This window comes from Emticicia agri, from assembly GCF_004168285.1.
Classification (GTDB): Bacteria; Bacteroidota; Bacteroidia; order Cytophagales; family Spirosomataceae; genus Emticicia; species Emticicia agri.
Map to the genome: position 1 here is coordinate 1 of NZ_SEWF01000022.1, position 57,671 is coordinate 57,671.

At 38.8% G+C, this 57,671-nt stretch carries 56 protein-coding genes, 1 tRNA gene and 1 riboswitch (1 of these 58 running past the window's edge); of the genes, 29 read left to right on the top strand and 28 right to left on the bottom strand.

Annotation, left to right across the window (positions count from 1 at the left end; all coding sequences use genetic code 11):
- Window positions 1-81 precede the first annotated feature (81 nt).
- Window positions 82-1,194 carry an IS4 family transposase gene (locus tag EWM59_RS15205; protein ID WP_130019099.1) on the top strand — a complete coding sequence of 371 codons (1,113 nt, stop codon included), beginning with the start codon at window positions 82-84 and terminating at the stop codon, window positions 1,192-1,194.
- Between the two features lie 127 nt (window positions 1,195-1,321).
- On the opposite strand, the gene lysS is transcribed toward EWM59_RS15205, so the two are convergent.
- Complete coding sequence (gene lysS / locus EWM59_RS15210) at window positions 1,322-3,034, bottom strand: lysine--tRNA ligase (RefSeq protein WP_130022045.1); 1,713 nt, start codon at window positions 3,032-3,034, stop codon at window positions 1,322-1,324.
- 175 nt (window positions 3,035-3,209) lie between these two features.
- Here lysS and EWM59_RS15215 point away from each other — a divergent pair, with 175 nt between their 5' ends.
- Both EWM59_RS15215 and EWM59_RS15220 read left to right on the top strand, forming a co-directional pair.
- A complete protein-coding gene (locus EWM59_RS15215; protein ID WP_130022047.1) occupies window positions 3,210-4,061 on the top strand; it encodes an SPFH domain-containing protein in 852 nt (283 codons plus the stop codon).
- Complete coding sequence (locus tag EWM59_RS15220; RefSeq protein ID WP_130022049.1) at window positions 4,061-4,225, top strand: type II toxin-antitoxin system antitoxin; 165 nt, start codon at window positions 4,061-4,063, stop codon at window positions 4,223-4,225. Before EWM59_RS15215 ends, EWM59_RS15220 begins: the two co-directional genes overlap by 1 nt.
- 32 nt (window positions 4,226-4,257) lie before the next feature.
- Here the strand turns inward: EWM59_RS15220 and EWM59_RS15225 are convergent, their stop codons facing one another.
- Complete coding sequence (locus tag EWM59_RS15225) at window positions 4,258-4,797, bottom strand: PDDEXK family nuclease (protein ID WP_229239368.1); 540 nt, start codon at window positions 4,795-4,797, stop codon at window positions 4,258-4,260.
- A gap of 205 nt (window positions 4,798-5,002) precedes the next feature.
- On the opposite strand from EWM59_RS15225, the gene asnS reads away from it, so the two are divergent.
- Together asnS and EWM59_RS15235 are read left to right on the top strand one after the other, a co-directional pair.
- Complete coding sequence (asnS, locus tag EWM59_RS15230; RefSeq protein ID WP_130022053.1) at window positions 5,003-6,436, top strand: asparagine--tRNA ligase; 1,434 nt, start codon at window positions 5,003-5,005, stop codon at window positions 6,434-6,436.
- A gap of 12 nt (window positions 6,437-6,448) precedes the next feature.
- Window positions 6,449-7,534 carry a complex I subunit 1/NuoH family protein gene (locus EWM59_RS15235; protein WP_207219991.1) on the top strand — a complete coding sequence of 362 codons (1,086 nt, stop codon included), beginning with the start codon at window positions 6,449-6,451 and terminating at the stop codon, window positions 7,532-7,534.
- Between the two features lie 80 nt (window positions 7,535-7,614).
- Here the strand turns inward: EWM59_RS15235 and yiaA are convergent, their stop codons facing one another.
- From yiaA to EWM59_RS15255, 4 genes are all read right to left on the bottom strand, one after another.
- Window positions 7,615-8,022, bottom strand: a complete 408-nt coding sequence (gene yiaA / locus EWM59_RS15240) for an inner membrane protein YiaA (RefSeq protein WP_130022055.1) — start codon at window positions 8,020-8,022, stop codon at window positions 7,615-7,617.
- Window positions 8,023-8,030: 8 nt separating this feature from the next.
- The gene (locus tag EWM59_RS15245; RefSeq protein ID WP_207219992.1) at window positions 8,031-8,720 is read right to left on the bottom strand and encodes a TIGR02117 family protein; all 690 of its coding nucleotides are present in this window, start codon (window positions 8,718-8,720) and stop codon (window positions 8,031-8,033) included.
- A gap of 34 nt (window positions 8,721-8,754) precedes the next feature.
- A complete protein-coding gene (locus EWM59_RS15250) occupies window positions 8,755-9,225 on the bottom strand; it encodes a DUF4293 domain-containing protein (protein WP_130022059.1) in 471 nt (156 codons plus the stop codon).
- A gap of 87 nt (window positions 9,226-9,312) precedes the next feature.
- On the bottom strand, window positions 9,313-9,816 hold the full coding sequence (locus EWM59_RS15255; protein ID WP_130022061.1) for a cupin domain-containing protein: 504 nt from the start codon (window positions 9,814-9,816) through the stop codon (window positions 9,313-9,315).
- A gap of 75 nt (window positions 9,817-9,891) precedes the next feature.
- Between EWM59_RS15255 and gldG the strand changes: the two genes are divergently transcribed.
- The 3 genes from gldG (at window position 9,892) to EWM59_RS15275 (ending at window position 14,559) form a co-directional block, all read left to right on the top strand.
- Window positions 9,892-11,553 (top strand): gliding motility-associated ABC transporter substrate-binding protein GldG, encoded by a 1,662-nt coding sequence (gldG, locus tag EWM59_RS15260; RefSeq protein ID WP_130022063.1) that lies wholly within the window; start codon window positions 9,892-9,894, stop codon window positions 11,551-11,553.
- A 603-nt stretch (window positions 11,554-12,156) separates the two neighbouring features.
- Complete coding sequence (locus tag EWM59_RS15270; RefSeq protein WP_130022065.1) at window positions 12,157-13,905, top strand: GMC oxidoreductase; 1,749 nt, start codon at window positions 12,157-12,159, stop codon at window positions 13,903-13,905.
- A gap of 18 nt (window positions 13,906-13,923) precedes the next feature.
- Window positions 13,924-14,559, top strand: coding sequence for a gluconate 2-dehydrogenase subunit 3 family protein (locus EWM59_RS15275; RefSeq protein WP_130022067.1), 636 nt, complete (start codon window positions 13,924-13,926; stop codon window positions 14,557-14,559).
- 127 nt (window positions 14,560-14,686) lie between these two features.
- Here EWM59_RS15275 and serA read toward each other — a convergent pair whose 3' ends face one another.
- The 5 genes from serA to ubiE form a co-directional block, all read right to left on the bottom strand.
- Window positions 14,687-16,579, bottom strand: a complete 1,893-nt coding sequence (gene serA, locus EWM59_RS15280; RefSeq protein WP_130022069.1) for a phosphoglycerate dehydrogenase — start codon at window positions 16,577-16,579, stop codon at window positions 14,687-14,689.
- A 56-nt stretch (window positions 16,580-16,635) separates the two neighbouring features.
- Window positions 16,636-17,166 carry a DinB family protein gene (locus EWM59_RS15285; RefSeq protein WP_130022070.1) on the bottom strand — a complete coding sequence of 177 codons (531 nt, stop codon included), beginning with the start codon at window positions 17,164-17,166 and terminating at the stop codon, window positions 16,636-16,638.
- A 164-nt stretch (window positions 17,167-17,330) separates the two neighbouring features.
- Window positions 17,331-17,540 (bottom strand): membrane protein insertion efficiency factor YidD, encoded by a 210-nt coding sequence (yidD, locus tag EWM59_RS15290; protein ID WP_130022072.1) that lies wholly within the window; start codon window positions 17,538-17,540, stop codon window positions 17,331-17,333.
- A gap of 3 nt (window positions 17,541-17,543) precedes the next feature.
- Window positions 17,544-18,317: a type IX secretion/gliding motility protein PorT/SprT gene (gene porT, locus EWM59_RS15295; protein WP_130022074.1), complete on the bottom strand. Its 774-nt coding sequence runs from the start codon at window positions 18,315-18,317 to the stop codon at window positions 17,544-17,546.
- A gap of 42 nt (window positions 18,318-18,359) precedes the next feature.
- Window positions 18,360-19,088 (bottom strand): bifunctional demethylmenaquinone methyltransferase/2-methoxy-6-polyprenyl-1,4-benzoquinol methylase UbiE, encoded by a 729-nt coding sequence (gene ubiE / locus EWM59_RS15300; RefSeq protein WP_130022076.1) that lies wholly within the window; start codon window positions 19,086-19,088, stop codon window positions 18,360-18,362.
- Between the two features lie 483 nt (window positions 19,089-19,571).
- Here ubiE and EWM59_RS15305 point away from each other — a divergent pair, with 483 nt between their 5' ends.
- The 9 genes from EWM59_RS15305 to EWM59_RS15345 all read left to right on the top strand — a co-directional run bounded on the left by EWM59_RS15305 (window position 19,572) and on the right by EWM59_RS15345 (window position 28,757).
- The gene (locus EWM59_RS15305; RefSeq protein WP_130022078.1) at window positions 19,572-20,279 is read left to right on the top strand and encodes a hypothetical protein; all 708 of its coding nucleotides are present in this window, start codon (window positions 19,572-19,574) and stop codon (window positions 20,277-20,279) included.
- A gap of 89 nt (window positions 20,280-20,368) precedes the next feature.
- Window positions 20,369-20,920: a hypothetical protein gene (locus EWM59_RS15310; RefSeq protein WP_130022080.1), complete on the top strand. Its 552-nt coding sequence runs from the start codon at window positions 20,369-20,371 to the stop codon at window positions 20,918-20,920.
- A 66-nt stretch (window positions 20,921-20,986) separates the two neighbouring features.
- Entirely contained in the window at window positions 20,987-21,538 is a 552-nt protein-coding gene (locus tag EWM59_RS15315; protein WP_130022082.1) for a hypothetical protein, read from the top strand.
- A gap of 454 nt (window positions 21,539-21,992) precedes the next feature.
- The gene (locus tag EWM59_RS15320) at window positions 21,993-24,821 is read left to right on the top strand and encodes a response regulator (protein ID WP_130022084.1); all 2,829 of its coding nucleotides are present in this window, start codon (window positions 21,993-21,995) and stop codon (window positions 24,819-24,821) included.
- Window positions 24,822-24,919: 98 nt separating this feature from the next.
- Entirely contained in the window at window positions 24,920-25,894 is a 975-nt protein-coding gene (locus tag EWM59_RS15325) for a polyprenyl synthetase family protein (protein ID WP_130022086.1), read from the top strand.
- A gap of 7 nt (window positions 25,895-25,901) precedes the next feature.
- Window positions 25,902-26,531 (top strand): rhomboid family intramembrane serine protease, encoded by a 630-nt coding sequence (locus EWM59_RS15330; protein WP_130022087.1) that lies wholly within the window; start codon window positions 25,902-25,904, stop codon window positions 26,529-26,531.
- On the top strand, window positions 26,531-27,382 hold the full coding sequence (locus EWM59_RS15335) for a LytR/AlgR family response regulator transcription factor (RefSeq protein ID WP_130022089.1): 852 nt from the start codon (window positions 26,531-26,533) through the stop codon (window positions 27,380-27,382). Before EWM59_RS15330 ends, EWM59_RS15335 begins: the two co-directional genes overlap by 1 nt.
- Before the next feature lie 172 nt (window positions 27,383-27,554).
- Window positions 27,555-27,989 carry a DUF2141 domain-containing protein gene (locus tag EWM59_RS15340; protein WP_130022091.1) on the top strand — a complete coding sequence of 145 codons (435 nt, stop codon included), beginning with the start codon at window positions 27,555-27,557 and terminating at the stop codon, window positions 27,987-27,989.
- A 48-nt stretch (window positions 27,990-28,037) separates the two neighbouring features.
- Window positions 28,038-28,757: a hypothetical protein gene (locus EWM59_RS15345; protein ID WP_130022093.1), complete on the top strand. Its 720-nt coding sequence runs from the start codon at window positions 28,038-28,040 to the stop codon at window positions 28,755-28,757.
- A 1-nt stretch (window position 28,758) separates the two neighbouring features.
- On the opposite strand, the gene EWM59_RS15350 is transcribed toward EWM59_RS15345, so the two are convergent.
- From EWM59_RS15350 to EWM59_RS15360, 3 genes are read right to left on the bottom strand one after another with little or no spacing between them, the layout of a single operon-like run.
- On the bottom strand, window positions 28,759-29,556 hold the full coding sequence (locus tag EWM59_RS15350; RefSeq protein ID WP_130022095.1) for an amidohydrolase: 798 nt from the start codon (window positions 29,554-29,556) through the stop codon (window positions 28,759-28,761).
- A gap of 20 nt (window positions 29,557-29,576) precedes the next feature.
- The gene (gene def, locus EWM59_RS15355; RefSeq protein ID WP_130022097.1) at window positions 29,577-30,152 is read right to left on the bottom strand and encodes a peptide deformylase; all 576 of its coding nucleotides are present in this window, start codon (window positions 30,150-30,152) and stop codon (window positions 29,577-29,579) included.
- 7 nt (window positions 30,153-30,159) lie between these two features.
- Window positions 30,160-30,627: a GNAT family N-acetyltransferase gene (locus tag EWM59_RS15360; RefSeq protein ID WP_130022098.1), complete on the bottom strand. Its 468-nt coding sequence runs from the start codon at window positions 30,625-30,627 to the stop codon at window positions 30,160-30,162.
- A 20-nt stretch (window positions 30,628-30,647) separates the two neighbouring features.
- Here EWM59_RS15360 and lipB point away from each other — a divergent pair, with 20 nt between their 5' ends.
- The 3 genes from lipB to EWM59_RS15375 all read left to right on the top strand — a co-directional run bounded on the left by lipB (window position 30,648) and on the right by EWM59_RS15375 (window position 33,122).
- A complete protein-coding gene (lipB, locus tag EWM59_RS15365) occupies window positions 30,648-31,400 on the top strand; it encodes a lipoyl(octanoyl) transferase LipB (protein ID WP_130022100.1) in 753 nt (250 codons plus the stop codon).
- 131 nt (window positions 31,401-31,531) lie between these two features.
- Window positions 31,532-32,440, top strand: a complete 909-nt coding sequence (locus EWM59_RS15370) for an ROK family protein (RefSeq protein WP_130022102.1) — start codon at window positions 31,532-31,534, stop codon at window positions 32,438-32,440.
- 85 nt (window positions 32,441-32,525) lie between these two features.
- On the top strand, window positions 32,526-33,122 hold the full coding sequence (locus EWM59_RS15375) for a DUF6962 family protein (protein ID WP_130022104.1): 597 nt from the start codon (window positions 32,526-32,528) through the stop codon (window positions 33,120-33,122).
- On the opposite strand, the gene gatC is transcribed toward EWM59_RS15375, so the two are convergent.
- The 3 genes from gatC to EWM59_RS15390 form a co-directional block, all read right to left on the bottom strand.
- Window positions 33,123-33,413 carry an Asp-tRNA(Asn)/Glu-tRNA(Gln) amidotransferase subunit GatC gene (gene gatC, locus EWM59_RS15380; protein WP_130022106.1) on the bottom strand — a complete coding sequence of 97 codons (291 nt, stop codon included), beginning with the start codon at window positions 33,411-33,413 and terminating at the stop codon, window positions 33,123-33,125. It lies immediately after the preceding gene.
- Window positions 33,414-33,500: 87 nt separating this feature from the next.
- The gene (locus tag EWM59_RS15385; protein WP_130022108.1) at window positions 33,501-34,238 is read right to left on the bottom strand and encodes a lysophospholipid acyltransferase family protein; all 738 of its coding nucleotides are present in this window, start codon (window positions 34,236-34,238) and stop codon (window positions 33,501-33,503) included.
- A 69-nt stretch (window positions 34,239-34,307) separates the two neighbouring features.
- Window positions 34,308-35,066 (bottom strand): TerC family protein, encoded by a 759-nt coding sequence (locus EWM59_RS15390; protein ID WP_130022110.1) that lies wholly within the window; start codon window positions 35,064-35,066, stop codon window positions 34,308-34,310.
- Window positions 35,067-35,290: 224 nt separating this feature from the next.
- Between EWM59_RS15390 and EWM59_RS15395 the strand changes: the two genes are divergently transcribed.
- Window positions 35,291-36,757 (top strand): tagaturonate reductase, encoded by a 1,467-nt coding sequence (locus EWM59_RS15395; protein ID WP_130022112.1) that lies wholly within the window; start codon window positions 35,291-35,293, stop codon window positions 36,755-36,757.
- A gap of 131 nt (window positions 36,758-36,888) precedes the next feature.
- Here EWM59_RS15395 and EWM59_RS15400 read toward each other — a convergent pair whose 3' ends face one another.
- From EWM59_RS15400 to EWM59_RS15415, 4 genes are all read right to left on the bottom strand, one after another.
- On the bottom strand, window positions 36,889-37,476 hold the full coding sequence (locus tag EWM59_RS15400) for a 3'-5' exonuclease (RefSeq protein WP_130022114.1): 588 nt from the start codon (window positions 37,474-37,476) through the stop codon (window positions 36,889-36,891).
- Window positions 37,477-37,537: 61 nt separating this feature from the next.
- Window positions 37,538-38,980 carry an APC family permease gene (locus EWM59_RS15405; protein ID WP_130022116.1) on the bottom strand — a complete coding sequence of 481 codons (1,443 nt, stop codon included), beginning with the start codon at window positions 38,978-38,980 and terminating at the stop codon, window positions 37,538-37,540.
- 31 nt (window positions 38,981-39,011) lie between these two features.
- A complete protein-coding gene (locus tag EWM59_RS15410) occupies window positions 39,012-39,410 on the bottom strand; it encodes an NUDIX hydrolase (protein WP_130022118.1) in 399 nt (132 codons plus the stop codon).
- Window positions 39,411-39,413: 3 nt separating this feature from the next.
- On the bottom strand, window positions 39,414-41,069 hold the full coding sequence (locus EWM59_RS15415; protein ID WP_130022120.1) for an amino acid permease: 1,656 nt from the start codon (window positions 41,067-41,069) through the stop codon (window positions 39,414-39,416).
- A 299-nt stretch (window positions 41,070-41,368) separates the two neighbouring features.
- Here EWM59_RS15415 and EWM59_RS15420 point away from each other — a divergent pair, with 299 nt between their 5' ends.
- Window positions 41,369-42,421, top strand: a complete 1,053-nt coding sequence (locus EWM59_RS15420; RefSeq protein WP_130022122.1) for an alcohol dehydrogenase catalytic domain-containing protein — start codon at window positions 41,369-41,371, stop codon at window positions 42,419-42,421.
- Window positions 42,422-42,429: 8 nt separating this feature from the next.
- Entirely contained in the window at window positions 42,430-43,905 is a 1,476-nt protein-coding gene (locus tag EWM59_RS15425) for an aldehyde dehydrogenase family protein (protein WP_130022124.1), read from the top strand.
- Here EWM59_RS15425 and EWM59_RS15430 read toward each other — a convergent pair whose 3' ends face one another.
- Genes EWM59_RS15430 through EWM59_RS15440 form a run of 3 tightly spaced genes read right to left on the bottom strand, consistent with a single transcriptional unit; the run spans window position 43,906 to window position 45,180 of the window.
- On the bottom strand, window positions 43,906-44,400 hold the full coding sequence (locus tag EWM59_RS15430; RefSeq protein WP_130022126.1) for a GNAT family N-acetyltransferase: 495 nt from the start codon (window positions 44,398-44,400) through the stop codon (window positions 43,906-43,908).
- Window positions 44,397-44,825 carry a barstar family protein gene (locus EWM59_RS15435; protein ID WP_130022128.1) on the bottom strand — a complete coding sequence of 143 codons (429 nt, stop codon included), beginning with the start codon at window positions 44,823-44,825 and terminating at the stop codon, window positions 44,397-44,399. Before EWM59_RS15435 ends, EWM59_RS15430 begins: the two co-directional genes overlap by 4 nt.
- A 58-nt stretch (window positions 44,826-44,883) precedes the next feature.
- Entirely contained in the window at window positions 44,884-45,180 is a 297-nt protein-coding gene (locus EWM59_RS15440; protein WP_130022130.1) for a muconolactone Delta-isomerase family protein, read from the bottom strand.
- 152 nt (window positions 45,181-45,332) lie between these two features.
- A riboswitch (TPP riboswitch) is annotated at window positions 45,333-45,430 on the top strand.
- Window positions 45,431-45,544: 114 nt separating this feature from the next.
- Between EWM59_RS15440 and EWM59_RS15445 the strand changes: the two genes are divergently transcribed.
- The 5 genes from EWM59_RS15445 (at window position 45,545) to EWM59_RS15465 (ending at window position 52,992) form a co-directional block, all read left to right on the top strand.
- Entirely contained in the window at window positions 45,545-47,743 is a 2,199-nt protein-coding gene (locus EWM59_RS15445) for a TonB-dependent receptor (protein WP_130022132.1), read from the top strand.
- A gap of 277 nt (window positions 47,744-48,020) precedes the next feature.
- Window positions 48,021-49,352 carry an APC family permease gene (locus EWM59_RS15450; RefSeq protein ID WP_130022134.1) on the top strand — a complete coding sequence of 444 codons (1,332 nt, stop codon included), beginning with the start codon at window positions 48,021-48,023 and terminating at the stop codon, window positions 49,350-49,352.
- 145 nt (window positions 49,353-49,497) lie between these two features.
- Complete coding sequence (locus EWM59_RS15455; protein WP_130022136.1) at window positions 49,498-50,442, top strand: N-acetylornithine carbamoyltransferase; 945 nt, start codon at window positions 49,498-49,500, stop codon at window positions 50,440-50,442.
- A gap of 150 nt (window positions 50,443-50,592) precedes the next feature.
- Window positions 50,593-51,756 (top strand): acyl-CoA dehydrogenase, encoded by a 1,164-nt coding sequence (locus EWM59_RS15460; RefSeq protein WP_130022137.1) that lies wholly within the window; start codon window positions 50,593-50,595, stop codon window positions 51,754-51,756.
- A 312-nt stretch (window positions 51,757-52,068) separates the two neighbouring features.
- Entirely contained in the window at window positions 52,069-52,992 is a 924-nt protein-coding gene (locus EWM59_RS15465) for a helix-turn-helix domain-containing protein (protein ID WP_130022138.1), read from the top strand.
- 133 nt (window positions 52,993-53,125) lie between these two features.
- On the opposite strand, the gene EWM59_RS15470 is transcribed toward EWM59_RS15465, so the two are convergent.
- The 4 genes from EWM59_RS15470 to EWM59_RS15485 all read right to left on the bottom strand — a co-directional run bounded on the left by EWM59_RS15470 (window position 53,126) and on the right by EWM59_RS15485 (window position 56,304).
- Entirely contained in the window at window positions 53,126-53,494 is a 369-nt protein-coding gene (locus EWM59_RS15470) for a single stranded DNA-binding domain-containing protein (RefSeq protein ID WP_130022139.1), read from the bottom strand.
- Between the two features lie 152 nt (window positions 53,495-53,646).
- Window positions 53,647-53,717, bottom strand: a tRNA-Gln gene (locus EWM59_RS15475).
- A 74-nt stretch (window positions 53,718-53,791) separates the two neighbouring features.
- Window positions 53,792-54,616, bottom strand: coding sequence for an aminotransferase class IV (locus EWM59_RS15480; protein WP_130022140.1), 825 nt, complete (start codon window positions 54,614-54,616; stop codon window positions 53,792-53,794).
- A 35-nt stretch (window positions 54,617-54,651) separates the two neighbouring features.
- Entirely contained in the window at window positions 54,652-56,304 is a 1,653-nt protein-coding gene (locus EWM59_RS15485) for a M20/M25/M40 family metallo-hydrolase (RefSeq protein ID WP_130022141.1), read from the bottom strand.
- A 451-nt stretch (window positions 56,305-56,755) separates the two neighbouring features.
- Here EWM59_RS15485 and EWM59_RS15490 point away from each other — a divergent pair, with 451 nt between their 5' ends.
- Window positions 56,756-57,671, top strand: the 5' end (the start) of a protein-coding gene (locus EWM59_RS15490; RefSeq protein WP_130022142.1) for an HNH endonuclease. It continues 2,564 nt past the right edge of the window; the window shows 916 of its 3,480 coding nt (coding positions 1-916); its start codon is at window positions 56,756-56,758; its stop codon lies beyond the right edge, outside the window.

A 57,671-nucleotide genomic window follows, 5' to 3' on the forward strand; every position in this document is an offset into this window, starting at 1 on the left:
TACTCTACCCGAAGATTTTTAATTTATAAACAAAAAGGCTGAATTTTGTAGCGACCAAGCAAACAAAACCAACCTTTTAGAATGAGAAAACTCATTAGGGACGAAATTATAAAGATTTTTGATAAAATACCTCTTGCTAAGAATCTATCAAGGAAAAAATTCATTGGTGATTTTCTGATAGGGATGCTCGAAAGCCGGAAGGTGCAATTTAAAGAAATAGCCTTGCACATTGAGAGTGAAGCTACATTAGAATCAGTTGAACGTAGAATACAGGCATTTTTTAAGGATTATGATTTCGATTACAGGCAAGTATGTCTCTTACTATTAATGTTTTTACCTAAAGGTAAACTTCAATTATCAATAGATAGAACCGAATGGGACTTCGGCATTTATCAATGCAATATTTTGATGATAGTTGCCAAAAATGGTTCAATAGGGATTCCATTGTATTGGGAGTTATTAGATAATAATTCAGGTAATAGTAATTGTAAAGACAGGTGTGACTTATTACAATCAATTGTAGATGTGATAGGTTTGGATAGAATCGGTTTGATAGTTGGAGATAGGGAATTTATTGGTATTCAATGGCTAAAGTATCTAAAAGACAGGCAGATAAACTTCTGTATGAGATTACCTAAAAACCATTTGATAACACTTAAGAATGGGGCTGTTTGTTCAATAAACGACTTATTGTCCCATCAACAGGAGCGTTACTTTGAAACATGTTTGGTCGATGGAATCTGGTGCAATACTATGCTAAAGAAATTAGATAATAAAGACTTTTTGTTTCTGATAGGTAATCTGCCAGCCAAGCAGTTAGGAAATCTTTACCGACATAGGTGGTGTATCGAAGTTCTGTTTCAAACTTTCAAACAAAGGGGCTTTGATTTAGAAACTACTCATATTAAAGGAAACGAAAAACTTAGTAAATTGTTGGTTTTTGTTAGTATTGCTGTAGCTATAGCACTGAAAACAGGTCAATATCTCCATCAAAAAGTAAAGATGATTAAAGTCAAAAAACATGGATATAAAGCTAATAGCTTCTTTAGAAAGGGTTTAGATTATATCAGAGTAAATCTAAAAAGACAAAAACAAAATTTTATAGCTACTTGTCAGATGCTTGTATATGATTTTTTGAGGTGGATTCATTTACAATTCATCTATCACAAGGAATTAACAAAAATCTTCGGGTAGAGTAGATTGCTTTCTCGTATAACGACAAAAATGGATATACATCATCAAAACGTTCAACTATTTTGATTTCCCTGTCAAGATATTTATTAGCATATTCTTCGAGGCTCATACAAAAGTTGTTTTACATTTACCCAACCCAAGCCTTTACCTCATCAAGCGTTGGCATCTTCTCTTCAATTTTGAGTTTCTTTCTTACACCACCTAAATCATTGAAAATTTTGTTGGGGTTTGCCCCTTTCAGTTGTTCAGTCATCACAAAACCCATTTTCTGTAGTGCCGGAATCCAGACTGTTGGCACACCAATCGCCTCGTAATCAGCATCGGTCGATACTTCCTGTTTTTTCTCCGGGCGCATTTGAGGGAAGAACAATACTTCCTGAATGCTCGCATTATCTGTTAACATCATTGTCAGGCGGTCAATACCTATACCAATCCCTGCGGTTGGAGGCATACCGTACTCTAACGAACGAATAAAGTCTTCGTCCATTGCCATCGCTTCTTCATCACCACGTTCAGCTAATTTCAATTGCTCCTCAAAACGCTCACGCTGGTCGATAGGATCATTTAATTCAGAGTAGGCATTGGCTACCTCTTTACCGTTTACAAACAACTCAAAACGCTCAACTAAATCGGCTTTGCTACGGTGTTTTTTAGTCAATGGCGACATCTCAACCGGATAATCGATAATGAAAGTCGGTTGAATCAGATTATCTTCTACTTTTTCACCAAAAATCTCATCTATCAACTTAGCTTTACCCATCGTATCATCTACTTCCATTCCCCATTGGCGGCAGTGTTGACGGGTTTCTTCTTCGGTTAATGCCCCTACATTAACCCCTGTATATTTTTCGATAGCTTCTAAGATACTTAAGCGCGCAAATGGCCCGGCAAAATCCAGTTCGTGTTCACCCGATTTGAATTTGGTTGTGCCGTGTACAGCCAAAGCTACTTTCTCAAATATTTCTTCTGTGATGTTCATCATCCACTCGTAGTCTTTGTAGGCTACATAGAACTCTAAAGAAGTAAATTCAGGGTTATGGGTTCTGTCCATTCCCTCATTACGGAACATTTTACCAAATTCATACACGCCATCAAAACCACCAACAATCAGTCTTTTCAGATATAATTCATTGGCGATACGCATATATAAAGGCATATCAAGCGTATTATGGTGTGTTTTGAACGGACGAGCCGCTGCACCTCCATGAATAGGCTGTAAGATGGGTGTTTCTACCTCTAACCAACCTCTTTCATCAAACATCTGACGCATGGTGCTGATAATCCTCGCTCTTTTAATAAAAATATCTTTGATATGTGGATTGACAATTAAGTCTACATAACGTTGGCGATAACGTTGCTCAGGGTCTGAGAACGCATCATAGACTTTGCCATCTACTTCTTTTACTACCGGAAGCGGGCGCAATGATTTGTTCAGAATTTTAAATTCTGTTACGTGTATTGATATTTCGTTGGTTTGAGTAGTGAACACATAACCTTTTACACCGATAATATCGCCAATATCTAATAGCTTCTTGAAAACCGTATTATACAAGGTTTTATCATCGCCCGGACATAAATCATCCCGACGAAAATAGAGTTGGATTCTACCTGTTGAATCTTGTAGCTCGGCAAATGAAGCACTTCCCATAATACGGAAGTTCATCAGTCGGCCGGCAATAGATACATTCTTATAGTCTAACTTATTATTCTCGTAATTCTTCTCAATGTCGGCGCATGTTACATTCACCTCAAATAATTCGGCAGGATAGGGGTCAATTCCCATTGCCATTAAATCTTGTCTTTTCTGACGGCGTAAAATTTCTTGTTCGCTAAGAACCATCGTTTTATCTATTTATTTCCAATATAAATTTGAAGCGCAAAGGTAGGAAAAAATGTCGATTATTACTTATTACCACTCATCTACAAAAAACATCTTCCATCATTTTTTCTTTTGGCAATCTCAATAACTATAATATCTTTGTGATATTATTTTAATATCAAATCTCTACCGCCTTATGAAAGAAAAAGAATTATTTTCACAATCAGGCTATCTTACAATTATAGCCGGATTCCTTTTACTAATAGTACCTTTTTTCACTATCTTAACTTATATTCCGGCTCTATCAATTATTCTTAGCTTAGCCGGATTTATCCTTCTGATCGGGTTGACAGTTATTGGCCCAAATGAAGCAGCAGTTGTCACTTTCTTTGGTAATTATGAAGGTACCATGAAACAAAATGGTTTACGTTGGGTGAACCCTTTGTATCGCCGTAAAAAAATCAGTCTTCGTGCCAGAAACCTGAACGGACAAAAACTGAAAGTAAACGACAAATTAGGTAATCCTATAGAAATTGCTGCTGTAGTGGTTTGGCGTGTAAGTGATACAGCCAAAGCGCTTTTTGAGGTTGATGATTATCTTAAGTTTGTGGACATTCAGTCAGAAGCAGCAGTCCGCCACTTAGCAAGCTCGTATGCCTATGATACTATCGAAGATGAAAATGCAAATATTACATTAAGAGACGGTTCAGGCAAAATCAATGAAATGTTAGAAAAAGAATTAAATGAGCGAATCACACAAGCGGGTGTAGAAGTAATGGAAGCGCGTATCAGCCACTTGTCTTATGCACCCGAAATTGCACATGCCATGCTTCAACGCCAACAGGCTACAGCCGTAGTAGCTGCCCGTAAACAAATTGTAGAGGGTGCTGTAGGCATGGTAGAAATGGCATTGGCTCGTTTGTCAGAAAAAGAAATCGTTCATCTGGACGAAGAGCGAAAAGCTGCTATGGTAAGCAATTTATTGGTAGTTTTGTGTGGTGAAAAATCTGTGAGTCCAGTGGTAAATGCCGGAACCTTATATAACTAATGGCCAGTGAAAAAAAACCATTCGTATTAAGAATAAGCCCCGAAGTGTTGAAAGAACTTGAAAAGTGGTCAGCCGAAGAGTTCAGAAGCCTGAACGGGCAAATAGAATATATCTTAAGCGATGCTCTGAAAAAAAGAAAAAAGAGCAAGAAAAGTGAAGAGTAAAACACAGGAGGCACGGAATGTGTCTCCTGTAATTATATTTTTATGCCTTCTTCGTCTAAATACTTCCCGATATTTATTGTAATTCCATCAAAGAGTTCAATATCTTTGTTCCAGTTTTTAATCAACCAGTCTTCTTTAGGTGAAGTGACTATTACCTGTTGAGTGGACGTAATCACCCAGAAAACTTTTTCTACACCAAACTCAAAAAGTTTTTCGGTTTTACGTGTCAGATACTCCATAAAACTACTTTCGCTTAAATCTGCATTGGTATCTATTTCAATCACAAACTTAGGCGGTACATCAGAGTATTTGGTCGAAATTTTGTCAGGAGTAAATACTTGCTTATTATAAATTACAATGTCCCCCGCCAAAGTATCTTTATAACCTAACTGTAGCCCTGATTCATTTGTATGAATGCGATACTTTTTCTTATCGTAAGAAATATGAAGTACTTCAAGAATGAAATTAACTAATTCTGATTGTAAAGAACTACTTCCCATTATTTCTTCAGCATTGACGTGTTTTTTTATTGCTTCTTTATACCCTTTATAATAAATTGGTTTCCCATCCATGACCTCATAGATGAATTGTTCCGGGATTTTCTTTTTTAAAGTCTTTTTTGCGGTCTCAAGCACCATCTTTCCTTACATTTATTTGAAACTAAGTTACAACAATCTTTGCATTTTCTCAAAATTCCCTCGTTTTATTTATGATAAAGGCACTAATCAATAGCGAAAATTAGCTATTTTTGCGGCTCATTATTCGATTTTATTTTTTATGCAAATCAAGGAAATTCTTACACTAACACCTGCAGAACAGGAGGTAACAGTAAAAGGCTGGGTACGTACCAAACGAGGACAAGCAGCCGTAACATTCATTGCAATTAACGATGGCTCGACTATTAATAATATCCAGGCGGTAGTAGATAGTGATAATAATCAAATCAATGAAGAAACTTTACGTTCAATTACTACTGGCGCATGTGTGGCTGTAACAGGTAAATTGATTGCTTCGCAAGGGTCAGGACAAGCAGTTGAGGTGAAAGCGGAAAAAATAGAAGTATATGGCACGGCTGATGAAACTTTTCCGATGCAACCCAAACGTCACTCAATGGAGTTTTTGCGTGAAAAAGCACACTTGCGTTTCCGTACCAATACTTTTGGGGCTATTTTCCGTATCCGTCATAATTTAGCATTTGCTATCAATAAATATTTCAATGATAAAGGTTTCTTTTATCTGCATACACCTATCATTACGGCATCTGATGCTGAAGGCGCAGGTGAAATGTTTCATGTAACTACCTTTGACATTAAAAATCCGCCGAAAACAGAAACCGGAGAGATTGATTATAAAGAAGATTTCTTCGGTCGTGAAACAAGTTTAACAGTATCAGGACAATTAGAGGGTGAATTAGGCGCTTTAGCCTTATCAAAAATCTATACTTTCGGACCAACTTTCCGTGCTGAAAACTCTAATACGACTCGTCATTTAGCGGAGTTCTGGATGATTGAGCCGGAAGTAGCTTTTTATGAGTTAGAAGATAACATGGCTTTGGCAGAAGATTTCGTGCAATATGTCATCAAATATGCCTTAGAAAACTGTGCTGATGATTTGGCTTTCTTGGAAAAGCGTTTGTTAGACGAAGAGAAAAACAAACCACAGAACGAACGCAGCGAAATGGCTTTGCTGGAAAAACTGCGTTTTGTGGTAGATAACCAATTTGAAAGACTGACTTACACTGAGGCAATTGAAATTCTGTTGAAATCTAAACCGCATAAGGAAAAGAAATTCCAGTATCCTGTTGAATGGGGCATCGATTTGCAGTCGGAGCATGAGCGTTATTTAGTAGAGAAACACTTCAAAAAACCTGTGATTCTAACTAACTACCCACGTGAGATTAAGGCTTTCTATATGAAACAAGATGCTGACGGCAAGACTGTAAGAGCAATGGACGTATTATTTCCGGGTATTGGTGAAATCATCGGAGGTTCACAACGGGAAGATGATTACGAAAAATTATTGACCCGTGTAAAAGAAGTAGGCATTGACCCTGAAAACATCTGGTGGTATCTGGAAACCCGTAAATTTGGTTCTGCGCCGCATTCAGGTTTTGGTTTAGGTTTCGAGCGTCTGGTATTGTTCGTAACAGGTATGACTAATATCCGTGACGTTATTCCGTTCCCAAGAACACCGAAGAGTGCTGAATTTTAATTAAAGAAACCCATGATACTTACGCTCGCTATATTTCTTGCTATTGCTTTTGCCAATGTGGTGGTTGGGGTTTACCTAGAGCGTAAGGTCTCGGCTTTTATACAAGACCGCCTCGGGCCTATGGAAGTAGGTCATTGGGGGCTTCTACAATTGATTGCCGACTTACTGAAACTGATTCAAAAGGAAGACATTACTCCTGCCAATGCCGACCGTAACCTGTTTAAGTTTGCGCCTATCATGTTATTCATGGTAATTTTTGCAGGCTTTGCTGTTTTCCCGCTTTCGTCGGGTTTATCAGGTTCGGCTACACAAACGGGTGTTTTTCTTTTATTGGCGATTGTTTCTTTAGATATTTTAGCCATTCTGATGGCCGGATGGGCATCTAATAACAAATATTCCTTACTGGGCGCCATGCGCTCGGTAGCTCAGATTATTTCTTATGAGGTTCCGCTTGGCTTATCAATTCTATGTGTAATCCTGATTACACAAACTTTAGATTTACAGGAAATCAGTTTTCAACAGGGAATTTTCTGGGATGAAAAAAATTACTTTTTTGGTATTAAAGCATTAGGTTGGGATGTAAGCGAGATAGGGGGAATTCTGACATGGAATATTTTCAGAAATCCTTTTCTGCTAATCGTCTTTGTCATTTATTTTATCGCCTCTCTTGCCGAAAGTAACCGTGCACCTTTTGATTTACCTGAGGCTGAATCTGAGCTGATTGCCGGATTCCATACTGAATATTCCGGTTTCAGATGGGCGGTGATTATGCTTTCAGAATATGCCATGATGCTGTTAGTATCTATTTTAGGCGTGATTTTATTCCTGGGAAGTTGGAATACTCCTTTGCCAAATATCTGGATTATAAAATTAGCTGATTGGACAAGTGGAACAGTTGGCGAGTGGTCGGGTAATTTGTGGGGAGCTTTCTGGTTATTATCAAAATCATATTTCTTGATTTTTATTCAGATGTGGCTTCGCTGGACACTCCCACGTTTACGTGTTGACCAATTGATGCACTTATCATGGAAAATCCTTACCCCTTTCTGTCTGATACTCTTATTGATTTCAGGTATCTGGCGGTTGCTGATGGTTTAATAACCACTAAAATGACTCAGGTATTAAAAAATAAGCTCAACTGAACGGTTGAGCTTATTTTTTTACAAAGCTATTTTCTATTAAGAATTTCTTTTCTCATTCCCACTTCCCTGCGCATCTCTGGTATTTTTTTGCACGGCAATAGCGCCAAATAAAGCCAGCAGGAATGCAAAAGCATAAAAGCCTTTTTCGCTGGGTAATAAGGTAGCATTCCAGAGTCCCACAGTTAATAATACGATACACAAGATGGTAGAGAACCAGCTGATACCGTAGTAAATATCTGTTACCGGAATACCCTCAAGACGGTCTCTCACGCTTTTCTGAACTGATACAACCGAGAATAGCCCATACATGAGTATTGTAAAATAATAGCCTTTTTCGTTGAGTAGCATTTCTGAGCGCCATAGGCCAACCAGAAATCCGACCATTCCGGCTCCTAAGGCTACCCACGATGCCGCTATAAACGCTGCTGATGGTTTTTGATACATATTGTTATTTATTTAGATGTGTATTGATAAAAAATTCCGGTGTCGAAAGGTGTCCAGAGGCTGGCTTTTTGTCCGCAGCTTTTCAGTCCGTTATTAGCCCATGTATTGCAGGTATGAAAGATATTATAGCGGCCTTTTGCTTCATAGAAAGCATCTTCTTTACCATAATTTGCATTGGTCTGAATATACATCAGATGTCCCTGTGCATCAGTAATAAAGCTATCCTGAATATATTTTACCAGTCTGGAATACTGTTCTCTCGAAATATTTATCTTCACACAATCACTGCCTTCTCTCAGGCTCTTGTAGAAAGTAGCATGAATGGCCGAGGTACTCAGCGCAAATGCTGCCTTAAAAGCAACACTGGCTTTCAGGTCTGCCCAGGTAGGTGTCTCTAAATAAAAACCTTTATCGCCCCATCCAAATGCCACATACTCAAACAAACTGTCTTTGCTCACTGTATTGGCAAACTTCACTTCTTTACTCCAGTCTATCTGTTCGTTTTTAATGGGTAATACCAAATCAGTATGTACACCATTTGTCAGGATATAGATAGGAATATCATCCTGAGTTTGGCTTTCTCTATCTACGCTTATTCTTGATAGCACATAAGCAGAGAGCAGATAAACACCAATCAGACAAACCAATGCCAGAATAGTAAGACCTGTGATTTTGAGTATTCTAATAGCAATTTTCAAGGTAATAATAGGTTAAATACGTATGTACAGACGTTTATCTCATTCTGTCGGCATCTCTTACCGTTTTTTCATCTTTACGAATCAAGCGATTAGCTATCCAGTTGAATACCAACGCAGCAAATGCAGCCCAGAAACCAATACCAAATTCTCCTTGTTGGTCTGGTGCAAAAAACTTGGTGGCTTCAAATTGAATATGATAAACGGTTGTTCCTAATAGTGCCGCTCCAATCAAAGAATTAAGAGCCACAAAGAGCATCTGACGAACACGGTTTTTATATTGAAAAATAGTAAAAATTGACACACCTGCCGATAATACTGCTAAAACAGCTAAATAATAAACGGGTTTGTTTACTTCAGCTAAAGTGCCTTTCATGTGTGCCAGGTAATAAGGGTTTAAAATAGCTTCTTCTCCTACCCCTACCTTATGCCAGATGGGAGTGGCTAAATACAAAATCATACAAATAGAAGTAAGAAGCAGTAAAAGTGATTGGGGGCGTTGTAACATTTCAACTAAAATTAATGATTACATAATACAAATATCAGTACAAAGGTAAATAATCGTGCAAATCCTTTCAGAAACCTGCACATTTTTTTATTGAGTAGTCAGCAGGTTAATAATTTCTTTGTGTTGCGGGTATTCTTTTATCAGTTTTTCACGGCTGGCCATTTCAAAATCGGCAAAGCTAAAACCTGGAGCAACCGTACAACCAACCAATGAATAGCTGTTGGAGAGCGCAGGTTTGCTGCCAAACCATACACCTGCCGGAACCACCGCCTGAAAAACCTCTCCGTTTTCGGGGTTGTTACCCAATTTAAGGGTTCGTACAAAGCCCTGATGGTCGATGTAATAAACATTGAGTGGTGAGCCATCATAGAAATGCCACATTTCGTCAGACTGAATGCGGTGTAAGGTTGAAAACTGATGGCTTTCGAGCAAAAAATAAATTCCGGTACTAAAATTTCTTTCTCCCTCAAAACGTTTAGGAAGAGCATCATGAGGAATAGTTTCTGCCGAACGATAGGTTTCGGCAAAGTATCCACCCTCGGGGTGTGCCTGCAAGTGGTATTTTTCAACCCAATATCTGGCTGTTTTCATATTTAATGTGGAAATAGATGAATGAATATCTTATTTTTGGCAAAATAAACAGAAAGCGTTCTCCTGAATATCTTAATGAAAAGTAAATTTATAAAAATCCTCGCTATTGTTGGCGGAATCGTCTTGCTAAATGTACTGGCTTCTTTTGTATTCTTCCGTTTAGACCTCACCGAAGAAAAGCGGTATTCTATCTCTGATGCTACCAAAACATTATTAGAAAATCTTGACAAAGAGATACTGATAAAGGTCTATTTGGATGGTGATGAATTGCCCGGCGGCTTTGAAAGACTCAAACGTGCAGTAAATGAAACCTTAGACGAATTTCAGGTATATGGAGGGACTAATATTGAGTTCAGGTCTATTAACCCTAATGCCGAAAATGACACTAAAAAACGGGAAGATTTTTATGCCCAGTTGATGAAAAAGGGTATGCAGCCCTCAAGAGTGATAGATAATAAAAATGGCCGTCAGGTAGAAAATATTATTTTCCCTTATGCCTCAGTGAGTTATGAAGGCAAAGAAGTACCCGTGCAATTGTTGAAAGGAACAGAAGGAAGAACCGCACAAGAGAAACTAAATCAATCGTACGAAAACGTAGAGTATGAATTGGCAAATGCCATTCGGAAACTGACGTTGAAAGAAAAAAAGAAAATCGGACTATTGACTGAGTTTACTGACCTGAAACCTCTCAATTTTGCCGACTTGATTACTTCTTTGCAGGAAAGGTATGACCTGTTTATTATTGATGCCAAACTTTCACCTACTTTTCAAGGGCTTGACGCACTGATTTTACCGAAACCTACGCTTCCGGTTGATGATAGCACCAAATACAAAATTGACCAGTACATAATGAATGGTGGTAGAGCCTTGTTTTTTGTAGATGGTCTGAAAGTAGATTCAGTAAGTTTAGAAGGTACTTTTGCCCAGCCTTTAGAGTTGAACCTGACAGATTTATTCTTTAAATATGGGGTCAGAATCAACAGTAATATTGTGAAAGATGGTGCAAGTTCGGCGGCTATTCCGATGGTAGTAGGAAATATGGGCGATAGACCGAATATCCAACCAATTCCCTATCGATATTTTCCGGTGATTAACAATTTTGGCAAAAGCCTGATTACTAATAACCTTGACTTGATTTTCTGTAAATATGTAGCTTCTATTGATACGGTACAAGCGCCGGGTGTAAATAAAATTCCGTTGTTGATGACAACCCCTTATACCAAGGTATTAAATGCGCCAGCCTTAGTTACATATAACGAAGCTCGTACCGAAACCAACCAGGAAGAGTATAATGATGGCGTAAAAACCATAGCTTATTTGTTAGAAGGTAAATTTGAATCTCTGTATAAAAACCGCCTGTTGCCCTCTGACTCTCAATATAAATCATTCAAGGCTGAAAGTGTGCCTACTAAAATGCTGGTTTGTTCAGACGGTGATTTAATTGTAAATGATTTGAGCCCTAAAACGGGTAACCCGTTACCATTAGGTTTTGATAAAACTACCCAGCATATATTTGGCAACAAAGATTTTGTGATGAATGCCATTGATTATATGATTGATGAAAATGGTGTAATACAGGCACGTGGAAAGGAAGTGAAACTACGCCCGTTAGACAAACTACGCACCCGTGACGAACGAACCAAATGGCAGATTATCAATATTGTTCTGCCTTTGGGAGTAGTTATCTTATTTGGCGTGATTTTATATATGTTACGCAAAAGAAAATTTGCCTATTAAAAGGTCTGCCAATACCTTATCGGCTGTTATTTTCCTTTGGGTTTCTTTACAAGAAAAAAAACAGTCATTAAGAAGGTTAATATATAGACAATGGCTAATGCCGGTTTTTCGAATCTTAGATTTTTAAAATCGAAGTCTTTATAAATGGCCACTCCTATAATGATTGCTATAATTAAGAGGGGAAATGATAGTCCTTTTTTATTGTTCACAAGATTACTATTTTGTTCTGATAATGATGGTTGTGGTTGCAAAAATAAGCATAACTGAAGTTTATGCAAAAAAGCATTCCGATAATTGATAGTTTTTTCTCTTTTCATAAAGTAATTCGGAAGCCTCTATCTTATAAAACAACAGGCCGACAAACAGGAGAAATGAAATAAAAATCATCCTATTTCTCTGCTTTTTTTAACTTTGCACCACTAAACTATAAGGTAATCAGATAAAAACAAGTGCCATAAGTACCCTTATAAAATCGGTACAGGTATTAATTCTTCATCTGGCAAGCCACTAATTTTTAAAATTCCTATTATTTTTTTCTGAAAAAAGTACTACTTTTAAACTCTAAATTCATTTTTCTCATCTTCTATTTACGACCGGTTAAACATGAACCTATTCGAAATTAAAGAGCAACCTAAAGTCTATGATGTGGTAATTGTAGGCTCTGGTGCAGGTGGCGGTATGGCAGCATACCAACTCACTAAAGCTGGTGCAAAGGTTTGCTTATTAGAGGCAGGTGGTTACTTCGACCCTGCGGATCCTAAATATATCACACAATTAAAAAACCCTTGGGAATCTCCTCGTCGTGGAGCCAGTACACGTACCCGTCCGTTTGGTGATTTCGATGCTGCCTGGGGTGGTTGGGACATCGAAGGCGAGCAATATACAGCTATGCCCGGCACACAGTTCCGTTGGTTCCGCTCAAGAATGTTGGGTGGTAGAACCAACCACTGGGGACGGATTTCGATGCGTTTCGGTCCTGATGATTTCCGCAGAGGTTCTATGACAGGTATCGGTGATGACTGGCCTACAAGTTATGAAGATTACGCACCCTATTATGATAAAGTAGATAGACTAATTGGTTTGTTCGGTACAAAAGAAGGTATCCGTAACGAACCGGATGGAATCTTCTTACCTCCGCCAAAACCACGTCTGCATGAGTTGATGCTGAAAAAAGCGGCTGGTAGTATCGGTATTCCGGTAATCCCGTCTCGTATGGCGATGTTGACCAAGCCTATCAACGATTCACGTGGGGCTTGTTTCTATTGTGCGCAATGTGGACGTGCCTGTCAGGCTTATGCCGACTTCTCGTCATCGTCAGTACTATGTATTCCTGCGGCTAAAACGGGTAACCTGACCTTGATTAACAATGCGATGGTAAGAGAGGTATTGACTGACCCGAATACAGGGCTTTCAACAGGGGTTTCTTATGTAAATAAATTGGATTTAAAAGAGTATTCAATCAAAGGTAAGATTGTCATCTTAGCAGCAAGTACCTGTGAAACTGCCCGTATTATGCTTAACTCTAAATCGCCAAGATTTGCGAGAGGTTTGGCGAATGACAGCGGTGTAATCGGTAAATACCTGAACGATTCAACAGGTGCAAGCCGTTCGGCATTTATTCCTGCCTTGATGGATCGTAAACGCTACAACGAAGATGGTGTGGGTGGTATGCACGTATTTACACCTTGGTGGGTAGATAATAGCAAATTGGATTTCCCACGTGGTTACCATATTGAGTATGGCGGTGGTATGGGTATGCCTGGCTTTGGCTTCGGTGGCGGCATTGAGCGTGTAAACGGACTTTTCCCAGATAGAAACGGTAATAAGAAAAAAGCAGGGGGCTACGGTGTAGCACTGAAAGACGATATTCGTCGTACTTACGGTGCTTATATCGGTATGGCAGGTCGTGGAGAGCCTATTCCATTGGAGTCGAACTATTGTGAGATTGATCCGAATAGTGTGGATAAATACGGTATTCCAACGTTACGTTACCACTATAAATGGAGCGAAAACGAAATCAAACAAGCCAAACACATGCAGGATACTTTCGAACAGATTATCCATGCCATGGGTGGTATTCCAATGGGTAGAAAACCTGATGCAAGCAATAACTATGGTTTAGCTCAACCGGGTGAAATCATTCACGAAGTAGGAACTGTACGTATGGGTAACGACCCTAAAAAATCGGCTCTGAACGGCTGGCAACAAGCCCACGATGTGAAAAACCTATTTGTAGTAGATGCGGCTCCGTTTGTATCGCAAGGCGATAAAAACGTAACGTGGACAATCCTTGCCAGTTCGTGGCGTACATCTGATTATATCATGGAACAGGTAAAAGCAAAAAATATTTAATAAAACCATTTTCCGAACATGAAACGTAGAGACACATTAAAAGCACTTTCATTGAGCTCGTTGGGAATGGCTGTTTTACCAACCACCGACCTCGTAGCAGCACCACCGGATCCGAAGCCGTTTAAAACAACACCGGCTCGTATTCCGGAAGAAATAGAAAGAGATAAAAAGATAATGGCTGATAAATTCCTGACTCCGGCGGAATTGGCTACTATCGGCATTTTAGCAGATATTATTATTCCGGCAGAAGGTAAGTCTGGGAGTGCAACCCAGGCAGGCGTACCTGCTTTTATCGATTTTATCGTAAAAGATATGCCACAATATCAGACACCCATCAGAGGTGGTTTAAGATGGCTGGATAACCATAGCACCAAACGCTTCGGTAAATCTTTTGCAGGCATTACGCCTAAACAACGTATCGAAATAGTAGAAGATATTGCTTATCCGGACGATGTAAAACCGGAGTTCAGTCATGGGGCAGCGTTTTTCTCACAAATCCGGAATCTGACCGTAACGGGCTTCTATACAACCCGTATGGGCTTTGATGATTTAGGATATATGGGTAATACGCCTAACGACTGGCAAGGTGTACCGCAAGACGTATTAGATAAATACGGCTTGAAGTATGATCCGATTTATGATAAAAAGGATTGATAAATAGCAGCCTATAAAATGAAAGCCCTGAAAGAATATCTTTCAGGGCTTTTGCATGTATCACGATTTTTCAAATCGTGTCGTGTAGCAACTATAAAATACGATTTGAAAAATCGTGATACAACTATCAATACAACATCCTAAACCGAATCGTTTCTTCAATATCCTTAATCTCCTGCACAAACTCATCGGTATAGCCTTTGTCAATATCCATAATCACATAACCGATTTTTTCGTTGGTTTTCAGGTATTGACCGTTGATATTAATCGCATGTTTGGCAAATATATTATTGATTTTTGCCAGTATACCTGGTACATTAGTATGGATATGTAATAAGCGGTGAGAATCTTTCAATAACGGCAATTGCAGTTCAGGGAAGTTGACACTGCCTGTAGTACTACCATTATTCATAAACTCTAACAAACGCTCCGGTACATAATGCCCGATACTCTCCTGTGCTTCTTCTGTACTGCCACCAATATGTGGAGTCAGAATTACATTAGGCAAACCTCTTAATTCATTGATAAACTCTTCGTTATTGGTTTTAGGCTCATACGGAAACACATCAATTCCGGCACCTGCTACTTTGCCCTCTTTAATAGCCTCTACCAAAGCAGGTACATCAACTACATGCCCACGAGCCAGATTCAGGAATATTACCCCTTTCTTCATCAACTCAAACTCACGCTTGCCAAAAATATTGGTATTATCTTTACGGCCATCAATGTGCATACTCACTACATCGGCTACCCGAAGCACTTCATCTAATGAGCGGCATTTTTTGGCGTTCCCGATAGGCATTTTATCTACAATATCGTAGAAGTACACTTCCATACCCAAAGCCTCTCCAATAACCGATAGTTGCGTACCAATATGTCCATAGCCTATCAAACCTAATTTTTTTCCACGAACCTCAAAACTGTTATTGGCCGATTTATCCCATTTACCTGCGTGCATACCGATGCTTTTCTCGGGGATATTACGGATAAGCATAATCATTTCCCCAACGGCCAGCTCTACTACCGAACGGGTATTGCTGTAAGGGGCATTGAAAACGGCGATTCCTTTCTCAGTACTTGCTTTTAAATCAATCTGGTTGGTACCAATACAGAAAGCCCCGATAATCATCAATTTATCGGCATTCTCTAATACTTTTCTCGTAACATTGGTTTTTGAGCGAATACCTAAAATAGAAACCCCTTTGATTTTCTCTGCCAGTTCGGCTTCGTCCATCGCTCCTTTATGAAACTCTACATCAAAGCCTTCATATTTAAAAGATTCCACCGCTACAGAATGTACATTCTCTAACAAAAGTACTTTGATACGGCTTTTAGGATAAGACTGGCTACGAGGCAGTTTATTGAGGTATAAGAACTCGTCTAATGAAGGTACTACATGGTCAGCTTTGGCCACCACTTTTTCACGCTCCACATTTTCTGTAAAAGCATAGAAACGATTAGCTAACCCCGATGCTCTTAGCTCATAATCGGTATAACCATCGCCAATAGCATATACATCACCATCAAGATTTAATGAGCTTAAGAGTTTTACTTTGCCTTTTTCGTGAGCTAATACGTTGGTATCGTCCACACCTGTAATATTTCCTTCCTCATCAAACTGAAAAGTATTGGCATAAACATTCTCTTCTTTCAGACCTAACTCTTTTACAATCGGTACAATAAATTCTTTAAAACCGCCCGAAACTACTAAAATATTATCGGCAAATTCACGGAGGAACTTCTCATTTCGCTGAAAAGAATCTGTTACTTTGGTATGCAGAAAATCAACTAATTTATCGATATGTGCACGATTGGCTTTCAGTAAGTCAATTCTTCTGCTGAGGGCTTCAGAAAATGAAATCTCGCCATTCATGCCCATTTCGGTCAGTTTTCTTATTTCGCCTACAATTTTTTCCTGATTTGGGTTGCCTGCGAGGGCAATATTGGCTAACTCGTCGAGTCCTTCTACTTTCGTAAAAGTACTATCGAAATCTATAATAAAATAAGGATTATTACTCATGAATCAAAAAACGCTATAATAGGTATGAATGCTAAAAGTATGATTGTTAAAAATATTTATTCCGGATTCTCCAAAGCAATCTTGATATGTTCCAGATGATGCACGCAGTGCCATGCTGCCATGTGTAGGGCTTGCGCTAAAGTCAGATTTATCTGACGACCTACATGGAAGAAAGTTCTATTAAAGTCTTCAGAGGACATCGTTTTCAATAAATGTGTCCATCTTTTATGGGTAGCTTCCAATAACAAAAGGGCATCGGCTAATGGCACAGATGGTACTTCGGGGTTGTTTGCCCAACCATTGATATTAGGCCCGAAACCCTGTGGATTATCTTCACAAAGTGCCTGTTTGAAACGGGCAAAATGCAGAATGTGCATATCAGAAATATGAACTACTAAAGTATGGATACTCCAACCTCCTTCACGATACGACTTTGCTAATTCGTCTGCAGAGAGATGCTTTGTCAATTGCTCATACTTAGCCGGATATTGTTCAATAATGACAATATTCTGCGCTATTACTTCTGCAGAATAGCTGTTCTCCGGTATCCATTTACCGATAGGAAACTTGCGCTCTTCGAGAGTCATTGCTTTAGGGAGGTTTTGTTGCAAACTCAAATTTACAGAACTATCAAACAAGTAAATAGAACTAAGCTATTGATTTTCAACAATTAAACAAATAGTCAAGAATTTTCTTGATATAATACAAAATATCAATAGTTGATGAAGAAGATATGCAAATATAGTAAATTTTATGGAACCGGGTCGTATCCATGACCGCCCCAGGGATGGCAACGACCAATGCGCTTGACAGTAAGTAATAAGCCCTTGAAAAAACCATATTTCTGAAATGCTTCTACTGAGTATTGAGAGCAGGTAGGTGTGTAACGGCAGGAAGCAGGAAACCAGGGAGAAATACCGACCTGATACAGACGCACTAAAAATATGGCAATGTATTTCATGATTTATTCAAACGAGATATATAAAGTAACAGTATGGGTGCTTAGCCTGTCTATGCCTGCAATAGCTGTGCCCTGGGCAGTAGCCGGGTTTACCAGATTTACCAGTCCATGAGAAAAATGCAATTCCGGCGAAAACTTGAAGTACTCTCTGAAAAACTCAATACCTGTACCGTATTCTATACTAAGGTCATTATTTTTGGTAGTGAACTGTTGCCGGTTTCTTCTGTTTACCGCATTGGTTTCAACTGAATAACGCAACCCTCCGAAAATATACATACGCACATTACCTCTGCGTTCAGACTTATACTTTAGCATCACAGGTAATTCAAACCAGGCCGTTTCACGCAATTCTTTTTTCTCACCCAGCCTTTTATCAGGGTCCGATGCGGTATTATCTACAAAACGGTATTCTAATTTTCTGCCATAGATGGCTACTGTAGGCAAAACACGAAAGTCAAAATAATCGTTCAGGCGTATATTGGCCAATCCTCCCATTTTCAGACCTATGGTAGCCGGCGATGTGATAGCATAATACTTGTCTCTATTAATAAAGTAATCGTTGAATTTGATGTTGAAATGCGTATAAGGTAGTCCTAAAAAATAGCCGAATTTCACGGTTTTAGCATCGTAATCCCCTTGAAAAAGGCGTTTGTTTTGTTGTGCAGACAATGAATGCACAGCCATGAAGGATAGAAGCAAACAACCTTTGGAAACAAGGAAGGTCTTTTTTAATGAAAAGGATACACTACGTGAAAGGGATACCTTAAGATTTTTCATTCAAACTAAAGAAAAGGTTTCATCTATTAATCAATAGCAATCTCAGGTCTTTTTCTTACCCAGATAGACCGTACAAATGCCAAAAGTAAGCGGTACACTTTTCGTTTCTGTAAAACCGGCTTTTTCAAACACTTTCAGGAAATCATCTCCTTCCGGAAAGGCTTTAACCGACTCTGGCAGATAACTGTAAGCTGCTTTGTCTTTTGATATGAGTTTCCCGATTAAAGGTACGATAGTAGAATTATAAAACCAATATAACTGCTTGATAATAGGTGTTTTAGGCTTCGAAAATTCGATTATCAGACAAGTACCCCCAGGTTTTGTAACCCGGTTCATATCAGTCAGCCCTTTCTCTAAATTTTCAAAGTTCCTTACTCCAAAAGAAACGATGACAGCATCAAAAGTATTGTTTTCAAACAGTAATTTCTCTGAATCACCACTTCTGAGTTCTATTACATTTTCCATGCCAATTTTCTTCATTTTCTCACGCCCCATAGCCAGCATGCCTTCCGAAATATCAACCCCGATTACTTTCTCGGGTTTTAATTGCTTTACTGCTTCAACAGCAAGGTCGCCTGTACCGGTAGCAATATCTAAAATGAATTTAGGTTTTGCCGAACGCAGCATCGAAATGGCTTTTTTTCTCCACCATACATCAATACCTACACTCAACAAACGATTCAGCAAATCGTATTTTGGCGAAATGTTGTCAAACATCTCTGCTATCTGCTCACGCTTTCCAGCCTCTTTTTCTTTATAAGGTACAACCATTTTCGAATCGACAAAAATCAATAATATGCGAATAATGGGCAAAGTTACAACCACATTTTCATATTAAGTAAGTTTTGGGCAGATAAATGCTTTAGAGCCAATAAATTAAGGTACTGGGAATTGACAAGGAATGGGTGGGATGGGTTGGAAAGGATGTCTTAATTTGTGCAATAAAGATATTCCCGAGGTTAGCGAATGGAATTCGCCGCCTAAGATAACAACGGTTTTTTGCATGCGTTGCCGGACTTAAGTCGGGCATGTAAATAAATAAATCCTTTGTTATTTTAGCCACCAAATCATTTGGTGAACCTACCGGCAATAAAGGCCAACACCACAGCAAATAAAATTTTGTGAAAACTTTTTCGATTTTTACATCACTGAAAATCAAGCACTTAGCTTTTTTTCTTCAGGGGTTTAAAAAAATAATTCCAACTAATTTTTTTAGAACTGAATCCATGTAGGAAATAAACCAAATAAAATTTTATGAAAAATTTCATTTTAAGTGTCGTTTCGGTAGCTATTTTAGCTTCATGTACAAAAGAGGAAACTACCACCCCACAACTCTCTTTAAATGACCAGTTTAATGTTTCTACAACAGGCTGGAGTGCGGATTTTGCGGATTATCCGGTAGGTCAGGAAACATTCTACGAACTATTAACAAAAAAGGATGCTAAATTACCTGCGCCTTTAGATACGTTGAAGAAAGGGTTTCTTGTTTCAGGTAATAACCATAGCGACGATTTGTTTATGTTTCTCACTAAAAAGATGACAGGTCTAAAAGCTAATCAAACTTACAAAGGAACATTCGAAGTTGAGTTTGCTTCAAATGCACCCGATGGTTCGTTTGGGGTAGGTGGCTCTCCGGCCGAAAGTGTGTATGTGGGTATCGGTCTTACCTCTGTTGAGCCTAAAAAAGTAGCCAATACTACTACCAAGAATTATGAGATGAACATCAAAAAAATACAACAGGCCAATGATGGACAAGACATGAAAGTGATTGGTAATGTAGCCAACGGTACTACTGAAAACAAATACAAAATCATCAAAAGAACAGGTGAGTTTACCGGAAAATCAGATGCCAATGGTAATATTTGGGTAATTGTAGGTACAGACTCAGGCTTTGAAGCCACTACTGCGCTTTACTATACTGGCGTAAAAGTAGATTTGAAAGAAGTAACTACGGCTCAATAATTTTATGGCAGGTCGTAGCGTTCAAACTCCGACCTGCTTTCTCATACAACTGAAATCGGCTTTTATTCAAATTTAATCAGATATATCGTATGAAAAAGTTGTTAGGCATCTGTGGTTTTATCGGGGCTTTCTTTTTAAGCGCCTGCAAGGAGAACAAAGTTTCGTTAGAGGGTCTTGACAATGCTTATTTACCCTTGCAGGTAGGTAACTATTGGAAAATGGATAAGACAGACTCAAGAACCGTTATAGAAACCAAGGTTTTCGACCAGAAGAATTATTATGCCATCACAACGTCTTATGATACATCTTATGTGAGAAACGAAAACGATAAAATTGTAGAATACTATAAAGGGAAAACTTCGGTGAGATTTGATTTAACGGCAGAAGTAAATGCTACTTGGAAATATAGAGATTATACTGTAACGCTTACGAGTAAAACAGAGACGATTACGATAGGAGGACAAAAAATCAAGAATTGTTATCGCTTCTATTTTGATATTCCGGCGTTGGCTGATGAAGAACATGCTATCTGGTTAGCACCCGGTATAGGCTTTATTCAATATGAATGTCTGGGAATGTGTGTAGGGGGAAAAGACAAGTTAAAAGAAATGAAAATCGACGGTAAGGTATATGTCCTTTAAACAGGGGTTTGAGGAGTCTGACCACAGTTAAAAGTATCATCTATTCAAGTTTAATCCTATAGCAATATGAAAAAATTGTTCTGCATTCTCGGTATTACCAGTACTTTCTTTTTAAGTGCCTGCAAAGAAGACAAAATTTCGTTAGAAGGTCTTGATAATGTGTATCTGCCTTTGGCTGTAGGGAATTACTGGAAAATAGACGGGGTAAATACGAGAACCATTACTGAAACTAAAGTTTTCGATCAGAAAACCTATTATGCCATTACTTCGAGTTACGATACATCGTATGTAAGAAATGAGAATGATAAAATAATAGAATATTATAAGGGTAAAACATCAGTAAGATTTGATCTGACAGCAGCTGTCAATGCTACCTGGCAGTATCGGGATTACACAGTCAAGCTGATTAGTAAAACCGAGAGCATTACTATTGGTGGACAAACCATACAAAATTGTTACCGTTTCTATATGGATATTCCGGCAATGGCAGATGACGAACACGCCATCTGGTTAGCTCCGGGAATCGGTTTTATCCAGCAGGAATGTTATGGTGAGTGTATAGGTGGAAAAAATAAATTAAAAGAAGTAAAACTTGATGGTAAAGTATATCAATTGTAAAATGTAATATCATCATTTAACCATACATGTTAAAAGCCTGATAACCTCTTTATCAGGCTTTTATTTTTTTATGCTAAAAGTTGTTAGTGCATTAACCTATGATTTGTCTGAATTTAAAGACAATAATCTATGGGATAACATCTGTTGCTGATATATTTGTCGCCGCTTAATCATAATTTAAATGATTTTCCTGTCAACGCTTCATAATTTCATTCATAATGCCGTCTTTTAGGCACATTTGTTGCTCTTATTTAAGTTCTGAAACATAAGTATTTAATAAAACTTTTTGTTTTGAATTTATGTATCTCTATTAAGATTTCATGACTGAAGGATTGTTAACCCGGTAAAATAAAAAATCTTATACCATTGGTAAAAGGGTAAGCCAGCCCAATATACCATAGCTGATTGAGGGTTTTTATTCGATTATTCATCTAAAAATGGCTGGGATTTAAAGATGGACATTAAGAATTTATGGTATAGACACTTTACATACTACTTACAGAATACTTTCCTTTCATTGACAGGGTTCTTATTCTTACTGGTGTGTTCGTCTGTTACTTTTGCGCAGTCTTTTAAACACGGTGAAGCAGATTTAAGAGCAATTCAGTTTGAGGATACAAAAAATCACATTGATTTATCAGGTGAGTGGGCTTTTTATTGGCAGAAATTATTACAACCTGAACAAATAGCGGCCAATAAACCCGATTATTATGTTCCGTTTACAGAGGTCTGGAATCACCATGAGCAATTAGGTAAACCATTCAAGGCTTTTGGCTATGCTACTTATGCACTAAAGATTTATGTAGATCATCATAAAAACCCCCAGCTTTCATTTTTTATTCCTGCTCCTTATTCAAGCTACAAGCTCTGGATTAACGGTAAAGAATTTGCGCACAATGGTGTGGTTGCCACTACTAAAGAGGCCTATAAGCCTCATTGGTTACCTATAAAAAAACTCTATCTGGCACAATCAGATACTTTGCAACTGGTAATGCAGGTGGCTAATTTCGACCATTATCGGGGTGGTTTTTCTCAACCTATCATTTTAGGCAGTAATGCCTACACCGAAGATTTGTGGGATACCGAACTATCAATTACACTGATTCTGACAGGAATCCTGCTCATGGTGGCATTGATATTCTTTGGTTTGTATTTTTTAGGCCAGAAAGACCCCGTTGTAGTATTTTTTGCCCTGTATTGCATCATTTATATCTACAGGCTTATCGGTGTCGATAAGATTTATTACCTGCATCAGATTTTCCCGAACATCCCTTTCAGAATCACTTTTTTTCTTGAATATTTCTCTATATTCTTTTGTATTTATCTCTTTACCCGCTTTGTAAGGTCGCTTTATGCAAGCAATAGCCGGTTTGTGATGGGCGTAGGCTATGTTAGTTTATTTTATATAGCCTTATTGATTTTTACACCCATTTATATTATTTCTTACACATCGCAGGTATTTTTCTTCATCATCTTGCTTTTTGTGGCGTACAACTTTTATATGTCTGTGATTGCGGCCATACGTAAACGCAAGGGTTCTGTTTTTGCCGTGCTAAGTATGTTTTCTATGGGCATGGCCGTTACCTTAAATATTATAGGGTATTTCGGTTATATACAGCCCTCTTCCTATTATTTGTTTTTCGGGTATTTTGGTTTTATCCTGTTTCAGACCCTTATTCTTTCTCATCGGTTTGTCTATTCATTCAGAAAAGCCCGGCGAGAGGCCGAAGAAGCGGCCAAAGCTAAATCGGAGTTTCTGGCTAATATGAGTCATGAAATCAGAACACCTCTCAACGGGGTTATTGGTTTTACCGACTTGTTAATGAAAACCAAATTAGATAGTACCCAGCAACAATATATGTCCACTGTTTTTCAGTCGGCCAATGCCTTGCTTGATATTATTAATGATATTTTAGATTTCTCAAAAATCGAAGCAGGTAAGCTCGAAATTGTGGTAGAGAAAACCAATATCCATGAACTCATGAGCCAGGTAGCTGACATGATTACGTTTCAGGCAAGTCAGAAGAATCTGGAAGTACTGTTGAATATTCCGGTGAATTTGCCAAGATATATCTGGGTCGATGTAATCAGGTTAAGACAGATTCTGGTGAATCTGTTAAGTAATGCGGTGAAGTTTACGGAAACAGGCGAGATAGAACTAAAAATAGAGATGCTGGGCGATATAAAAAATAATTACAATAGTTTCAGATTCTCGGTAAAAGATACAGGTATTGGCATTGCACCACAAAATCAGGAAAAAATATTTCAGGCATTTTTACAAGAAGATTCTTCTACTACCCGCAAGTTTGGCGGTACAGGATTAGGGCTTACTATCTCTAATAAACTGTTGTCTTTGATGCAGAGCAGACTGCGTGTAGAAAGCGAAGTGGGGAAAGGCACGAAATTTTATTTCGACCTCAACCTGAGGTCAGAAATGGGTGAAGTAGATGAGTGGAAAAACTTAGATGTTTTTAAGCGTGTATTGATTGCTGACGACAACAAAACCAATCGCTCGCTTTTAAAAAGTATGCTTGATCTTCGGAATATTAACTACGAAGAAGTTGAAAACGGGCAGGAGGTAGTAAATATACTGGAGAAAGGTGAAAAATTCGATTTGCTGATTATTGATTACCACATGCCTTATTTAGATGGTTTAGATACGGTACGCATACTCAGACAAAAGCCAAAATTCAACGCAGAAAAATTGCCTATAATTTTATTGTATAGCTCGCATGCGCACGAATACATCAATGCAGAATCAGAAAAATTGCAAATCAGGCAGCGACTGGTAAAACCGGTTATTCTTCAGAAAGTATTTGAAGCCATGTCGAAGATAGCTACCAAAGTTGTAGAAGAAAGCCAGAAAGTTGATACGCCTAAACCTGCGCAATATGTAGATAAGCGGTTCCTGACCATACTGATAGTTGAAGATAATAAGGTTAATATGCTGTTTGCCCGAACTATTTTTAAATCGGTTTTTCCGAATGGACGCATTTTAGAGGCAGAAAATGGCAAACTGGCCGTTGAAAAATTCACAAAAGATTCGCCAGATATTATATTTATGGATATGCAAATGCCTGAAATGAATGGATTGGAGGCAACTTTAGCCATTAGAGAAATAGAAAACGGGCAAAGCAGAGTACCAATTATAGCCCTGACTGCCGGAACAGTAAAAGGCGAAAAAGAAAAGTGTATAGAGGCCGGAATGGACGATTATATTACCAAACCATTTATAAAAGACACCGTGGTAAAAGCCATTCAGAAATACTTAGGAAAAGAGTAATACCAGCTATTTTGCCTGTTTATGGTATTACCTGAAATTACAACTTGGTAGTGTTGCCAAGTTTTTTTTATTTTGTTGCTCATTTGAACACGATACAGATGTCTTCAGAGATTTTTCTTAAAGCAATTGACCAGGAAATTGTCCGCACGCAATATGGCGATAATCCGGTAGAATTATATGAACCCATTGAATACCTGATGTCGTTAGGAGGCAAAAGAATGCGCCCTTTACTGACAGTAATAGCTACAAACATTTTTTCGGATGATTGGGAACATGCCATTAAACCAGCCATTGGTGTAGAAGTATTTCATAATTTTACCCTGATGCACGACGATATTATGGATGCGGCTCCGTTGCGTCGTGGTAAACCTACCGTACATGAGAAATGGGATAAGAATGTGGCCATTCTCTCAGGCGATGTAATGTTGGTTTGTGCGTATGAACTCATGACGGCTGTTGAAGACGGAATTTTTAAGCAGGTAATCAGAAGATTTAACCGTACAGCTGCAGAGGTTTGCGAAGGGCAGCAATTAGATATGAATTTTGCCTCCCGCAATGATGTAACAGAAGAAGAGTATATAGATATGATTCGGCTGAAAACATCTGTTCTCTTAGGTTTTGCTTTAGAATTAGGCGGAATGATTGCCAACGCCGGAGAAACCAATATAAAACTGCTCTACGAAATAGGTACGAATGTGGGAATAGGCTTTCAGCTCAAAGATGATATTTTAGATGTATATGGTGACCCTGAGAAATTCGGCAAACAAGTAGGAGGCGATATTATAGAAAACAAAAAGACGTTTCTGTTAATAGAGGCGTTAGCACAAGCCAAGGGCAAGCCTGAAGAGAAAGAACTGGCACATTGGCTATCGGTACAGGAATTTGATAAAAATGAAAAAGTAAAAGCCGTTACGGCTATTTATGATAGTTTAGGCATTAAACAACTGGCCGAAAACAAAATGAATGAGTTTTTCAGTAAAGGTTTAAGTGATTTAGAGAAACTGGCCGCAACAGCAGAAAGAAAAAAACCTTTGCTTGATTTAATAGAAATGTTGATTGAACGAGAAAACTAACCAAATTATGTCATCTATACCTTTCACGTTTATTATTATTGGTATTACAGTACTTGTGAGTCTGGCGGCTTTTTCTAATAAAAGTTTAGAGTATAGATATATCCTGAATCCTTATATCGTGCATCGTCGTAAGGAGTGGTGGCGTTTGCTGACATCAGGTTTTTTACATGGAGATTTTGCTCACCTGTTTTTCAATATGCTAAGTTTATTCCTTTTCGGGTTAGCTACTGAGGCACGTTTCCATGAGATATTTGGCGAAAAAGCTGTTTTCTTTTATCTGTTACTGTATCTATCAGGTATTATTATAGCTAACTTACCCGATACCTTTAGTAAGAAAAATCATTCGGGCTACAACGCTTTAGGCGCTTCCGGCGGCGTATCATCTATAGTCTTTGCTTTTATTATGTTTGAGCCTACTGCCAAAATGGGTGCCTATATTCTTCCGCCTTTTATACCTGCCTGGATATTTGGTCTTTTGTATTTATGGTATTCAAAGTACATGGCAGAAAAACAGTATGATAATATAGGTCATACCGCTCACTTTTGGGGTGCTTTGTGGGGTGTCATATTCATGATTCTTACCTTCCCTCCTATTATTCGTATATTTATTACTAAGATTGCCGGGAGTTTCCAATAATGCTTAAACTATTACAGCAACCTTATCCTTTTCCGCATAAATCATTAGGTGCTTGCCTTAGAAACAGTCTGATTGAAGGGGCAGGTGTTGCTTTATTCTTTATTGTTTTTCAACCCTTTGGGCTGAACGAGTGGAAACACCCTCATAAACTGTGGGTATTAATGGGATTTGGAGCCATTGTCAGCATTTGTACGGCCTTCAACAGGTTAGTATTGCCTGCCCTTTTACCGAAATTCTTTAACGAACAAAAATGGGTAATCTGGAAAGAGATAGCAGATATTCTGTTTCTGCTTCTGCTCATTACCTGTGCCAATATGTTCTATTCAAAACTTTTCTTTCATTACCTGCCATTGACTCCTCTGGGTTTTATTGCCATGTTCCTGATTGTGGCTTTGGTAGGCTTGGTTCCAATCTCTTTTGGGGTAATGTCTAACTATATCCTGCAATTGAAAAAGTATAACCAGACCATAGTTGTACAACCGCATGAAAAAACAATCCCTGAGACCAAAGCCATCATATCCATCAGGTTGATTGCTGAAAACGAAAAAGATACAATAGAAGTCAATGCTGATGATTTGTTTTTTATAGAATCATCAGACAACTATTCTACCGTATTTTATAAGAAAGATAACACTCTTCAGAAAGAAATGCTCAGAAGTAGTCTGACACGTTTAGAAAGCCAGATAAACTCACCTGATATTGTGCGTTGCCATCGGTCTTATGTAATTAATCTTAGTAAGGTCGAGAAAGTTACTGGCAATGCACAAGGGTATAAATTTCATTTACAATCACTTGATTTAACTGTTCCGGTTGCCCGTAAGTATTCAGAGATAGTAGAAAGATTTAAATAAATCTATCAGCATCAATTGCGTACCTTTGTCATTCTCCCCTAACATTTGCTATTCCTCCCTGCGCTTTGTCAAACTCCCCAAAGGCTTGATAATCAACCCTTTCATTTGACTGCTATTTATTATCCTCTATACATTTGTGTCATCGAAAACAAAACATTAATCAATAACACAAATGAAAAATTTCATCCAGTCAATCGCACTAACAGTTATTTTAAGTCTTACGGTTACTTTCTCCTTTGCACAAAATAAATATATTGTAACGGTTGTAGTAAAAGGTTTACAACAACGCCAAGGTAAAATTTATGCTTCTATTACCAACGATGCCAATAGTTTCCCAAGAGGTGGCGGAATTAAATCAGCCATTGCCGAAGTAACCAAAGAAGGCGAGGTAACGCTAAAATTTGACAATCTACTCGAAGGCAAATATGCGATTGTATTATACCAGGATTTGAACGATAACAAAGAATTAGATATGAATGGCGAAATGCCTGCCGAGCCTTTTGGTTTCTCTAATGTAACCATGCTGATGGGTCCACCAAATTTTGAGCAATGTGCTTTTGATGTGAACGAAAATAAAACAATAGCCATAGGTTTAATGGCATTCTGATTCATTATCACCATTACCTGATTACTTATTATTCAAATTGACAAAACTATGGAAAAGCTAATTTTCAATTTCTTTTTGGTTATACACGTCATTTGTGGTTTTTTATCGCTCTCAACAGGGTTAATTGCCATGATGGCACAAAAAGGCAAAAAAGCGCACAACATCAGTGGAATTATCTTTTACTGGGCAATGGTTGGGGTATTTGTTACTACTGTTATTTTTTTCATTATTTATCCTACTCAATTAAAATACCAGTTTTTCCTGACAATCGGGGTGATTAGTTTTTATCCGACTTTTTCGGGTAAAAGATTATTACAGATGAAAAAAGCAATTGTACCAACATTGATTGACTGGTTAGCAGCCTGGGGTGTAGGTATTTGCGGAATCGTAATGATAGGTTATTCAGTTTATGGGTTCATGAATCCGGTCGGATTCAACGGTATGGCTATTTTATTTGCCATTTTCGGAGTAGTGTGTCTGGTAAATGCCTACGGAGATTTGAAGATATATTTAGGTTATCAGAAACCTGAAAAAATGCACTGGTTTTTGGGGCATGGCGGTAAAATGATGGGTGCCTATTCAGCTGCATTAACCGCCTTTTTTGTAAATATAGTGCCAAGATATATGCCAAAAAACACACCGGATTTTGTTTTTATCCTGACATGGGTTTTACCGGGGGTAATAGTCGGAGTAATTGCGGCCAGAATTTTAAAGAAATATAAGGCGAAGTTTGCCGTGAAAAGCAGTAAGCCTGTTTTGCAAGTTTAAATTAATTTATCTCAAAACTATCAGCATCAAGATAAGCAGGGAATTTCTGGCGGAATTCGTCTAAGGCAGTTTTAGAGATGATATGTTGATGAACCACCTCGCTATTGATTTCACGATATAGCACCTTGCCTGCAAAGTCAATTATAGCAGAATGCCCTGCATGAACAATATTGTTTCCATCAAGCCCTGTTCTGTTTACGCCTATAACATAGCTCTGGTTTTCAATAGCCCTTGCTACTAATAGCGAATCCCACGGATACATTCTTATTTGCGGCCAGTTGGCCACATAAATCAGCAGGTCATACGCTAAATCAGCGTTTCTGCTCCAAACCGGAAAACGTAAATCGTAACAGATAAGCGGACAGATTTTCCAACCTTTTAGTGCTTTGATGATTTTTTTATTACCACCTGTAAATACCTCATGCTCTTTGCCCATTCTGAACAGGTGGCGTTTATCATAAAAATCAACTTCACCATTAGGGCTAACCCATAAAAGGCGATTAAAATAGCTATTATCTTCTTTAATGACAACACTGCCCGTAATTACTGCCCCTGTTTGTGCCGCCATCTGTTTCATCCAACGGGTAGTATGCAGATTCATTGGTTCAGCTACCTTAGCCGGATTCATGGTGAATCCGGTAGTAAACATTTCGGGCAGAATAATTAAATCGGTAGGGGTTGAAATGCTGAAAATCTTTTCTTCCAACATTGCCCTATTAGCAGTAGCATCTTCCCAATAGATATTGGTCTGTACAAGTGTTACATTTAAATCAGGAAGAGAAGAATTTTGTTCAGACATCTTAATCAGCGCTTGAGATATTATTTAGGGAATTTCATGCGGTACTCTACATCTACATCACCTTTGGTAATATTTGCCAGTTTTTTCTTAAGCATCTGTTTTTTCAAAGGTGTCAAATGGTCAGTAAATAAAATACCGTCAATATGGTCGTATTCATGCTGGATAATACGAGCCGCCATGCTTTCGTAGGTTTCGGTATGTTCTACCCAATCGGTATCAAAATAGCGGATGGTTACATACTCAGGGCGATACACATCGGCACGGATACCCGGAATACTCAGACAGCCTTCTTCATAAGCCCATTCTTCACCCTCTTCTTCTATAATCTCGGCGTTGATAAATACTTTTTTAAAACCTACCAGCGATTGGTCAATATCTTCTTCCGTTTCGGCACTTTCGTTGATAGGTGTTCCGTCAACTACAAAAATACGGAGATCTAAGCCAATCTGTGGTCCTGCCAAACCTACGCCTGCTGCTGCATACATGGTCTCAAACATATCTTCGGCGAGTTTTTTTACATCAAGTTCGCCTTGTACAATATCACGAGCTTCTTTTCTTAAAACAGGATCGCCGTAGGCTACAATAGGATATATCATTGTATCTTTATATATGGTAATTAATTAATTTCTTCCGGAGAATAATTCTATAATCCTTAATTGCTTCTTTTTGTTCCACTTTTTCAATACAAAAGCCGTTTTTGAGGGCAAAAATGAGCATTCCTCTGAAACGATTACGAGTTTTCAGTACAATAGCCTCAAAACCTTCCTGCCTTGCCCAGTCCTCTTGCGCATCAGCCAATTGTTGGGCAATATGCAGTTTTCTGTAATCAGATAAAACACCACCCATCCAGGTATAAAAACTGCCGTCTTTGTCTCTGTCGTACCCAACTTTAAAACCAACCGGAGTATCTCCGTCAAGAGCAACTAAAATCAAAGATTTGGTGTTAAATAAACGAGTTTCGTAGGCTTCTTCTCCGTAAATTCTATCATAAAACTCTGGAATTTGCTGAGAAATAGCTACACATTCGGCAACTGTACCTTGTCTGATTGTTACATTTGCACCCGTATTCATACTACAAAGTTACAAAACTGATGAATAATATTCTTAATAAAAAAGTAAGGTTTATTAATTTAGGCCTGATTGACTACCAGAATGGCTGGGATTTTCAGGAAAAACTCTTCGCTGAAATCATTGACCAGAAAATAAAAAACAGAAATATTGACCCCGAAAATCAATTATCTACCCCTAATTATCTCTTGTTTTGCCAGCACCCGCACGTATACACCTTAGGTAAAAGTGGCAAGATGGAAAATCTCTTACTCGACGAAGAAAGCCTTTCGGCCAAAGAAGCTAAGTTTTATAAGATTAACCGTGGCGGTGATATTACCTATCATGGTCCGGGGCAATTGGTTGGGTATCCTATACTGGATTTAGAGAATTTTTTTACGGACATACATCGCTATATGCGCTTTTTAGAAGAAGGGATTATCCGCACATTGGCCGATTATGGCATTGACGCAGGAAGAATAGAGGGTTTAACAGGCGTTTGGTTAGATTATAAAGCGCAGAAAAACCCGAGAAAAATATGTGCGATGGGTGTGAAATCGAGCCGATGGGTAACCATGCACGGCTTTGCTTTGAATGTGAACACTGATTTGAATTATTTCAGCAATATTGTGCCATGTGGTATTGATGATAAGGCTGTAACCTCACTGGCCTTAGAGTTGGGTCGGTTGATAGCCGTTGAAGAAGTAGCCGAAAAACTGAAAAACCATCTGGGCGAATTGTTTGAAATGGAGTTTGAAGTAGTGGTTGAGACGGCACCAACAGAGATTTACAGCTAAATGTAATATTTCCTTGATACAAATTGTCTTGAAGTGAGATTTATTTATAATTTTGAGAAAAATATGAAAAAACCTTCTTAAAAATATATTTTATATATAATTACCGATATAAAATAACAAAACTATAATAAATGGCAACTGAATATTTGGGAATTGATATTGGCGGCACAAATGTCAAAATGGGCATTGTAGAAGCAGAAACAGGTAAACTTTCGAATTTTTATAGTCACGATACAGCAAGTTGGCGCAAATCAGGGCATTTTGTGGAACGCTTGGGTGATGCCATAGCAATTCAATTACTCGAAAATAAAAATGTTCAGAAAGTCGGTATAGGTGTTCCGGGTCTGATTACAAGAGACCGCTCAACCCTGATAGAAATTACAGCTATCCCCGAAATCAATGGTATTACTATCATACCCGATTTAAAAGAACGTTTCCCGAATCATGATTTCTTTTTAGAGAATGATGCCAATGCGGCAGCATTAGGCGAATATTACTTTGGCGAAGGCGATATTCCTGAAGACTATATTATGATTACCCTGGGAACAGGCATCGGTGGAGCGGCTATTATAGATAAACAAGTATTCAAAGGTGGTGGTGGCAATGCCATGGAGCCGGGTCATATTCCGTCTAAACACGGTAAAGTATTAGAGCGTAATATCGGTAAAAATGAATTGCTGGAACTGGCTAATAGCATGAGAAAAGGCTATACAGGAAAAACCCAATTACCTGACGATGGCACTATTTCAACTACCGGACTGGTAGCAGCCGCAGGAGAAGGTGATGAACTGGCACAAAAAATATTTGACGAAGTAGGCGAAATGTTAGGAAGCGGCCTTGTAGCCATGATAAGAATCCTTGACATTACAACCATTCTGATAGGCGGTGGCTTATCAGCTTCATTCGATTATATTATGCCGGCTGTCGACAAACAGTTAGAATACTGGTTGACTCCTTATTATATCAAAACATTAAATATCAAAAAAGCAACCTTAGGCAACGACGCCGGACTATTAGGCGCAGCGAGCTTATGCTTCTGATATATCAGTACTAAGGGGAGTATTTAGTCAGATACTTCCCTTCCCTCCTTTTTCTATTCATTCCCCACCTTATGCTGTGTTACTTATGGAACTTTCTCATGCTATCTCTGACATCATTCTGGCCTTAGTTGGCTTTTTTGTTTTTTTTCGCTATTTATTCAAGCTTGATTTAGTGGCTTGCCTATTGTGGGAGGCTTTCGTATTATCGGTTACGGTAGCTGCACTTTTTGGCGCATTCCGTTTTCTGGGGTTTTCGCCTTATCCCCTCATTGTCTCCGAATTTTTTCAACATTTAGCAGGTACAGTCGGCGCTCTCTGTCTGGTATTTGTAACCCTCTTTTTAGTGCTGAAAAAGCCGATTCCGGTCAGTTTTGCCTATATAGTAGTAGCCTTAGGGTTTGTAGCTTTTGCGGTAGTGAGATTAACGGACAACTTACAGGTATTAAATATTATTTCGCTTGTTTGTATCCCCGCAGTTCTGATTTTGGGTATATGGGCATTAATTAAAGGAGAACGTTCGATAGGTGCGTGGTTAATACTGGCCGTAGTTGCCCTGGTCATGGGTACTTATAACAAGAGTTTCATGGCTAATTCTATTATTGATCATATAGACATTTACCATTATCTGTTAGCCATCAGCCTGTTTTGTTTCGGACGTGCTGCCCGCCATCAGACTCACTGATTACTGCTCAATTACTTTAGGCACTAAAAAGTACTCACCGTCTTGTTTTGGTGCATTTTTTAAGCCTTTCTCACGTGAGAGCTGGTTATTGGCTATATCTTCTCTGAACACGTTTACTTCCTCGCTCATGTGGGTAAGTGGTTCTACTGCTGTGGTATCTAATTCTTTCAACTGATCCATCCAGTCCAGAATCTTAGATAAGTCTTCCACCATTTTCACTTCTTCGGGCTCGCTTAACTCTAACCGTGCCAGATGCGCTATTTTCTTTACAGTTTGCTGTTCTATTTTCATAGGAATACTTCTACACTTTACCCGGATTGAAATCCGTATTTGTTTTTCTATTGCAAATGTAAGGCTAATCCTTAAAACCGATGGAGATTAATCCTGATATTTATTCAATGTAGGCTGAATAGCCTCATATACCTGCTTTTTCAGGTCTTCAATATCGTTCCTGGTTTTGCCTTTGGTATCGATAGGTGTATGGAAAATAACCCTTACCGGATGCCATGACATCCGAATATCAGGCATTACCTTATAATTATCTAACAGCGAGATAGGCACAATAGGAACCTGGTTTTCGATAGCCATCGTAAATGCGCCATCTTTGAAAGGTTGCACCATCTGCGGAAAGTCGGTAGTATGAATTCCCCCTTCAGGAAAAATCATAATACTTCTGCCTGATTTGAGTGCTTTGATAGAACGTTTAAGGGCTTTGGTTCTACTGTTTTTATCACTTCTATCTACCTGAATATGGGCTTTGGCAAACATATACCCAAACAGAGGGACATTCTTTACCGAACTCTTACCAAGAAACGCAAAGTAGTTTTTTATAATGGCTCCCATCAGGGCAATATCTAAATAACTGAAATGATTGGCGCAGAATACATAAGCCTGTTTGGGGTCAAGTTTTGATTCGTACTTAATCTGCACGGGCATACCTGCCATAAAAAAGAAGATGCGCCCCCATATCCGGTTACAATAGTGCACCATAATTTTCCATTCCTCTTTTTGCAGACTAATAAAGACGATTGGAAAAAGTAACAGGAAAATGAGTAAGAACCAGAAAAGACACCAGGCTGTGTAAAGCCAGGATAATAGTTTTAAGAAACCTTGCATCAGGGTATATTCAGGGGGAATGATTCTACAAATATATGTTTAATTACATTCCCCCGTAACGATTTCAGGTTATTTTATGTCTTTGCGTAAATCGACAGGTTTAGCAGCGTTTTTACGCATTCTGATGTTGAGTACTTCTACAAAGAACGAGAACGCCATAGAGAAGTAGATATAACCTTTAGGTACGTGTACCTTAAAGGCTTCTGCTACTAACAAGGTACCAATCATTACCAGAAAGGCAAGCGCCAACATTTTTACAGTTGGGTGTTTTTCTACAAATCCACCTACGCTACCTGCAAACAAAAGCATAGCAATAGTTGATAAGATAATTGAAATACCCATTACATAAATATTGCTGGTCATACCGATGGCGGTAATGATAGAGTCGATAGAGAAAACAAGGTTAATTACTGCAATATCTATAATAGCTCTCGAAAGTTTGGCGGCTGTTTTTTTACCTGATACCTGCTCTTCATAACCCTCCAGTTTATGATGGATTTCAGAAGTTGATTTATAGAGTAAGAAAAGCCCCCCAGCTAATAGAATCAGGTCTTTACCACTAAAACCAATATTAAAAGGTAAACCTATCTCCTGAAGGTTGAATAAATCTTTTTCTAACCTTAAAATCCACCCTAATACAAAAAGCAAAGCAACACGAATAGCCATTGCCATAATCAAGCCTATCCGGCGTGCCTTTTTTTGTTCACTCTTAACCAGTTTTGAAGAGATAATAGAAACAAAAATGATGTTATCTACTCCTAATACAATTTCTAAAAGTGTGAGGGTTACTATACTTGTCAGCGCTGCTGTTGTAAAAATTTGTTCCATTATTGTTTGATACGGTTTATTTGAGGACGAAATTATCAGTTTTCGACCTTACAGCCAAATCTGAAATTGATAAAAGGATAGAAAATAAGTCGATAACGTCTAAAAACTTGATGAAAATAGCTCCCCTCGCAAAAAAGTATTAGAATTAAATGGAATATTAGTTGATATAAGATAGACGATTTTCTATTTTTGTTCTATTCAATCTATTTTACGTTTAACCTTTAATGAAACTTAATCAATCTTTACTCTCTGACCCTTCTTTAACGCAACTTCCCGAAAAAGTCTTACAATTTGGTACAGGTGTTTTGCTTCGTGGCTTGTGTGATTATTTTATCGACAAAGCCAATAAAGAGGGCATATTTAATGGTAGAATTGTGGTTGTTAAATCGACTGATTCGGGCGGAGCAGATGCTTTTGCCGAGCAGGATAATCTTTACACCATCTGTGTAAGAGGTATCGATAAAGGCGTTGCTAAAGAAGAAAATATCATTTCTGCGGCTATTAGCCGGGTACTGTCAGCACAAAGCCAATGGGCTGAGATTCTGTCAACCGCTAAAAATCCGGCTATCAGCATAGTTATTTCCAATACTACCGAAGTAGGGCTTCAATATGTAGAAGAAAGCATCAGCCAGACTCCTCCGGCTTCTTTTCCGGCTAAACTCACTACGTGGTTATATGAAAGATTTCAGGCAGGGCTTCCGGGTGCGGTGATTATTCCGACCGAGTTGATAGTAGGCAATGGAGATAAACTGAAAGAGATTGTTCTGCAATTATGTGCTTTCAACCAACTGCCTGATAAATTCGTAGAGTGGGTTAACAAAGAAAACAGTTTCTGTAATTCGCTGGTGGACAGAATTGTGCCGGGTAAACCTAAGGGAGACAGCCTGAAAGAATTAGATGCGAAATTAGGATACAAAGACGACCTGCTAACTATTGCTGAAGTATATAGGTTATGGGCTATCGAAGGCGATGAAAAAGTAAAAGAAACTTTATCTTTCGCTGAAGCAGACCCGGGAGTAAAAATAGAAAAAAATATTGAGCAGTATCGAGAGCTAAAATTACGTATGCTCAATGGTACACATACCCTGATGTGTGGTATGGCTTATTTATCAGGTTTTGAGACTGTAAAAGAAGCCTTAGCCGACGAACTGACAGAGAAGTTTATTACGATTCTGATGACGACCGAGATTGTTCCGGCAATTCCGTATAAAATACAGGCAAAAGTTTGTCAGCGTTATGGCAGAGAGGTATTAGACCGATTCCGTAACCCTTACTTAGAGCATCAATGGATAAGCATTACCTTACAATATACCATGAAGATGCGTATGCGGAATATTCCATTATTGTTGAATTATTATAAAGAGTTTAATACAGTTCCACAATATTTTGCCCGTGGCTTTGCGGCTTACTTGCTCTTTATGCGTGCCGTGAAAGAAGAGAATGGTAAGTATTTTGGTCAACGAGGGGGAGAGTTTTATCCGATTCAGTGTGATGCAGCCCCTTATTTTTATCAGGTATGGCAGAATCACTCAGCCGATGAGGTAGTACAGGAAGTATTAGCCAATAAAGAGCTTTGGGGAAGCGATTTAACCCAGCTTTCAGGCTTTGCGGGTAATGTAAGTACTCACTTGTCTAATATGATGATGATAGGCGTAAGAGAAGTAGCTTCTGCCTTGAATGTGTATGCTTAAAATTGGATGATTTTATTTTGATTAGTGAATATTAGCCACAATGTACACGATTAAAACACAATGGTATACAATTGTGAAACTTTGTGTAACATCGTGATTATTGTGGCTAAAATGTTTTTGTAGACCTACTATTACTTCACCACTCGCCTCTTCAATAATTCAAAAAAACATTTAGCTGTTGACTCGATATCAATGCTTGCATCGTGAGCTTCTTTTATTTGTTCTTTAAAGAGTCTGAAATGCAGTTCTTCCAAAGTCGGCCACTTGAAACCATACTTACCCGGGATTTTACAGAAATTAACTATATTTTTATCCTTCATGGTGCAAAAGCTGCGGGTAGCTAATAAAGCCTTTGTATCTATCTTTTTTCTGATACATTCTGCTCCGGCAATGGCTTTGTCAAATTCAACATTGTGTCCAATCAAGATAGCAGACTCACTTACTGCCTGTTGAAAAAGGGTAAGTACCTGAGTTAAATCATGCCCTTCTGTCAATGCCTGTTGGGTAGTAATGCGGTGAATACGGGTAGCATCTGCCGGAATCACATAGCCCTCGGGTTTGATGATATAATTATGTTTAGTATCTAATGAACCATCTTCACGAAATACTAAAAATGCCAGTTGTACCATTCGTGGCCAGTTCTGAACTGCTGTGATGGGGGCATTGTAATTATTGGGTAATCCCGTAGTTTCGGTATCAAAAAACAGAATCTTTCTCATGACTAATAAAAAAACGCTCTTTCTTTACAAAGGAAGAGCGTTTGTACGAAATAACAAAGTTTTATTTTTGTCGGCTAAACCAGAAATAGACCGGGATACCGATGGCTACAATACCTAAGCCCGGATAAGTGAATTGTGGTTTTTCTTTTACTAATATTAAAACAATAATAGAGGCTATAATCACATACAACATCGGAATAACCGGATACCCCGGTGCTTTTATCGGACGTTCAGCCTCAGGCATTCTGCGACGTAAAATGAATATTCCATAAATAGTAAAGGCATAGAACAGGATTACAATGCCCATCAGGTAATCTAACAAATCACCATATTTACCCGTCAGGCATAAGAAAGATGCCCAGAAACATTGCCACCAGAGTGCATTTTTAGGTACGCCACGGTCAGATAATTTTCCGAAATTTTTGAAAAACAATCCATCTTTTGCCATGGTATAATAAACCCTTGCACCCGAAAGAATCAAACCGTTGTTACAGCCAAAAGTAGAAATCATAATGAGCATGGCTACTACAACCGTTAGCGTTTGTCCGCCAATCAGATGGGCAGCAGCAGCCGCTACTCTGTCTTCACTGGCAAACTGAATCCCTCTGCTGAAAACATCTGCGCCATCCGGTGAGCCTTTTAAAGGTAATATACACAGATAAGCAATATTCATTAAGATATATAAAACCGTTACAACCAGTGTTCCGATAGCCAGCCCTCTTGGAATAGTTTTTTTAGGCTCAACTACTTCATCACCAGCAAATGTTAATCCATTCCACGAATCGCTCGAAAACAAAGTACCTACCTGTGTTACGCCTAAGGCAAGCACAATGGCAAAACCGCTGATAGCCGTAATCACCCACTCGCCATTCACCTCTTTAATGCTCGAAGCCTCAAACATATTAGAAAAATTCTGAGATATTACGTCAGCATTAGCTCCTAAGATAAAGCCTAAGATAATGAGCAAGGCAATGGCCGCTAATTTGGTTGTACTGAAAATATTCTGAATAGTTTTTCCCTCTTTTACGCCCCTCGTATTGGCATAAGTCAGGATAATTATACTGACAATGGCCAATAAACGTTGAGAAGTAAGTTTAAAAGAGGTATCGCCAAGCACAAAAAATTCGTGTTTATCGCTGATAAAATCAGGGAAAAGTACGCCTGAATATTTAGCAAAAGCTACGGCAACAGCAGCAATAGTACCTGTTTGAATTACCGCAAAAAATGACCATCCATAGAGAAAACCTGTGAGTTTGCCATAGGCTTTTTGCAGGAATACATATTGCCCTCCGGCATGTGGAAACATAGCAGTTAATTCGCCATAACAGAGTGCGCCTACCATAGTCAAGACACCGGCCAATAACCAGGAAGCCAATAACCAACCGGAAGAGCCGACCTGTCGGGCAACATCAGCACTAACAATGAAGATTCCAGAGCCAATCATTGACCCTGACACGAGCATCACAGCATCGTATAAGCGGATTTCTTTCTTAAAATTTGCCAATTTGATTAGAGGTTAGGTTTAATTGATTAGGTTAATCGATGAAATTAAGATTTTTCAGATGGTCAAAAATTAGTTGGTCAACAGCAGAGCTTTTTTCTTTGTCTGCATAGGTCAGCCATGCTAATTCTTCAATTTCGGCATCGGGTTTTAATTCTCCCTGATAATCTGCCAGATAGCATGTCATTACAACGGTAACTCCCTCGGTATGCCCGTGGGCTTGTGCTTCAAATCTACCAAAAAACTGCAACGAATCAGGTACTAAATCTACTGTTAGCTCTTCTTTTATTTCACGCAGCAATGCTTCTTCATCACTTTCGTATGGTTCTCTTTTTCCACCCGGAAAATAATAGGTGTCCTTGCCTTTACTCCGTGTGCTTAAAATCTTTCTATCCTCAATTCTTATCCAGGCTAATTTATCTATCCAGAACATATACTATTTCTTTGCTAATTTACTATTTTGATAGCCATAAGCAAAATATATTACCAGACCGATAACCATCCAGATAATAAACATACGCCAGTTTGACCAGCCTAATTCGGTCATCAGATAAAGATTAGTGAGTATCCCCAATACAGGCAATAAAGAGAAGTTATATTTAAAACTCATAGCAGCAAGATAAAGCCATACAAGCCAGAAGACAAAAAGTAAAGGTCTTTCTTCCATATGTTTCATTACATCTCCCTCTCTGTAGGTCAGATATAAAGCCACTAACAACAAAGGCACTGCAAAATATTTAGCATTGACATAAGGAATCTTGAATTTGGCATCTTTACTCATTCCTTTCGTATCCAGAACCAAAACACCTGCACAAACCAATATAAAAGCAAAGAAAGTACCCACACTGGTAAGGTCAACAAAGAAACTCATTTTAAAGAAAAGAGACGGAACAGCTACCAATACACCTGTAACAATAGTAGCAAAACTTGGGGTTTTAAATTTAGGGTGAATCTCTCCAAATTTTTTGCCCAATAAGCCATCACGGCTCATCGTCATCCAGATACGAGGTTGCCCAATCTGATAAGCTAATAAGGCACTGGTAATAGCTACTACGGCACTCACTGAAATAACCCCTGCTACAAAATCAAAGCCTACTTTCTGGAATACATAAGCCAAAGGGTCAGCTACATTCAACTCTGTATAATTAACCATTCCGGTCAGGACTGTTGTAATGAGTACATATAATACCGTACAGATTAATAAGCACAATAACATGGCTCTTGGTAAATCCCGCTGTGGATTTTTGGCCTCTTCGGCAGTCGTTGAAATAGAGTCAAAACCAATAAAGGCAAAGAAAACCGAAGCTACACCACTCAATACTCCATTTACCCCATTAGGTGCAAAAGGCGACCAGTTGGCAGGTTTCACATAAAACACACCCACTATGATTACCAACAGAATCACCCCTAATTTAAGGGCTACCAATATATTACTCGCATTGCGTGATTCTTTGATACCAATATAACACAAGGAAGTAATCAATACGGTAACTAATCCGGCAGGAAGATTGAAAATCAATTTGATAAAACCTAAATCGGGAGCATCTGCAAAAGCTTTGGCCAATGTTTTAGTGTTAAGTGCAATATCAGTTCCTCCTGCCTGAACAATTTCGTAAGCCTCTTTGGCAGAAGTATAATCTATTGCTAACCACATAGGAAAATGAATACCAAAACCTTCAAGCATTCCAATGAAATAACTCGACCATGAAATGGCTACCACCATATTTGATACGGCATATTCCAGGATTAATGCCCAGCCGATAATCCATGCCAAAACCTCACCAAATGATACATACGCATAAGTATAAGCACTACCGCTCACAGGAACCATAGAGGCAAACTGTGCGTAACTCAAGGCTGTGAAAACGCAGGCAATTGCCACAAACACAAACAGAAGTGATACCGCAGGGCCACCATTGAAACTCGCCAGACCAATAGTACTGAATATTCCGGCACCGATAATGGCAGCAATTCCAAGAGTGGTCAGGTCTCTTACGCCAAGAATACGGGACAATGAGTGTCCGTCGTCTCCTTTTTTTGATTCTTCTATTGCTTTTTTGACGTCTTTCCTCCGAAAAAGTGAATTACTCATGGGTGTGTAGCTATTTAGGGTTTTAGCATATTTGAATATGCCTGATAAGTTTGTTATGGTATATTTTCCAAAACTATCGAAAAAAAGATAATACTATTCTATGAAAAGCAAAATTTTTATCGAATGAAGTGTATTTTTATTCGCCTTTTTTCAGATTATCCTATTTTAATAAAGCATTTTGTTGAAATTTTATTCTGAAAAAACTTGTCTATGCTTTCTTGTGTAGCTACCTTTGCAGGTACAACTTGTATAGACAAGTTGAAATTTTGGGATTAATAAATTTTATAAAAATAAGAAAAGTGAAAGCAGCGGTTTATCGTGGAAAAGAAGAAATACTGGTAGAAGAAGTAAACATGCCAACCTTAGAAGAAGGGGAAGTATTGCTTGAAATAGAAGCCTGTAATGTATGTGGTACTGACCTACGCACCTATCGGCATGGAGATAAAAAAATCACGCCTCCCCGTATTTTAGGCCATGAGTTTTGTGGCAGAGTGGTAGAGTCGAGAAGTACCGAAAAAGCTATAAAAGTAGGTGACAGAGTGCTGATGTACATTGTTTTATCGTGCGGAGAATGTCGCTATTGCAAAGCAGGTCGAGAGAATTTATGCCAGAGCCGCACAACCATGGCATACCATGTAGATGGAGCTTTTGCGCCTTATATGAAAGTTCCGGCAAAGGCTGTTCGCCGGAAACAACTGTTTAAAGTAAATGAAGAGATGCCGTCAGAGTACCTGAGTCTTGCCGAGCCTTTGGGTTGTGTGATTAATGCCCACGGACGAGGTCGGTTAGAGGTTGGACTAAAAGATAAAGTAGCCATTATAGGTGCCGGCCCCATTGGCGTGATGCACGCTTTAGTTTCCCGTTTTCAGGGGGCACAGCAGGTAGATGTGTATGATGTGATGCAAACCCGTCTGGAAAAAGCAACGCAATTTGACATTGACCATGTGGTAAAGGTAGAGAAAGAAAATGGACATTTAGAAAAGGCGCTTGAACTGACAGAGGGTTTAGGTTATGATGTAGTGATTGTAGCCGTGAGTGTAGCCCAGGCTCAGACCGATGCGCTGGAAATAGCCGGAAAAGCAGGCAGGGTTGAATTTTTCGGTGGATTACCTAAATCGAACCCATTTGCTACGCTGAATACTAACCACCTGCATTACAAAGAACTACGTATTAGTGGCTCCTACTCTGAAAAAATGAGTGATTTTCAGGCGGCTACTGCTTTGGTACAAAAGAAGAGTTTTCCGGCTGATAAGATTGTTACCCATACTCTTCCATTAGACAGAATCACCGAATCATTTACATTGATGGAATCGGGTGAGGCTCTGAAAGTAAGTATTAAACCTAATCTGTAAAACCTGATATGAATACTGATTTAATAGCAGAGGTAAAAGGGCGTACATGGGGACTTTTTATTGACGGTGAATCTACTCCGGCAGCAGACGAGTCAACCATTACCATTTATTCTCCGGCTAATGGTGAAGCCGTTGCTACAATTGCCCGTGCAACCGTAGCAGATGTAAATAAAGCTGTAGAAACCGCACAGACGGGTTTTAAAGAATGGTCAAAACTGACAGCCTATCAGCGCGAGAGTATTATTAAAAAAGCAACGGCCTATGTACGCACCCAAGCTGACCGGATAGGTATGCTGATGGCTTTAGAGCAAGGTAAGCCTTTCAATCAGTCTAAATCAGAGATTATCGGTTCTTGCGATACATTAGATTATTTCGCTTCAGAGGGGGTAAGAGTAGAAGGGTATGTAAATCAGACTGAAAAAGCAGGAGTTTTCTCGATGGTGAAATATTATCCGGTTGGGGTATGTGCTCTAATTACTCCCTGGAACTATCCTGTATCTTTATTATCCTGGAAATTAGGTCCTGCGCTGGCAGTAGGTTGTTCGGTAGTAGTGAAACCTACAACCGTTACCCCTCTATCCCCAATGGCATTTTGTATGGCTTTGGTAGAAGGCGGCATTCCGGCTAAAGTTATCAGCGTGCTGACAGGTCAGGGGGCAGTGGTAGGAGATAATCTGGCGAAACACCCTCTGGTAAAAAAAGTTGCCATGACAGGCTCTACTGAAACAGGTAAAAAACTCATGCAAACAGTAGTACCTTATTTAAAGAAAATATCTTTAGAATTAGGTGGCCAGTGCCCTGCCATTGTTTGTGAAGATGCCGACATACAAAATGCGGCTACGGTAATAGCTTATAAAGGATTCAGAAACATGGGGCAGTCGTGCAGTAGTGTCAATCGGGTATATGTGCATGTATCCAAACATCAAGAATTTGTGGCTGAACTAAAAAAACAGGCTGAAAAACTTACTATTGGTGATGGGGTAAGCGATGGTTCAGTAGATTTAGGGCCAATGGCCACAGCAGATGGCGTACTGACCTCGAAGCTACATGTAGAAGATGCCATCAGCAAGGGCGCTTCATTGGTTACAGGAGGCAGAGCACCAGAAGGAGAGGTTTATCAAAAAGGGTTTTATTTTCTGCCTACTATTTTAGATAATTGCCATGCTGCCATGAAAGTAATGCAGGAAGAAACCTTTGGGTGTATAGTACCTGTGGAGACTTTTGAAACAGTAGATGAGGCTATTGAGAAAGCCAATAAGACCAATTATGGCTTAGTAGCATACGCCTTTACAAAAGACTTTAAAACCAGTATGCTATTGGGTGAGCAATTAGAAGCCGGAACAGTATGTATTAATAACGGGGCTGTAAATACTAACTATGCCCCCTATGCTGGCTGGAAAGACTCAGGATTTGGCGTAGAACTATCAAGAAATGCAGTTTTTGAATACCTTGAAACCAAGCATATTAAAATAGAGGGGGTTTGATTACTCACGATACTTAGCATAAATATGTTCGTCGTAGAGTTTTCCTTCTTTGGTAAGCGATTCTTTCAGAATAGCCTCTTTTTCAAAACCTGCTTTTTCAAGGACTCGCATCGAGGGAATATTATATTCAAAAACGCCCGCATAAATGCGATAAATATCGTAGTTTGCAAAGGTATAGTTCACTACATCAACAATGGCAGTTGAAATAATTTTATTACCCCAGTAAGGCTCCCCTAACCAGTAGCCTATCTCGGCGTTTTTGCGGTAAATATCATCTTTCAATAAAATGCCAATACCGCCCACAGCTTTGTTCTCTACTTCTATGGCAAAACTCTCTGCCGAACCCGAGGCAATATTTACCCATTCATACGCATCAGTAATGGTATAAGGGTGCGGAAACACATCTTTCAGGTTTTTCCATATTTTGTAGTTATTAGCATTTTCGACCAATGATTGTTCATCGCCCGACTGCCATCTTCTAAGAAAAAAGTTCATTTGGCGTCTTTTCGGTAGCTGATTTCCTGCTTATCTAACAATTCTCTGATACGGGCACTATCGGCAAAAGCAAAGATGAGTTCTTTTTTCGGCAAATCTTCATTGTCATCATCCCAACGCCAGTCTTCGCAGATGGCATCCAGAAGATTAAGTAAGGTACCTATTTTTTCAGGATTACGTTCTTTCTCTATAAAATGTTCAGATGGCGAAATATAGACTACAATTTTTTCATCTTCGAGCCATGATAAATTGCTTAACATTTCGTCAAGCGATTCAATAGTGAAACCAAATTCTTCAGGAAAAGCGAGAGCTTCCCCTATTTCTTCATAAAAACCTCTCAATGTGAGTATTTTATGACCATCTAATTCAATGATTGAGTAATCGTCTGGTAAGGCTAAGTTTTTTACAACAAGAAAGTTAGGCATGGGCTTGGGCAGGCAGAAATGATATATATTACGTGGCCTTTGGGTAGGCCACGTAGATTTAATTTAATGAGAAAGTAGGCACTTTCATCACTACAGAATTATTAAACATCAACTCTGTAATGTTTGGGCGCATATAATCAATCAACGGAAATTCGGCAATAATATCCATTACTTCTAATTCGTCTTGCGCATTTATAATACACCAAAGTCTGCTTCTGTCAGACGATAGTGCGTACGAATACATTTTTCCCTCTTCTAACAATTGATTTACAGCAATTCGTTGATAGGGAATTTTAGCAATGAACCCCTCCGGAAAAGGAACTGGTAAATCAAATTCCACCATAAATTGAGTCATAATCTCTCCTAATTTTAATAAAACAATGCACAAAATCTATACCATACTGAATTTCAACTTTTTGGCCTCAATTAGCCATGTTTTCAACAGGTTATAAATTTCTCTCACTAATATAAACAAGTTTTCCTGAAAAAACGTTTTCTTTGCAAAACTTATCTCAAAAGGGGTGCCTTAATATAACGGGCTGAGATTATACCCATCGAACCTGATACAGGTAATTCTGTCGAAGGGAGAGAGAACAGGACTATAGTATGCGCAGCTATAGCACTGTTTAAAAATTCCAATTAAAATTTTGTTTCACTAAAGAGCCTTTAGAGGTTCACAAGATTTTACTCCTTTGCCTTGTTAAAATTTTCGTCATGTAATGAAAAAATTAACAAAAAATGTTCTAAGCATTCTTTTCAATCAATCACAATCTCTTAGAAAAACCGTTCCGGTTCTTATCTTGTTTTTGGGTCTTTTCCCGGTTGCCTTTGCACAGGACGATTCTACCAGAATCAAAGAGTTAAACGAGGTAGTCGTAAAGTCCACTCGTGCCAATGAAAAAACCGGTATGGCCTTTACCAATGTGTATCAGCGGGATATTAAAAAGCAAAATCTTGGGCAAGACCTGCCTTTTTTACTGAATCAACTACCATCGGTGGTGGTAAGCTCTGATGCAGGGGCAGGCGTTGGTTATACAGGTATCCGTATTCGTGGTTCAGACCCTACCCGTATCAATGTTACGCTGAATGGTATTCCTTATAATGACTCTGAATCTCAGGGCACATTCTGGGTTAATATGCCCGATTTTGCTTCAAGTGTACAAAGTATTCAGGTACAGCGAGGGGTCGGTACCTCTACTAATGGCTCAGGTGCTTTCGGCGCCAGTCTGAATATCAGTACTTTGGGATACGAAAGTGAAGCCTTTGGTGAAACCAACCTGTCTTACGGGTCTTTTAATACCATGAAAGCCAATATACTGGCAAGTACAGGCTTACTGAATAATCATTTTGTGATAGACGCCCGTCTGTCAAAATTAGTCTCTGATGGATATGTGGACAGAGCCAGTTCTGACCTAAAATCTTTTTATGTGTCTGCCGGGTACTACAATAAGAGTAACTTTGTTAGATTCAATGTTTTTTCGGGCAAAGAACGCACTTATCAGTCATGGAATGGATTACCGGAATACTTACTGAAAATCGACCGCACATACAACGCCTTTACTTATCCTAATCAGGTTGATAACTACCAGCAAGACCACTATCAATTAATTTCTTCTTTTAAACTAAGCGACCATTGGACATTCAATCCGACTTTGCATTATACCAAAGGAAAAGGCTATTATGAAGAATTCAAAGAGGGTGCTGACCTGTCAGCCTATAAGTTGCCGAATGTAACGATTGGCGGAGATACCATTACAAGCACTGATTTGGTACGCAGAAAATGGTTGGATAATCACTTTTATGGCATTACTTATTCGCTTGATTATCAAAACAATAAAAAGTTAACAGCCAATATCGGTGGTGCATGGAACAGATACGAAGGAGACCACTTTGGGGAGGTAATCTGGACTAAATTTGCCATGACTCCTTCTAATGATTATCGCTGGTATAAGAGCTATTCTGAAAAGACCGATTTCAATATTTTCGGAAAATTGTTTTATCAGCTAACAGATAAATTTAATCTGTTTGGAGATGTGCAATACCGTAAAGTAGATTATGACATGAATGGAACGGCCGATAAATTACAGAACATTACCCGTAATACTTCATTCCAGTTCTTTAATCCTAAACTGGGCATGAATTACCAGTTAAACAATCAGGCTTCTTTCTACGCTTCTTATGCCGTGGGTAATAAAGAACCTAACCGTACTGATTTTATAGATAATGTAAAAGTACCTGAACCTGAACATCTGGAAGATTTAGAAGCCGGGTATCGCTGGGCTAATCAAACCATAAGTTTTGATGCTAACTTCTATTATATGAACTACAAAAACCAGTTGGTACTGACGGGACAGGTAAATGGTGTAGGTGAAGCCATTCGTGTAAATGTACCCAAAAGTTATAGAACAGGGATAGAATTGGTTGCTAACTGGAAATTTGCCACTAAATGGCGTTTAAATGCCAATGCTACTTTCAGCCAGAATAAGATTAAGAATTTTACTGAAACCATTGTGAATTATGATGGTGAAGCCGATAAAGTAAATCAGTTTACAAAAACAGATATTTCTTTCTCGCCGAATATCATTGCAGGCGGACAATTGTCATATTCTCCGGCAAAAAACCTTGAATTTGCCTGGTTGCCCAAATATGTAGGTAAACAGTATATGGATAATACGGCTAACGACAACCGTAGCCTGAATGCCTTTTTTGTTAATGATTTACGGGCCAACTATACTATTAATCCGAAAATTGTGAAAGAAATTACTTTTAGTGTATTAGCCAACAACATTCTGAATCATTTATACGAATCGAATGGCTATACCTATAGTTATATCTATGACAGACAGATAATTACCGAAAATTTTTACTACCCACAGGCAGGTACTAATTTTCTGGTAGCCGTAAAAGTCAGACTCTAAAATCAATATAAGGGGTAAAGTAAATGCTTTCTTATTTTACTCCTTATCTCTTTAAAGTTTGAGATTATTTTTTTTGAGCCATATCAAAATAAACAAATTTTTTTTTACGTTTTAGCTTTAAAACCTTTCAGACATAATGAATTGACTTATACTGATTTACGTGCTATCCTATTATGAGTTCTGCCCGGTATTTCAGAAAAGCTAATTCTTGTTTTTCTTCTATTTATTTCATTTTTCTGATTAATTGCTATATTCGTTAAAATTAATAAACGAAAGCATGGCTCCTGAAAAAAACAAAGGTGAACTTCTCAAACTTCTTGGCGTTGGTTTTGGTATTGCAGTAACTATTGGCGGAACAATCGGTACTGGTATTTTACGTAAACCCGGCCCTATTGCAGCAAACCTCGGAGAACCTACGCTTATTATGCTGGTTTGGGTATTGGTAAGCATCTATGCTTTTTTAGGCGTTTTGTGTGCCATTGAGTTGGGGGTATCTGTACCCAAAGCAGGTGCGTGGTATATATATGCCCGCAGGGCTTTTGGCGACTACGTAGGTTTTATTACGGGTATTACCAGTTGGATGGGCACAGTAGCCGCTCTTGGATTCGGTGCTTATACCATGAGCGAATTTATAGCTCTGATGCTACCTGATACAGAGTCTTTCATCAGATATATGGCTATAGGTATCCTGATTTTATTAATGTCGTTTCACTGGTTGGGTACTAAATCAGCAGGACGTTCTCAGGAAATTCTTTCTTTTTTTAAAGCCATTGGCCTGTTTGCTTTTGTAATTATCTGTTTTTTATATGGCGGAGATATTAAAACTCAGGAATTGGTGGCTACTACCGAAAGAGTAAAAACTCCGGTATCATTGGCATTATTAATCTTTTCGCTACAATCAGTATTCTACACTTTTGATGGCTGGCATACTGCAGCTTATTTTTCAGAAGAAAATACTGACCCGGCCAAAAACCTACCAAAATCAATGATTAGTGGGGTATTGGTAATCATTGCTATTTATCTGCTGGTTAATATCGCTATACTTTATATTATGCCAATAGATGTGCTTGCTACTTCTAAATTGGCTGCTTCAGATGCTATTAAGTTAATATTTGGCGAGAAATCGGCTACAGTTGTTACATTTTTTCTTACGCTGTCTATTTTTGGGATTCTGAATGCCCAAATTATGTTCTCGCCCCGGGTTATTTATTCGATGAGCCGTGACGGACTATTCTTTAAAGCCGCACAAAAAGTAAATAGCGGTGGCACACCCGCTATTGCCATGCCGCTGACAGGTATTTGTTCTATCTTGTTAATTCTGAGCGGAAAAGATACCTGTGAGAAACTTTCGGATATTGCGGTTTTCTTTTTTGTGATGTGCTACATTGCCGGATTCGCCAGTTTAATTATGCTGCGGAAAAAAGAACCCGAACTGCCAAGACCCTATAAAGTCATAGGTTATCCTTTTATTCCGTGGTTTTTAATTGTTATTTCTCTTTTATTTCTGATTGGCGCTGTTTATCAGGACATTGAAAGTAGTATTTATGCGCTAATCTTCCTGATTATCAGCTATCCTTTGTTTTTATTGACTAAAAAATTAAATCAATAGCCTCTTGTAATTATTTTTCAAATAACCATATTTGTGGCAAATTTCCTGCAATGTGCAAACATGGTTTTCTGACATCACTCAGAATCATTCAGGAATTAGGTTACTGATTCATTAATTGCGTTTATCCGATTATTACCAAAGAAAAATGAGAAATTTTATTTCGCTGAAAGATGTTGAGAATGTTCAGGAATTAGTGAATGAGGGAATCCGTCAGAAAAAAGCACCTTTCGCCGAGCAAGCTTTAGGAAAAAACAAAACCATAGGCTTAATTTTCTTCAATCAGAGTTTAAGAACCCGCCTGAGCACACAAAAAGCTGCCGAAAATCTGGGTATGAACGTGATGATTATGAATGTGGGGCAGGATAGCTGGCAGTTGGAAATGGAAGATGGCGTAATAATGAATGGCGATAAGGCCGAACATGTAAAAGAAGCCGCTGCTGTAATAGGCAGCTATTGTAATATAATAGCCGTAAGAGCATTTGCCGGACTACAAGACCGTGCCGCAGATTATCGGGAGATTGTCATGGAGAAATTCAGACAATATGCCGGTGTACCTATTGTAAACCTTGAATCGGCTACACGGCATCCTTGCCAATCGCTGGCAGATTTGATTACCATTGAAGAGTGTAAAAAAGTAGAACGACCTAAAGTAGTGCTAACCTGGTTGCCCCATTTTAAACCACTACCCCAAGCCGTAGCAAACTCATTCTGTGAATGGGTGAACCAGACAGACTATGAGTTTGTGATTACCCACCCGCAAGGCTATGAATTAGCTCCGGAGTTTGCAGGCAATGCCCCGATAATATATGACCAGAATGAAGCCCTGAAAGGCGCTGATTTTGTATATGGCAAAAACTGGTCTTCTTATACCAGCTACGGTCAGGTATTGACACAAGACCCATCATGGATGATTACGCAGGAGAAAATGGCATTGACTAATAATGGTTTGTTTATGCACTGCTTACCTGTACGCAGAAATCTGAAAGTAACCGACTGGGTACTTGACAATCAATCGGTAGTGATTCAGCAGGCAGCTAACAGACAATGGTCGGCACAAGCCGTTTTAAAGCATATTCTGAAAGAATTATAGGTCTATACCACCATAAGTTAAGTACAACAAAAAAATTCATCAACTGATATAATTCTTCATTAGCTACACTATAGTATGCTTGCATACTATTTTCCTTTTATTTATATTTGTTAAATCTATCACAAACCATCAATCAAATTCTATAAGCCTATGGCAGTTTCATCAATAGAAGGTCTTAATTTTAATTTAACAGAAGAACATTTGGCGGTAAAAGAAGCCGCCCGTGAATTTGCCCAGACTGAACTTCTACCTACAGCAATCGAGCGTGATACCCACTCAAAATTCCCGAAGGAAGAGGTAAAAAAAATGGGAGAACTGGGTTTTTTAGGCATGATGGTATCGCCTGAGTATGGTGGTGGCGGCATGGATACAGTGTCTTATGTATTGGCTATGGAAGAAATCTCGAAAGTAGATGCTTCAGCTTCCGTCGTAATGTCGGTCAATAATTCTTTGGTTTGCTGGGGATTAGAAACTTTTGGTACTGAAGAGCAAAAACAAAAATATCTGACACGTTTAGCAAGTGGAGAAATAATCGGTTCATTTTGTTTATCAGAACCGGAAGCCGGTTCTGATGCTACCTCGCAACGTACCACAGCGTTTGATAAAGGAGACCATTACTTGCTGAATGGCACCAAAAACTGGATTACAAACGGTGGCACCTCATCGGTTTCATTAGTAGTGGCACAAACCAATGTTGAATTGAAACATAAGGGCATCAACTGCCTGATTGTAGAAAAAGGATGGGATGGATTTGTGGTTGGAAAAAAAGAGGATAAGATGGGCATCCGTTCATCAGATACACACTCATTGATGTTTACTGATGTAAAAGTACCTAAAGAAAACAGAATAGGAGAAGATGGATTCGGCTTTAAGTTTGCCATGACAACCCTGAACGGAGGCAGAATAGGTATTGCCGCTCAGGCTTTAGGAATAGCCGCCGGAGCTTATGAACTGGCTCTGAAATATTCTAAAGAACGCAAAGCTTTTGGTAAAAGTATTAGTGAGCATCAGGCCATTCAGTTTAAACTGGCCGAAATGGCAACCAAGATTGAAGCTGCCCGTTTACTGGTATATAAAGCTGCCCGCCTGAAAGATGAGCATAAAGATTTTGTACAGGCCGCTGCTATGGCCAAGCTATTTGCATCTGAAGTGGCTATGTGGGCTACTACCGAAGCCGTACAGATTCATGGGGGTTACGGCTATGTAAAGGAGTATCATGTAGAGCGTTTAATGCGTGATGCCAAGATTACACAGATATATGAGGGCACTTCTGAAATACAAAAACTGGTAATTGCCCGTGAAATGCTAAAATAACGCACTATGCAGTAGCACAAAACATATAATTCATAGGATAAAAAAAGGCTCTTTTTGAGCCTTTTTTTGTGTAAAATAGGGGTAAAATATTGGAATTTTACTTAAAAATCCAAAAAAATTCATGTACATACATACAAATTAAATTATACTTTTTTGAGAAAAATGGTCTGATTTTTGTAAAAAAATATGATTAAAGGAACATCTTTTATATTTTATTTGTTCAAAAAAAAACGAGAAAATATTAGTTTTGTCCAATATTAGTTAATACATTGCGTTTAGAATTCTAAGCTATCACGAAAATGCTCCTATCAAATGGAAGATTACAATAAGATTATCGAATCTCTGGGTGTAAAATTTGCTAAAGCACGCCACATAAGAATTTTGCAAACGGTTAAGATTAAAAACGTTTATGACGTTGAAAACACCATTCTTATCCTCTACGACGGTGATGTGAAGTTAGCGGGTAACGATGAACGTGTACAACCCGGCGATTTACTTTTTATACCCGGCGGCAAAGCTGCTACCATTACTTATGGTGCAGGAGAGCCCAAAAATATCTCATTTGAAGAATTCATGACCCGTCGTGAGAGTTACTGGGAAACCATGAGCGATTCATCGAATGTAGGCAGAGTGCCTAATTCATTTGGTTTAATAGCTTTTGAAGCAAAAGTTTTCGATTCAGTTAACTTCTTTACTTCTTTGGATATTCCGCCGTTTTTTATCAAACAGCACTCAAAATTAGGCCAGTTGATTCATGATATTCTGAAAGAAGATTTTTCAGATGAAGTGGGTCGTGGCCGGGTAATCAGAAATAAAACAGAAGAAATAGTAATTGAGATTGTGCGCCATATCTTAAAACACAGAATGTTTGTAGAGCAATTGGCAACCAATAGCACTTATTTCAAAGACCCTCGTCTGATAGACATCTTTACTTATATTAAAAACAGCCTTGCCGGAGATTTGTCGAACAAACAACTGGCTAATGTGGCTAACGTATCGGAAGATTATGTTGGGCAGTACTTTAAAATGCTGACAGGCATTAATCCACAGGATTATATTGAGTATCAGCGTATGGAAGCGGCAGTAACCCTGTTGCGTACTTCTAAGAAAAGTATCCGTGCCATCGGCCATGAAGTAGGCTATAAAGATACCGCCTATTTCTGTCGTCGTTTCAAAATGATGTTCGGTATTCCGGCAGGTAAAATGAGACGCAGAGAGTCTTTAATGATTGGTTAAAATTGAATAGAAATATAAAAGCCACTGTTAGCAATAGCAGTGGCTTTGTTGTTTTATTGTATCACGATTTTTCAAATCGTTTTATTTATCCGATTATATGAAATAACGATTTGAAAAATCGTGATACAGTTCACTAATTCCCAATCTTCAAATCCTCCAATTTCTCTATCACTAACTGATTACGGCCTCTGTAAACACTTATTTTGCCGCTGGCTACTACTTTCTTGCCTGTTAGTTCCTGCTCGTTTATGGTAGCTTTTTCTAATACTTCTTTATATAAAACAACCGTCAAAGGAGTATTAGGATAAGCCTCATCTAAGTTTATCAATAAAAGCGGAGCCCGCTCGCCTGTCTCAAAACGTCTCGCACCTGCCACTACCCCTTTTACTACTACTTGTTTATCAACATAAGCGGCTACTTTATCGGTAGTTAATGTATCAGTCTGCGAATAAGCGGCACTTACCAAACAACTAAGTAAGGCTACTAAAAGTAATTTTTTCATTGGTAATATGTTAAAGATGGAGAAATGTATAACTCACCTGAATTTTAAACGCTGTCAGCCTTTTTGTTAGTGCCTTTGTTGCAAACATTCTGCAAGGCATAAAAGCAAAAGAGGTAATTACTTGATTATCAAATAACTACCTCTTTTTGTTGTTGACCCACTAGGATTCGAACCTAGACATACAGAACCAAAATCTGTTGTACTACCCTTATACTATGGGTCAATCCTGAAATGTGAGTGCAAAATTAGTATTTTCTCCTTAATGAAGCAAGTCTGCCAAAGAAAAAAACTAAAATTTTACCAATTTTTTACTTTCTCGTTAATCAGGTCCAATAAAAACTGTGTTTTCTCTCCTATTTTCCCTGAGCCCAAAACATGGTCATCAACTCTGGTAATTGGCAATACCCGTTTGGTAGTACTTGTAGTAAATACCTCGTCAGCCTCTAATAATTCGGTGAATGTAATGCCTCTTTCCTCAATTTTGAAGTGCCCTTCTGCTAAGGCTAAAGTCGTGCGGCGTGTAATACCTTTCAGAATATCGGTATCAGGCGTTATCAATGTATCACCTTTAAATATAAATACATTACTACGGCTCAATTCGCTGATATATCCATTTTTGTGGAACAGTACATCAGATGCCTTTGCCGCTTTAATATCCTGCTGCAAAATCATGAAATGCTTGTAATCGGTACTTTTTACCTCCGGCAAATCTCTTACAAAATCATATGCAATTACTTTTATACCTGTAAGATATTCTTCCGGTTTTACCGGATGTATGTCTTCGCTGATAATTAATAAATTCGGGCTGGTACTCGACACACTATCTGCTGAATAACCTCCCGTCAGTATAAAACGAATGGCACAATCACCAAGACCTGATTTTTCTATCAGTTGCATTACTACTTTATAGGCTTCCCCTTTCTGAATCGGATTAGGTAATCTCAAAAGCCTTGCCGAGCGTTCGTACCTTTCCCAGTACCAGTCCCATTGAAACGGACGGCCGTTATAGGTACGGAAATAATCGAAAAGACCATAGCCACGTAGTAGCCCAAGGTCAGTAATATACACACTGGCTTGCTCTACCGAGCCGATTTTGCCATTAAAGTAGCAGTGATGAGCCATTAGATTGTTTTAATTTATTTGCCTATGCAAAAATATCATTTTCTTAGAGTTGTCTCAAAAAAATCTCCTTTATTCCAGGTAGGTCTTTCAGGGTTCTGTGCAACCAGATAACTTACCAGAAAATTTACCTGTGCATATTTCTTCCCGGCCGACCACACAAAGGTATCGTTTACTTCGTCAGACGGTTTATGATAGTTGGCTTCTCTCCACACTTTTACTTTGGCCGCAAGGTCTTTCTCGATAGTTGTTTTTTTGTAGCCGTATTTAATATGTAATGCCGGAATACCCGCTTTTACAAAATTATACTGGTCGCTTCTTACAAAACGTCCTTCGGTTGGGTCAGGGTCAGGTTCTACATTCAGCCCTACATAGCTTGCGGCCTCTTCTACTACTTTCAATAAACTGCTATGCTCGGCTCCTAAGGGAGCCACAGACTCTAATGGAGCCAGAATGGTAGGCATATCGGTATTAATATCCGCTACAATTTTATCTTTGGGCAGCGTTGGTAAAGCCGCAAAATAACCTGAACCTAACAAACCTAATTCTTCGGCCGTCATCATGGCAAATACGATTGAGCGTTTAGGCTTCGTCGCAAGTTTCGAGTAAGCATGGGCAATCTCTAAAGCACAAGCCACACCCGAGGCATTATCGTGGGCACCGTTATAAATAGAATCTCCATTGACAGGTCTGCCAATACCCACGTGGTCGAGGTGAGCCGAGTGAATCACAAATTCGTTTTTCAGTTTAGCGTCTGAGCCTTCAATTTTACCGATAACATTATAGCTTTCAATATCTTCAAAAATCGACTCATAATGACCGCTGATGGCGCTTTTCAAGGTTTTACTCACATACTTGCCTGTTTCTACTGCTTTCCAGATAGTTTCCAGGTCTTCACCCTCAGCCTGCATCAATTCTTTTAATAGAGCCACTGAAATACCCCCTGCTGCCTGAATTTTTCCGCCAAAAGCAGAGGCCGAACTGGCCCTTTTTCCATCGGGCAGAATAGAAGCACCAATACCATTGACCGACATATTGTTAGAGATGGCCTTAAACTGAACAGTATTGGTGGTATAATTACAAACCAACACCCCAATAGCCCCGTTTTTAGCGGCATATTCCTGCAAAGTAGCCGGATATTGTAAATGTAATTTGACATTCGCCGATAGATTATCAGGCACTTTGCGGAGGATAATCACTATTTTACCTTTTACATCCAGGTCTTTATAATCCTGAATATTGATTTTAGGGGCATCAAAGCCTGTACCTACAAAAGCTAAAGGCACATCAAAATCAACTGATTTTTTTTCGGGGTGAGGATATACATAGTAATCAATACCTAACGACAGCGGCTTTTTATCGCCGTTGGGTAAAGTCAGTACCAACGAAGTATTATCTTTATTCAGTTTGCTTTTTCTGAGCGTTACTTTTTGCAGATAGGTACCATTTTCTCCGGCAGGTTGTAAACCTATTTCTTTATATTGTTTCTGCACATAATCTACCGCCATCATAAAACCCTCTTTACCGGGCTGTCTGCCTTTCAGTTTGTCGTCGGCCAGATACACTACATGGGCTTTTATACGATTCGTATCAATCTGATTAATGGCAGCCTGCACATCAGGATTTAATGATTTCTGGGCGCAAGCCAGTAATGGCAAAAGAGTAAGCAAAAGCAAAAACGTTCGTTTCATTATTTTCGGCAGGTATTGTTTGTTGAAAAACTTTTCCGCTAAGATAGGGAAAAAATGGTTAGCGTTGAGTTGGAGGGGTGGAAAAGTGGTAACACTTCGTAATTGAGAGGAAAGAGAATCTTATTAAAAAGTGCCTTGAGGGTTTACCAATAGATTCAACTATTGTTACCAGTAGTTCTAACAGATGAATGGGCAGAACTCTGGATAAGTAAACACAGAAGAATCTTCGCCAAACTATCGATACCTCACAGTTTCCAAATTTAAAATCAGGCATATAATATTTCATAGGAACTACTATGCCGTTTGGTTTATAATGCTATCACCCCTTGTTCGGCTGAATATACATTCAGTCGCTGTATCATCTGTTCTCTGAACGACAAAATAACATTCAAAATAATTAGTTTTGTATAATTGCCGCAAAAAAAAGGCTGATACATCAGCTATAATTTTATTGCGGATTAAAACCAGACGACAAAATGCCGTTCAGAGAACGGCTGACACTACGACTGAATGTATATTCAGCCGAACGGGGGTTATCCTGAAAGATGAAATAAACTCATTAGATGCAGAAATAGCCTGGCAGGTGCCGGATGCTTACGTAGCTGAAAGCCAGTTGCAACCGATGCCTATATCTACTTACATTTCTTCTATCCCAAGAAGCATTACACCAACTGTGCTGACCGTAAGTGCCAGTAGCTTAAAAGTTGCCGCTACCGAGTTCGTAACTCTTACGGCCTCAGGATGTGAGTATGGGCGTGTCATCTGGAAAGCAGGCTTAGAAGTAGTGCAAAATCCTACGACCAGTATGCCAACACTTACCCGCCAGGGCCCTGGAATCTATCAGGCCATGTGTGTGGGCGACTATACAGTAAACCAGGACTGGGTAATGGTAAAAGTAGACCTCAATGGCTCTCTTACACCAATTGTAACCGGAGGTACTGCTGCTTGTTCTACTCAAACATTAACTTTAACAGCAAGAGGTGCACCTGCTAATTCAGGTGAGACAGTCTGGAACTATCAATGGTTTACTATTAAAACAGATCCGATCTCTCAAAAAGACTGGAGAGAAAACCATAGCTCAATGCCGAATATATTTGACGATAAGCCGGGTATATTCAACGAAACTACGCAGAATACGCTTACTGTAACGGGCCCAGGTACTTATTATGTGCGTATTATCAACAACAATGGATATAAATCTGTTATCAAAGAATATACAGTACAGCCTGCTATACCCGCTACAGTAAAAGCAACTAATGATAGCCCTACACCAGAAGGCAACCCACTGGTATTAACCGCCACTGATATAGCCGGAGCAACCTATGCCTGGACAGGCCCCAATAGTTATACAGCTAATACCCGTACAA

What these genes read in the sequence shown, in the direction of transcription:
- def (WP_130022097.1), bottom strand. Translation starts at nt 30,152, where the DNA reads ATGATATATCCTATTGTAGCCTACGGCGATCCTGTTTTAAGAAAAGAA.
- EWM59_RS15435 (WP_130022128.1), bottom strand. Translation starts at nt 44,825, where the DNA reads ATGCCTAACTTTCTTGTTGTAAAAAACTTAGCCTTACCAGACGATTAC.
- porT (WP_130022074.1), bottom strand. Translation starts at nt 18,317, where the DNA reads ATGAAAAATCTTAAGGTATCCCTTTCACGTAGTGTATCCTTTTCATTA.
- gldG (WP_130022063.1), top strand. Translation starts at nt 9,892, where the DNA reads ATGAAAAGTAAATTTATAAAAATCCTCGCTATTGTTGGCGGAATCGTC.
- EWM59_RS15345 (WP_130022093.1), top strand. Translation starts at nt 28,038, where the DNA reads ATGGAAAAGCTAATTTTCAATTTCTTTTTGGTTATACACGTCATTTGT.
- EWM59_RS15335 (WP_130022089.1), top strand. Translation starts at nt 26,531, where the DNA reads ATGCTTAAACTATTACAGCAACCTTATCCTTTTCCGCATAAATCATTA.
- EWM59_RS15270 (WP_130022065.1), top strand. Translation starts at nt 12,157, where the DNA reads ATGAACCTATTCGAAATTAAAGAGCAACCTAAAGTCTATGATGTGGTA.
- EWM59_RS15480 (WP_130022140.1), bottom strand. Translation starts at nt 54,616, where the DNA reads ATGGCTCATCACTGCTACTTTAATGGCAAAATCGGCTCGGTAGAGCAA.
- EWM59_RS15215 (WP_130022047.1), top strand. Translation starts at nt 3,210, where the DNA reads ATGAAAGAAAAAGAATTATTTTCACAATCAGGCTATCTTACAATTATA.
- EWM59_RS15430 (WP_130022126.1), bottom strand. Translation starts at nt 44,400, where the DNA reads ATGAACTTTTTTCTTAGAAGATGGCAGTCGGGCGATGAACAATCATTG.
- EWM59_RS15390 (WP_130022110.1), bottom strand. Translation starts at nt 35,066, where the DNA reads ATGGAACAAATTTTTACAACAGCAGCGCTGACAAGTATAGTAACCCTC.
- EWM59_RS15340 (WP_130022091.1), top strand. Translation starts at nt 27,555, where the DNA reads ATGAAAAATTTCATCCAGTCAATCGCACTAACAGTTATTTTAAGTCTT.
- EWM59_RS15255 (WP_130022061.1), bottom strand. Translation starts at nt 9,816, where the DNA reads ATGAAAACAGCCAGATATTGGGTTGAAAAATACCACTTGCAGGCACAC.
- EWM59_RS15360 (WP_130022098.1), bottom strand. Translation starts at nt 30,627, where the DNA reads ATGAATACGGGTGCAAATGTAACAATCAGACAAGGTACAGTTGCCGAA.
- EWM59_RS15385 (WP_130022108.1), bottom strand. Translation starts at nt 34,238, where the DNA reads ATGCAAGGTTTCTTAAAACTATTATCCTGGCTTTACACAGCCTGGTGT.
- EWM59_RS15250 (WP_130022059.1), bottom strand. Translation starts at nt 9,225, where the DNA reads ATGTTACAACGCCCCCAATCACTTTTACTGCTTCTTACTTCTATTTGT.
- EWM59_RS15375 (WP_130022104.1), top strand. Translation starts at nt 32,526, where the DNA reads ATGGAACTTTCTCATGCTATCTCTGACATCATTCTGGCCTTAGTTGGC.
- EWM59_RS15460 (WP_130022137.1), top strand. Translation starts at nt 50,593, where the DNA reads ATGGCAGTTTCATCAATAGAAGGTCTTAATTTTAATTTAACAGAAGAA.
- EWM59_RS15400 (WP_130022114.1), bottom strand. Translation starts at nt 37,476, where the DNA reads ATGAGAAAGATTCTGTTTTTTGATACCGAAACTACGGGATTACCCAAT.
- gatC (WP_130022106.1), bottom strand. Translation starts at nt 33,413, where the DNA reads ATGAAAATAGAACAGCAAACTGTAAAGAAAATAGCGCATCTGGCACGG.
- EWM59_RS15470 (WP_130022139.1), bottom strand. Translation starts at nt 53,494, where the DNA reads ATGAAAAAATTACTTTTAGTAGCCTTACTTAGTTGTTTGGTAAGTGCC.
- EWM59_RS15465 (WP_130022138.1), top strand. Translation starts at nt 52,069, where the DNA reads ATGGAAGATTACAATAAGATTATCGAATCTCTGGGTGTAAAATTTGCT.
- EWM59_RS15315 (WP_130022082.1), top strand. Translation starts at nt 20,987, where the DNA reads ATGAAAAAATTGTTCTGCATTCTCGGTATTACCAGTACTTTCTTTTTA.
- lipB (WP_130022100.1), top strand. Translation starts at nt 30,648, where the DNA reads ATGAATAATATTCTTAATAAAAAAGTAAGGTTTATTAATTTAGGCCTG.
- EWM59_RS15285 (WP_130022070.1), bottom strand. Translation starts at nt 17,166, where the DNA reads ATGACTCTCGAAGAGCGCAAGTTTCCTATCGGTAAATGGATACCGGAG.
- EWM59_RS15310 (WP_130022080.1), top strand. Translation starts at nt 20,369, where the DNA reads ATGAAAAAGTTGTTAGGCATCTGTGGTTTTATCGGGGCTTTCTTTTTA.
- EWM59_RS15425 (WP_130022124.1), top strand. Translation starts at nt 42,430, where the DNA reads ATGAATACTGATTTAATAGCAGAGGTAAAAGGGCGTACATGGGGACTT.
- EWM59_RS15450 (WP_130022134.1), top strand. Translation starts at nt 48,021, where the DNA reads ATGGCTCCTGAAAAAAACAAAGGTGAACTTCTCAAACTTCTTGGCGTT.
- EWM59_RS15205 (WP_130019099.1), top strand. Translation starts at nt 82, where the DNA reads ATGAGAAAACTCATTAGGGACGAAATTATAAAGATTTTTGATAAAATA.
- EWM59_RS15220 (WP_130022049.1), top strand. Translation starts at nt 4,061, where the DNA reads ATGGCCAGTGAAAAAAAACCATTCGTATTAAGAATAAGCCCCGAAGTG.
- EWM59_RS15350 (WP_130022095.1), bottom strand. Translation starts at nt 29,556, where the DNA reads ATGTCTGAACAAAATTCTTCTCTTCCTGATTTAAATGTAACACTTGTA.
- EWM59_RS15370 (WP_130022102.1), top strand. Translation starts at nt 31,532, where the DNA reads ATGGCAACTGAATATTTGGGAATTGATATTGGCGGCACAAATGTCAAA.
- EWM59_RS15410 (WP_130022118.1), bottom strand. Translation starts at nt 39,410, where the DNA reads ATGTTCTGGATAGATAAATTAGCCTGGATAAGAATTGAGGATAGAAAG.
- EWM59_RS15485 (WP_130022141.1), bottom strand. Translation starts at nt 56,304, where the DNA reads ATGAAACGAACGTTTTTGCTTTTGCTTACTCTTTTGCCATTACTGGCT.
- lysS (WP_130022045.1), bottom strand. Translation starts at nt 3,034, where the DNA reads ATGGTTCTTAGCGAACAAGAAATTTTACGCCGTCAGAAAAGACAAGAT.
- EWM59_RS15415 (WP_130022120.1), bottom strand. Translation starts at nt 41,069, where the DNA reads ATGAGTAATTCACTTTTTCGGAGGAAAGACGTCAAAAAAGCAATAGAA.
- EWM59_RS15275 (WP_130022067.1), top strand. Translation starts at nt 13,924, where the DNA reads ATGAAACGTAGAGACACATTAAAAGCACTTTCATTGAGCTCGTTGGGA.
- EWM59_RS15330 (WP_130022087.1), top strand. Translation starts at nt 25,902, where the DNA reads ATGTCATCTATACCTTTCACGTTTATTATTATTGGTATTACAGTACTT.
- EWM59_RS15225 (WP_229239368.1), bottom strand. Translation starts at nt 4,797, where the DNA reads ATGGATGGGAAACCAATTTATTATAAAGGGTATAAAGAAGCAATAAAA.
- EWM59_RS15325 (WP_130022086.1), top strand. Translation starts at nt 24,920, where the DNA reads ATGTCTTCAGAGATTTTTCTTAAAGCAATTGACCAGGAAATTGTCCGC.
- asnS (WP_130022053.1), top strand. Translation starts at nt 5,003, where the DNA reads ATGCAAATCAAGGAAATTCTTACACTAACACCTGCAGAACAGGAGGTA.
- EWM59_RS15455 (WP_130022136.1), top strand. Translation starts at nt 49,498, where the DNA reads ATGAGAAATTTTATTTCGCTGAAAGATGTTGAGAATGTTCAGGAATTA.
- serA (WP_130022069.1), bottom strand. Translation starts at nt 16,579, where the DNA reads ATGAGTAATAATCCTTATTTTATTATAGATTTCGATAGTACTTTTACG.
- EWM59_RS15305 (WP_130022078.1), top strand. Translation starts at nt 19,572, where the DNA reads ATGAAAAATTTCATTTTAAGTGTCGTTTCGGTAGCTATTTTAGCTTCA.
- EWM59_RS15445 (WP_130022132.1), top strand. Translation starts at nt 45,545, where the DNA reads ATGAAAAAATTAACAAAAAATGTTCTAAGCATTCTTTTCAATCAATCA.
- EWM59_RS15440 (WP_130022130.1), bottom strand. Translation starts at nt 45,180, where the DNA reads ATGACTCAATTTATGGTGGAATTTGATTTACCAGTTCCTTTTCCGGAG.
- EWM59_RS15320 (WP_130022084.1), top strand. Translation starts at nt 21,993, where the DNA reads ATGGACATTAAGAATTTATGGTATAGACACTTTACATACTACTTACAG.
- ubiE (WP_130022076.1), bottom strand. Translation starts at nt 19,088, where the DNA reads ATGGTTGTACCTTATAAAGAAAAAGAGGCTGGAAAGCGTGAGCAGATA.
- yiaA (WP_130022055.1), bottom strand. Translation starts at nt 8,022, where the DNA reads ATGTATCAAAAACCATCAGCAGCGTTTATAGCGGCATCGTGGGTAGCC.
- EWM59_RS15395 (WP_130022112.1), top strand. Translation starts at nt 35,291, where the DNA reads ATGAAACTTAATCAATCTTTACTCTCTGACCCTTCTTTAACGCAACTT.
- EWM59_RS15235 (WP_207219991.1), top strand. Translation starts at nt 6,449, where the DNA reads ATGATACTTACGCTCGCTATATTTCTTGCTATTGCTTTTGCCAATGTG.
- yidD (WP_130022072.1), bottom strand. Translation starts at nt 17,540, where the DNA reads ATGAAATACATTGCCATATTTTTAGTGCGTCTGTATCAGGTCGGTATT.